General features: G+C 46.6%; 50 protein-coding genes (2 of these 50 cut by a window edge). 29 read left to right on the forward strand and 21 right to left on the reverse strand.

Going from position 1 to position 57,671, the window contains the following annotated elements; genetic code table 11:
- A protein-coding gene (gene alsR, locus OQ477_RS13665; protein ID WP_007407528.1) for an acetoin biosynthesis transcriptional regulator AlsR crosses the window boundary here: on the reverse strand, positions 1 to 495 show its 5' portion. The gene continues 414 nt to the left of window position 1, outside the view; 495 of the gene's 909 nt are visible here — the first part of the coding sequence; it begins with the start codon at positions 493 to 495; the stop codon falls past the left edge of the window.
- 156 nt (positions 496 to 651) lie between these two features.
- On the opposite strand from alsR, the gene alsS reads away from it, so the two are divergent.
- The 3 genes from alsS to OQ477_RS13680 all read left to right on the forward strand — a co-directional run bounded on the left by alsS (position 652) and on the right by OQ477_RS13680 (position 3,819).
- Positions 652 to 2,364 (forward strand): acetolactate synthase AlsS, encoded by a 1,713-nt coding sequence (gene alsS, locus OQ477_RS13670; protein ID WP_007407527.1) that lies wholly within the window; start codon positions 652 to 654, stop codon positions 2,362 to 2,364.
- A gap of 60 nt (positions 2,365 to 2,424) precedes the next feature.
- Positions 2,425 to 3,192 (forward strand): acetolactate decarboxylase, encoded by a 768-nt coding sequence (gene budA / locus OQ477_RS13675; protein WP_003151318.1) that lies wholly within the window; start codon positions 2,425 to 2,427, stop codon positions 3,190 to 3,192.
- 102 nt (positions 3,193 to 3,294) lie between these two features.
- Positions 3,295 to 3,819 carry an NAD(P)H-dependent oxidoreductase gene (locus OQ477_RS13680; protein WP_044801947.1) on the forward strand — a complete coding sequence of 175 codons (525 nt, stop codon included), beginning with the start codon at positions 3,295 to 3,297 and terminating at the stop codon, positions 3,817 to 3,819.
- A gap of 124 nt (positions 3,820 to 3,943) precedes the next feature.
- On the opposite strand, the gene OQ477_RS13685 is transcribed toward OQ477_RS13680, so the two are convergent.
- The 10 genes from OQ477_RS13685 to OQ477_RS13730 all read right to left on the reverse strand — a co-directional run bounded on the left by OQ477_RS13685 (position 3,944) and on the right by OQ477_RS13730 (position 13,962).
- Positions 3,944 to 4,477, reverse strand: coding sequence for an SH3 domain-containing protein (locus OQ477_RS13685; protein WP_024085887.1), 534 nt, complete (start codon positions 4,475 to 4,477; stop codon positions 3,944 to 3,946).
- A gap of 60 nt (positions 4,478 to 4,537) precedes the next feature.
- On the reverse strand, positions 4,538 to 5,455 hold the full coding sequence (gene rbsB / locus OQ477_RS13690) for a ribose ABC transporter substrate-binding protein RbsB (protein ID WP_007407524.1): 918 nt from the start codon (positions 5,453 to 5,455) through the stop codon (positions 4,538 to 4,540).
- A gap of 13 nt (positions 5,456 to 5,468) precedes the next feature.
- Entirely contained in the window at positions 5,469 to 6,440 is a 972-nt protein-coding gene (rbsC, locus tag OQ477_RS13695) for a ribose ABC transporter permease RbsC (protein WP_012118605.1), read from the reverse strand.
- Entirely contained in the window at positions 6,430 to 7,923 is a 1,494-nt protein-coding gene (locus OQ477_RS13700; RefSeq protein ID WP_265972774.1) for a sugar ABC transporter ATP-binding protein, read from the reverse strand. The genes rbsC and OQ477_RS13700 overlap by 11 nt, the downstream gene beginning before the upstream one ends.
- Positions 7,924 to 7,939: 16 nt before the next feature.
- On the reverse strand, positions 7,940 to 8,335 hold the full coding sequence (rbsD, locus tag OQ477_RS13705; protein ID WP_265972776.1) for a D-ribose pyranase: 396 nt from the start codon (positions 8,333 to 8,335) through the stop codon (positions 7,940 to 7,942).
- Positions 8,332 to 9,213 (reverse strand): ribokinase, encoded by an 882-nt coding sequence (gene rbsK / locus OQ477_RS13710; RefSeq protein ID WP_007407520.1) that lies wholly within the window; start codon positions 9,211 to 9,213, stop codon positions 8,332 to 8,334. Before rbsK ends, rbsD begins: the two co-directional genes overlap by 4 nt.
- Complete coding sequence (locus OQ477_RS13715) at positions 9,206 to 10,195, reverse strand: LacI family DNA-binding transcriptional regulator (RefSeq protein ID WP_265972778.1); 990 nt, start codon at positions 10,193 to 10,195, stop codon at positions 9,206 to 9,208. The genes rbsK and OQ477_RS13715 overlap by 8 nt, the downstream gene beginning before the upstream one ends.
- Positions 10,196 to 10,288: 93 nt before the next feature.
- The gene (locus OQ477_RS13720; RefSeq protein ID WP_265972779.1) at positions 10,289 to 11,422 is read right to left on the reverse strand and encodes a Ger(x)C family spore germination protein; all 1,134 of its coding nucleotides are present in this window, start codon (positions 11,420 to 11,422) and stop codon (positions 10,289 to 10,291) included.
- Positions 11,412 to 12,503, reverse strand: a complete 1,092-nt coding sequence (locus OQ477_RS13725; RefSeq protein WP_012118599.1) for a GerAB/ArcD/ProY family transporter — start codon at positions 12,501 to 12,503, stop codon at positions 11,412 to 11,414. Before OQ477_RS13725 ends, OQ477_RS13720 begins: the two co-directional genes overlap by 11 nt.
- Complete coding sequence (locus OQ477_RS13730; protein WP_007407516.1) at positions 12,493 to 13,962, reverse strand: spore germination protein; 1,470 nt, start codon at positions 13,960 to 13,962, stop codon at positions 12,493 to 12,495. The genes OQ477_RS13725 and OQ477_RS13730 overlap by 11 nt, the downstream gene beginning before the upstream one ends.
- Positions 13,963 to 14,693: 731 nt before the next feature.
- Between OQ477_RS13730 and pgsB the strand changes: the two genes are divergently transcribed.
- The 5 genes from pgsB to OQ477_RS13755 all read left to right on the forward strand — a co-directional run bounded on the left by pgsB (position 14,694) and on the right by OQ477_RS13755 (position 19,061).
- A complete protein-coding gene (pgsB, locus tag OQ477_RS13735; RefSeq protein WP_003151337.1) occupies positions 14,694 to 15,875 on the forward strand; it encodes a poly-gamma-glutamate synthase PgsB in 1,182 nt (393 codons plus the stop codon).
- Between the two features lie 14 nt (positions 15,876 to 15,889).
- Entirely contained in the window at positions 15,890 to 16,339 is a 450-nt protein-coding gene (pgsC, locus tag OQ477_RS13740) for a poly-gamma-glutamate biosynthesis protein PgsC (RefSeq protein WP_003151340.1), read from the forward strand.
- Positions 16,340 to 16,357: 18 nt separating this feature from the next.
- Entirely contained in the window at positions 16,358 to 17,506 is a 1,149-nt protein-coding gene (locus OQ477_RS13745; protein ID WP_007614174.1) for a CapA family protein, read from the forward strand.
- Positions 17,507 to 17,513: 7 nt separating this feature from the next.
- A complete protein-coding gene (locus OQ477_RS13750) occupies positions 17,514 to 17,675 on the forward strand; it encodes a hypothetical protein (RefSeq protein WP_088461759.1) in 162 nt (53 codons plus the stop codon).
- A gap of 150 nt (positions 17,676 to 17,825) precedes the next feature.
- Positions 17,826 to 19,061, forward strand: a complete 1,236-nt coding sequence (locus OQ477_RS13755) for a C40 family peptidase (RefSeq protein WP_265972780.1) — start codon at positions 17,826 to 17,828, stop codon at positions 19,059 to 19,061.
- Positions 19,062 to 19,100: 39 nt separating this feature from the next.
- Here OQ477_RS13755 and OQ477_RS13760 read toward each other — a convergent pair whose 3' ends face one another.
- The 3 genes from OQ477_RS13760 to OQ477_RS13770 form a co-directional block, all read right to left on the reverse strand.
- Positions 19,101 to 19,826 (reverse strand): hypothetical protein, encoded by a 726-nt coding sequence (locus tag OQ477_RS13760; RefSeq protein WP_265972781.1) that lies wholly within the window; start codon positions 19,824 to 19,826, stop codon positions 19,101 to 19,103.
- A gap of 105 nt (positions 19,827 to 19,931) precedes the next feature.
- The gene (locus OQ477_RS13765) at positions 19,932 to 20,789 is read right to left on the reverse strand and encodes a Cof-type HAD-IIB family hydrolase (protein WP_222885038.1); all 858 of its coding nucleotides are present in this window, start codon (positions 20,787 to 20,789) and stop codon (positions 19,932 to 19,934) included.
- Between the two features lie 154 nt (positions 20,790 to 20,943).
- Positions 20,944 to 21,930 (reverse strand): LCP family protein, encoded by a 987-nt coding sequence (locus OQ477_RS13770; protein ID WP_007407510.1) that lies wholly within the window; start codon positions 21,928 to 21,930, stop codon positions 20,944 to 20,946.
- Positions 21,931 to 22,234: 304 nt separating this feature from the next.
- On the opposite strand from OQ477_RS13770, the gene OQ477_RS13775 reads away from it, so the two are divergent.
- Together OQ477_RS13775 and OQ477_RS13780 are read left to right on the forward strand one after the other, a co-directional pair.
- On the forward strand, positions 22,235 to 23,611 hold the full coding sequence (locus OQ477_RS13775) for a sugar porter family MFS transporter (RefSeq protein WP_265972783.1): 1,377 nt from the start codon (positions 22,235 to 22,237) through the stop codon (positions 23,609 to 23,611).
- A 90-nt stretch (positions 23,612 to 23,701) separates the two neighbouring features.
- Positions 23,702 to 25,114, forward strand: a complete 1,413-nt coding sequence (locus OQ477_RS13780) for a bifunctional glycosyltransferase family 2 protein/class I SAM-dependent methyltransferase (protein ID WP_265972784.1) — start codon at positions 23,702 to 23,704, stop codon at positions 25,112 to 25,114.
- A 3-nt stretch (positions 25,115 to 25,117) separates the two neighbouring features.
- Here OQ477_RS13780 and OQ477_RS13785 read toward each other — a convergent pair whose 3' ends face one another.
- From OQ477_RS13785 to OQ477_RS13795, 3 genes are read right to left on the reverse strand one after another with little or no spacing between them, the layout of a single operon-like run.
- Positions 25,118 to 26,248 (reverse strand): Ger(x)C family spore germination protein, encoded by a 1,131-nt coding sequence (locus OQ477_RS13785; RefSeq protein WP_265972785.1) that lies wholly within the window; start codon positions 26,246 to 26,248, stop codon positions 25,118 to 25,120.
- Positions 26,245 to 27,351 (reverse strand): GerAB/ArcD/ProY family transporter, encoded by a 1,107-nt coding sequence (locus tag OQ477_RS13790; RefSeq protein WP_265972786.1) that lies wholly within the window; start codon positions 27,349 to 27,351, stop codon positions 26,245 to 26,247. Before OQ477_RS13790 ends, OQ477_RS13785 begins: the two co-directional genes overlap by 4 nt.
- Before the next feature lie 5 nt (positions 27,352 to 27,356).
- A complete protein-coding gene (locus OQ477_RS13795) occupies positions 27,357 to 28,808 on the reverse strand; it encodes a spore germination protein (protein ID WP_265972787.1) in 1,452 nt (483 codons plus the stop codon).
- A 217-nt stretch (positions 28,809 to 29,025) separates the two neighbouring features.
- On the opposite strand from OQ477_RS13795, the gene manA reads away from it, so the two are divergent.
- Complete coding sequence (gene manA / locus OQ477_RS13800) at positions 29,026 to 29,976, forward strand: mannose-6-phosphate isomerase, class I (RefSeq protein WP_265972788.1); 951 nt, start codon at positions 29,026 to 29,028, stop codon at positions 29,974 to 29,976.
- Between the two features lie 140 nt (positions 29,977 to 30,116).
- A complete protein-coding gene (locus tag OQ477_RS13805) occupies positions 30,117 to 32,762 on the forward strand; it encodes an N-acetylglucosaminidase (RefSeq protein WP_265972789.1) in 2,646 nt (881 codons plus the stop codon).
- Between the two features lie 61 nt (positions 32,763 to 32,823).
- On the opposite strand, the gene OQ477_RS13810 is transcribed toward OQ477_RS13805, so the two are convergent.
- Together OQ477_RS13810 and OQ477_RS13815 are read right to left on the reverse strand one after the other, a co-directional pair.
- A complete protein-coding gene (locus tag OQ477_RS13810; RefSeq protein ID WP_265972790.1) occupies positions 32,824 to 33,990 on the reverse strand; it encodes a CDP-glycerol glycerophosphotransferase family protein in 1,167 nt (388 codons plus the stop codon).
- A 32-nt stretch (positions 33,991 to 34,022) separates the two neighbouring features.
- Complete coding sequence (locus tag OQ477_RS13815; RefSeq protein WP_007407501.1) at positions 34,023 to 34,793, reverse strand: WecB/TagA/CpsF family glycosyltransferase; 771 nt, start codon at positions 34,791 to 34,793, stop codon at positions 34,023 to 34,025.
- Positions 34,794 to 35,148: 355 nt separating this feature from the next.
- On the opposite strand from OQ477_RS13815, the gene tagD reads away from it, so the two are divergent.
- The 5 genes from tagD to tagH all read left to right on the forward strand — a co-directional run bounded on the left by tagD (position 35,149) and on the right by tagH (position 42,016).
- Complete coding sequence (tagD, locus tag OQ477_RS13820) at positions 35,149 to 35,538, forward strand: glycerol-3-phosphate cytidylyltransferase (RefSeq protein ID WP_003151361.1); 390 nt, start codon at positions 35,149 to 35,151, stop codon at positions 35,536 to 35,538.
- Between the two features lie 137 nt (positions 35,539 to 35,675).
- Positions 35,676 to 37,214, forward strand: coding sequence for a glycosyltransferase family 2 protein (locus OQ477_RS13825; RefSeq protein ID WP_038460077.1), 1,539 nt, complete (start codon positions 35,676 to 35,678; stop codon positions 37,212 to 37,214).
- Between the two features lie 49 nt (positions 37,215 to 37,263).
- The gene (locus tag OQ477_RS13830) at positions 37,264 to 39,438 is read left to right on the forward strand and encodes a CDP-glycerol glycerophosphotransferase family protein (RefSeq protein WP_265972792.1); all 2,175 of its coding nucleotides are present in this window, start codon (positions 37,264 to 37,266) and stop codon (positions 39,436 to 39,438) included.
- A 185-nt stretch (positions 39,439 to 39,623) separates the two neighbouring features.
- Positions 39,624 to 40,451 (forward strand): ABC transporter permease, encoded by an 828-nt coding sequence (locus OQ477_RS13835; protein WP_007614137.1) that lies wholly within the window; start codon positions 39,624 to 39,626, stop codon positions 40,449 to 40,451.
- A 20-nt stretch (positions 40,452 to 40,471) separates the two neighbouring features.
- Positions 40,472 to 42,016 carry a teichoic acids export ABC transporter ATP-binding subunit TagH gene (gene tagH, locus OQ477_RS13840; protein ID WP_174737054.1) on the forward strand — a complete coding sequence of 515 codons (1,545 nt, stop codon included), beginning with the start codon at positions 40,472 to 40,474 and terminating at the stop codon, positions 42,014 to 42,016.
- Between the two features lie 39 nt (positions 42,017 to 42,055).
- Here the strand turns inward: tagH and galU are convergent, their stop codons facing one another.
- Positions 42,056 to 42,940, reverse strand: a complete 885-nt coding sequence (gene galU / locus OQ477_RS13845; protein ID WP_003151367.1) for a UTP--glucose-1-phosphate uridylyltransferase GalU — start codon at positions 42,938 to 42,940, stop codon at positions 42,056 to 42,058.
- A gap of 228 nt (positions 42,941 to 43,168) precedes the next feature.
- On the opposite strand from galU, the gene wecB reads away from it, so the two are divergent.
- The gene (wecB, locus tag OQ477_RS13850) at positions 43,169 to 44,308 is read left to right on the forward strand and encodes a non-hydrolyzing UDP-N-acetylglucosamine 2-epimerase (RefSeq protein ID WP_082998310.1); all 1,140 of its coding nucleotides are present in this window, start codon (positions 43,169 to 43,171) and stop codon (positions 44,306 to 44,308) included.
- A 31-nt stretch (positions 44,309 to 44,339) separates the two neighbouring features.
- Here the strand turns inward: wecB and OQ477_RS13855 are convergent, their stop codons facing one another.
- Positions 44,340 to 45,257, reverse strand: coding sequence for a LytR family transcriptional regulator (locus tag OQ477_RS13855; RefSeq protein ID WP_003151369.1), 918 nt, complete (start codon positions 45,255 to 45,257; stop codon positions 44,340 to 44,342).
- A 180-nt stretch (positions 45,258 to 45,437) separates the two neighbouring features.
- On the opposite strand from OQ477_RS13855, the gene OQ477_RS13860 reads away from it, so the two are divergent.
- The 11 genes from OQ477_RS13860 to tuaH form a co-directional block, all read left to right on the forward strand.
- A complete protein-coding gene (locus OQ477_RS13860; protein ID WP_007407496.1) occupies positions 45,438 to 45,755 on the forward strand; it encodes a hypothetical protein in 318 nt (105 codons plus the stop codon).
- Between the two features lie 32 nt (positions 45,756 to 45,787).
- Complete coding sequence (locus tag OQ477_RS13865) at positions 45,788 to 47,908, forward strand: SpoIID/LytB domain-containing protein (protein WP_265972794.1); 2,121 nt, start codon at positions 45,788 to 45,790, stop codon at positions 47,906 to 47,908.
- A gap of 21 nt (positions 47,909 to 47,929) precedes the next feature.
- A complete protein-coding gene (locus tag OQ477_RS13870; RefSeq protein ID WP_265972795.1) occupies positions 47,930 to 49,420 on the forward strand; it encodes an N-acetylmuramoyl-L-alanine amidase in 1,491 nt (496 codons plus the stop codon).
- Between the two features lie 217 nt (positions 49,421 to 49,637).
- Positions 49,638 to 50,297, forward strand: coding sequence for an exopolysaccharide biosynthesis polyprenyl glycosylphosphotransferase (locus OQ477_RS13875; RefSeq protein WP_014471097.1), 660 nt, complete (start codon positions 49,638 to 49,640; stop codon positions 50,295 to 50,297).
- Between the two features lie 36 nt (positions 50,298 to 50,333).
- Positions 50,334 to 51,782 (forward strand): teichuronic acid biosynthesis protein TuaB, encoded by a 1,449-nt coding sequence (gene tuaB / locus OQ477_RS13880; protein ID WP_265972798.1) that lies wholly within the window; start codon positions 50,334 to 50,336, stop codon positions 51,780 to 51,782.
- Positions 51,779 to 52,975 (forward strand): teichuronic acid biosynthesis protein TuaC, encoded by a 1,197-nt coding sequence (gene tuaC / locus OQ477_RS13885; protein ID WP_265972799.1) that lies wholly within the window; start codon positions 51,779 to 51,781, stop codon positions 52,973 to 52,975. Before tuaB ends, tuaC begins: the two co-directional genes overlap by 4 nt.
- 4 nt (positions 52,976 to 52,979) lie before the next feature.
- Entirely contained in the window at positions 52,980 to 54,320 is a 1,341-nt protein-coding gene (gene tuaD, locus OQ477_RS13890; RefSeq protein ID WP_265972800.1) for a UDP-glucose 6-dehydrogenase TuaD, read from the forward strand.
- Between the two features lie 67 nt (positions 54,321 to 54,387).
- On the forward strand, positions 54,388 to 55,875 hold the full coding sequence (gene tuaE / locus OQ477_RS13895; protein ID WP_265972802.1) for a teichuronic acid biosynthesis protein TuaE: 1,488 nt from the start codon (positions 54,388 to 54,390) through the stop codon (positions 55,873 to 55,875).
- On the forward strand, positions 55,872 to 56,552 hold the full coding sequence (gene tuaF, locus OQ477_RS13900) for a teichuronic acid biosynthesis protein TuaF (RefSeq protein ID WP_045209028.1): 681 nt from the start codon (positions 55,872 to 55,874) through the stop codon (positions 56,550 to 56,552). The genes tuaE and tuaF overlap by 4 nt, the downstream gene beginning before the upstream one ends.
- 23 nt (positions 56,553 to 56,575) lie before the next feature.
- On the forward strand, positions 56,576 to 57,334 hold the full coding sequence (gene tuaG / locus OQ477_RS13905; protein ID WP_044801923.1) for a teichuronic acid biosynthesis protein TuaG: 759 nt from the start codon (positions 56,576 to 56,578) through the stop codon (positions 57,332 to 57,334).
- Positions 57,335 to 57,353: 19 nt separating this feature from the next.
- Positions 57,354 to 57,671 carry the 5' end (the start) of a teichuronic acid biosynthesis protein TuaH gene (tuaH, locus tag OQ477_RS13910; protein WP_265972806.1) on the forward strand. It continues 879 nt past the right edge of the window, so only the first 318 of its 1,197 coding nucleotides appear in the window; it begins with the start codon at positions 57,354 to 57,356; the stop codon falls past the right edge of the window.

A 57,671-nucleotide genomic window follows, 5' to 3' on the forward strand; every position in this document is an offset into this window, starting at 1 on the left:
GCACGGACTGCTCTGCACCTTTTCCATATGTAACGCGGAATGCTGTAAAGGCGGATGAAGGATGCCGATATCAATGTTCCCCTTCAGAAGTTCTTCCTGCTGTCTGAAAGAAGAAATTTCACGCAGATCAAGCTTAACGGAGGGGAATTTTTCGCGGAATTCCCGAATGATCGGCGGCAGAAATTCATATGTGGCCGAGCCGACAAAACCGACGACAAGGCGGCCGAGCTCTCCCCGCGCCGTTCTCTGCGCCATTTCAATCGCTTTGTCTATTTCTTCGATCGCGTTTCTGCTGTGTTTTAAAAAACTTTCTCCGGCAGCTGAAAGCTCTACAACCCGTTTCGTGCGCTTTAATAAGGTCACGCCGACTTCCTTCTCAAGCTGTTTGATCTGCTGGCTGAGAGGCGGCTGTGTCATATTTAACCGAAGCGCAGCTTTGCCGAAATGAAGTTCTTCGGCAACGGCAATAAAGTATTGAAGATGGCGAAGCTCCATCCTTATCCATTCCTTTCTCTTTGTTAATTATTCGTGAAACATATTAATCATACGGCGAATTGATATTGGAGGTCAATTTCCAAAGAGTGTATAGTGAATAATATCACAAATTACTTAAAATTTTATATTTAATATGCATAATAAGGAGTGAGGGTGTTGGCAAAAGCAACAAATGAACTAAAAACCTCTGGAAAAAATCGGGGGGCGGAGCTTGTTGTTGATTGCTTAGTGGAGCAAGGTGTCACACATGTTTTTGGCATTCCGGGTGCAAAAATTGATGCAGTATTTGATGCGTTAAAAGATAAAGGACCTGAACTGGTTTTATGCCGTCACGAACAGAACGCTGCATTTATGGCTGCGGCTGTCGGAAGACTGACTGGAAAACCAGGCGTTTGTCTCGTTACTTCAGGCCCGGGGGCATCCAACTTGGCGACCGGCTTGTTAACGGCTAATACAGAAGGTGATCCGGTAGTGGCGCTGGCGGGTAATGTAATTCGCGCAGACCGGTTAAAACGGACACACCAATCATTGGACAATGCGGCGCTATTTCAGCCGATTACAAAATACAGTGTAGAAGTACAGGAAACAGGGAATATACCAGAAGCGGTAACAAACGCCTTCAGGGCAGCGTCAGCAGGTCAGGCAGGCGCGGCTTTTGTGAGCTTTCCGCAGGATGTTGTGAATGAAATCACAAATGTGAAAAACGTACGCAGCGTGCCGGCGCCGAAACAAGGCCCTGCACCGGAAGAAGCGGTCAGCGCGGCTATTGCGAAAATCCAGACGGCGAAACTTCCCGTTCTGTTAGTCGGCATGAAAGGCGGAAGACCGGAGGCGGTAAAACAAATCCGCAAACTGCTTGCCAAAACAAAACTGCCTTTCGTAGAAACGTATCAAGGGGCCGGCACATTGTCCAGAGAGCTGGAAGACCAATATTTCGGCCGGATCGGACTGTTCCGCAACCAGCCGGGCGATCTTCTGCTTGAACAGGCGGATGTCGTATTAACGATCGGTTATGATCCGATTGAATACGATCCGAAGTTCTGGAACGTAAACGGTGACCGTGCTATTATCCATCTTGACGAAATCCAGGCCGATATCGATCATGCCTATCAGCCGGAATTAGAATTATTAGGCGATATCGCCGCTACGGTTAAACAAATTGAACACGACGCTGTGACATTTGATATGGGCAGCCGTGAACAAGAAGTGCTGAGCGAATTAAAACAGATGCTCACAGACAGCGAGAAGGCGCCAAGCGACCATAAATCCGACAGAGTGCATCCTCTGCAAATCGTCCAAGAACTGCGCAATGCAATTGACGACGACGTAACCGTCACTTGCGATATCGGTTCTCACGCGATCTGGATGTCCCGCTACTTCCGCGCTTATGAGCCGCTGAAACTGTTGATCAGCAACGGCATGCAGACATTGGGCGTAGCGCTTCCTTGGGCGATTGCCGCCACATTGGTGAATCCGGGTGAAAAAGTCGTATCCGTTTCAGGAGACGGAGGATTCCTGTTCTCTGCAATGGAATTGGAAACGGCAGTCCGCTTAAAAGCGCCGATCGTTCACCTTGTATGGAATGACAGCACATATGATATGGTCGCATTCCAGCAAATGAAAAAATATAACCGTACATCATGCGTAGATTTCGGAAACATTGACATCGTAAAATATGCAGAAAGCTTCGGCGCCACCGGCTTGCGCGTTGAGTCACCGGAACAGCTGGCAGACGTGCTGCAAAAAGGCTTGAACACAGAAGGCCCTGTCATCATTGACATTCCTGTCGATTACAGTGACAATGTCCATTTATCAAGCGACATGCTTCCGAAGCAATTCAAAGAAAAAATGAAAGCAAAAGCTCTCTAGCACTCTGCGCACCATGACCTGTTTTCTAAAACAGCCCAATTTAAAAGGAGTGAAGGGAATATGAAAAACGCAAGCGACATCCATATGATGAGCCGCGGAGAAAAAGGCTCACCTGAGGATCAGATCTATCAAGTATCCACAATGACATCTCTGCTGGACGGAGTATATGACGGAGATTTTGATATGGCTGACATTCCGAAGTTCGGTGATTTCGGAATCGGCACGTTCAACAAACTGGACGGCGAATTAATCGGATTTGACGGAGAATTTTACCGTCTGCGCGGCGACGGAACGGCTACGCCTGTTAAAGGCGGAGACCTGTCACCATTCTGCTCATTCACATTTTTCACGCCGGATATGACGCATACGATCGACGGCGAAATGACCCGTGAAGAATTCGAGCAGGAAATCGCCAGCCTTCTGCCTAGTAAAAACTTATTTTATGCGATCCGTTTAGACGGCGTATTTAAAAAGGTGCAGACAAGAACGGTAGAACGCCAGGAGAAACCGTACGTTCCGATGATCGAAGCGGTGAAAACACAGCCTGTGTTCAACTTTGACGACATTCAGGGTACAATCGCCGGCTTCTGGACGCCGGGTTACGCAAACGGCATCGCTGTTTCCGGATATCACCTGCACTTCATTGATGAAGGACGCAATTCCGGCGGACACGTGTTTGACTATGTCATTAAAGATTGTAAAGTGACCATTTCTCAAAAAATGAATATGAACCTCAAGCTTCCGAATACGGCGGACTTTTTCAACGCAAATTTAGATAATCCGAATTTTGCGAAGGATATCGAAACAACCGAAGGAAGCCCGGAATAAATTAAAAAAGAAAGCCTCATTTTTCTCGGGGGCTTTCTTTTTATTTGGCTGAACCGGCAAAGATTAGGTAAAATACAGTCAAAAGGGAAAGGTGTGGTAGCTGTGAAAGTATTGGTATTAGCGGTTCATCCTGACATGGACAACTCAGCGGTCAATAAGGCGTGGACAGAAGAATTAAAAAATCATGATGAAATCACGGTCCGTGAGCTTTATAAAGAATATCCGGACGGGAAAATAGATGCGGAAAAGGAACGGCAGCTGTGTGAACAGTATGACCGGATCGTATTTCAATTCCCGCTGTACTGGTACAGTGCGCCTCCGCTTTTAAAAACATGGATGGATCATGTGCTGGCGTATGGCTGGGCTTACGGCTCCAAAGGAAAGGCGCTGCACGGCAAAGAATTGCTGCTGGCTGTTTCCGTAGGTGCCGGAGAGGATGCATATCAGGCAGGCGGGTCTAACCATTTTTCACTGAGCGAGCTCTTAAGGCCGTTTCAGGCAATGGCTAATTTTACGGGTATGACCTATTTGCCGGCTTTCGCGATGTACGGGGTAAGCACCGCCGATGCTGCGGCTATCCGTGACAATGCCAAACGCCTGGCGGATTACGTAAAGAAGCCATTTTAGAGTCGTATGCATTCATCTTCATCCGACAATATTTCCTGAGAAATATTTCGAACCTTAGACGTTTCTGACTGTTCAAGAAAGAAAAAACGGATTTCGCGCTGAATTTGCGAAATCCGTTTTGATATTATGTCAGTTTTTGCAGATCTTTTGTGCTGATATACCCCGTTGCGCCCCCGTAATCGACAAGCGCCCAGCCGAAGTCAATGCCGCCGCCGGCTGTCTTTTTCCATCCGAGGAAAGAAACGCTCGTGTTTTTGGCAAGGGAAGCCTTGACCGCTTGTTTGTCTGTATATACTTTTGTTTTTGCCGTCGTTTTTACGGTTGTTGCTTCTTTAACAATATAATGAGTAGATACAAATCCTGTTTTTCCGTTTTTATAATGTACTTTTGCCCAGTCAGCGTTCTGGAATGAAACGATCTTTAAGCTGTCGCCTAAATGAAGGGTATCAGCTCTCGGACTGGCTGCTGATGCTTTTGTTCTGACGTTCAATGCTTCCGCGGAAACGAGATAAGAGTCAAGCGGATAGCTGTACAGATCGTCAATTTTGACCGCTTCTTGCGCGTGTGTCTCCGGAAGAGGCGTTATTCCGGCAGCTGAAGCCGCTGATATTCCCGCTGCAAGGGTCAGAATGGATGCCGCTTTGGCTGTTTTCTTCATCTGTATCTCTCCTTTTACTTCATCCTTTCACGTTTTACCGGAAGTCTAAACATCGGCCGGTTATTTTTGTGTTTGAAGTTTCAATGGAGCGGAAATGGTTTTTTTGACTTTTTCTCCTTTGAGCACCTGCTCCGCCGCTTCGGCCGCCAGTTTTCCGATCAGCTCCGGCTGCTGGGCGACCGTGGCTGTCAGCTTTCCGTTTTTAATGGAAGAAATCGCATCTTTATTTCCGTCGAAACCGACGACCAGAATGTGTTTGCCCGAGCTGTTAATCGCTTCGAGCGCCCCGAGTGCCATTTCATCATTATGGGCGAACACGGCTTTGATATCCGGATGTCCCTGCAGCAGGTTTTCCATGACGGTCAATCCTTTTGTACGGTCAAAATCCGCCGCTTGCTTTGTTACGACATCCAGCTTTTTGTCGGCAATATGATGAAAGCCCGTTCCGCGTTCCCGTGTCGCGGATGCGCCCGGCACCCCTTGCAATTCAGCCACTTTGGCGCCTTTTCCGAGCTGATCGGCGAGGTAGTCAGCCGCCATTTCTCCTCCTTTGACATTGTCAGAGGCGACAAGCGTTTCGACTTTGCCGTGTTCGGCTGAACGATCAAGCGCAATGACGGGAATGCCGAGGGAATTTGCCGATTCGACGGCTGTTGAAATCGCTGATGAATCGGTCGGATTGATCAGCAGCGCATCGACTCCCTGCTGTATCAAATCTTCTACGTCATTTGACTGTTTAGATGAATCATTTTGGGCATCGACAATAATGACCTTCATGCCTCGTTTTTTGGCTTCCTTTACAACGCCTTCTTTTAATGAAACAAAGAACGGATTGTTCAATGTGGAGACGGAGAGCCCGATAGTGAATTCTTTTTTATGTTTTGTGTTTGACGGTTTTGCCCATTGCGGCGGTTCAAGTGAACAGGCGGACAGCAAAAACAGTGATAATGCCGCGATCGTGATGATGGCTTTCTTCATAATGGTCCTCCTACTATGCCGATTTTTTGCGGTCCAGCAGCACCGCGATTAAAATGACGATTCCTTTGACGACGAGCTGATAAAAAGATGATACGCCGAGAAGGTTCAAGCCGTTGTTCAGCGTACCGATAATCAAAACCCCGATCAGCGTACCGATGATGCGCCCTCGACCGCCGGACAGGCTCGTTCCGCCGAGAACGACCGCTGCGATGGCGTCCAGCTCGTATGATTCCCCGGCCGTCGGCTGTGCGGAATTTAAGCGTGATGTCAGAATCGCTCCCGCCAGCGCCGATAATAAACCTGTCAGAGAATAGATCATGATCTTGATGCGGGGCACTTTGATTCCCGATATCAGCGCTGCTTTCTCATTGCCGCCGATGGCGTATGTCCGGCGGCCGAACGGTGTTTTGTGCAGAAGAACCCACAGGGCCGCAAATGCAATCAGCATCGTAATGGCAGGTACGGGAATGCCGAGAAAATAACCGCGCCCGAATAATTGAAATGCGTAATTTGAACCGAGCCCCGTAATCGGATTTCCGTCCGTATAGACGAGGGTCAGTCCGCGAAAGACGGTCATTGTCGCCAAAGTGGCGATGAACGGCGCCATTTTTCCTTTTGTGATTAATAATCCGTTTATCATGCCGAGTACGGCGCCGATCACGCAGCCGATGATGACGGCTAAGATCGGGTCGATGCCTGATACCATCATACCTGCGACCAATGCGCTCGATAAGGCGAGGATGGCTCCGACAGAGAGATCAATGCCTCCCGTTAAAATGACAAACGTCATTCCGAAAGCAATCAGAGCATTAATCGCAACCTGCCGAAGAAGGTTGAGAATATTGAGGGGTTCAAGAAAACTCGGGTTTAAAACGGAAACGATCAGCACAAGAATCAATAAGCCGAGAAACGGACCGAGTTTTTGCGTAAAGGTATGAATTGAAAATCGCTTTTGTTCAGTTGATGTCATTGGTTCAGTTTTCATACTGCTGCCCTCCCGTGGCAAGTGTCATGATGTGTTCTTGTGTTGCGCCGGCCGCTTTGATTTCTCCGCTGATGCGCCCTTCGTGGACGACGATGATTCTGTCACTCATGCCGAGAATTTCCGGCAGCTCGGAAGACACCATGATGATGGCGACTCCGCGATCGGTCAGTTCATTCATTAATGAATAGATTTCCCTTTTAGCGCCTACGTCGACGCCTCTTGTCGGTTCATCAAGGATGAGAACTTTCGGGCCGATTCCGATCCATTTGGCGATGACGACTTTTTGCTGATTTCCTCCTGATAAATGCCGGGCGGCGGTTTCCGGAGATGCGGTCTTAATGGTCAGACGCTTGATGAGCAGCTCAACGAACTCCGCCTCGCGTTTTCGGTCAATGATGCCTTTCGGAGAGAAGCTGGTCAGGTTCGGCAATGAGATATTTTCACGAATGGACGTATCCAGCAGCAGCCCTTCATCTTTGCGGTTCTCCGTAATCAGGCCGAGTCCCTTGCGGATGGCATCGTACGGACCCCGAATGCCGGTTTTTCGGCCGGAAATCCAGATTTCTCCGGAATCGAGCCTGTCAATTCCGAACAGCGCCCTCATGATTTCTGTCCGTCCGGCACCCATTAAGCCGGAAACGCCGAGGATTTCTCCGGCGCTCACATGGAAACTGATCTGTGAAAAGCTTCCTTTTTTTGAGGCGTTTTTCACTTCGAGCACCTTATCGCCGAGTGACGGCGTGCGAGTCGGATACCGATCGGTCAGCTCCCGCCCGACCATTTGTTTGACCACTTCATCAAAATTAGTATCTTTAATATGCGCCGTATCGACAGTGAGGCCGTCCCGCATAATGGTGATCCGGTCGCAAATCGAAAATATCTCTTCCATTCGGTGTGAAATATAGACGATGGATACGCCGTCCCGCTTTAACGCCGTCATCACGTCAAACAGTTTGCTGATTTCCCGTTCGGTCAGCGCCGCGGTCGGTTCGTCCATAATAATGACTTCGGCGTTTGTCATCAGCGCTTTGGCAATCTCAATCATCTGCTGCTGTCCGACGGAACATTGTCCGGCTTCCCGGTCAAGAGGAAGAGAGACTCCCAGTTTTTCAAGCTGTGATTTTGCTAGCGCTTTCATTTTCTTTGTTTCTAAAACGCCGAACGCCGTCGTCAGCTCTTTGCCGATAAAAAGGTTTTCAAGCACCGTCATGTCCGGCCATATATTCAGTTCCTGATGGATAAAGGCGATTCCGTGCTTTTCGGCTTCCTTTGGATTGGAGAAGCTCATATTTGTTCCGTTTATCGTAATGTTTCCCTTGTCGAGCCGGTGGAGCCCGGTGAGCAGATTCATTAACGTCGATTTGCCCGCTCCGTTTTCTCCCATTAAAGCGTGGATTTCTCCCGGCAGAAGCTCAAATGAGACGCCGGAGAGCACTTGGTTTTTGCCGAATGCTTTATGAATGTCTGTCATGCCGATGTGCATGCTGGATCCCTTCTTTCTAGAAAATCACACCCGCCTGCAGGATGCAGTTGGCGTATGGTGTCATTTCACCCGTTCGGATGACGGCTTTTGCTTTCTGTGTGAGCCGTTTGAATTCCTCGTGGGACATGTACTCGATCGCCTGCACTGAGAAATGGCTTTTTATGAAACTTGCATTCTCAGGATTTGCGTCTTTGATCTCGGAAGCGGCGATCACCTTTTCGACTGCCATCTCCCCGGCTACCAGGCCGGTCACGTCCCGAAAGGCGGGAACGCCCGCCATTAAGGACAAATCAATTTTAGGGACGCCGTCAGGGACGGGGAGACCCGCATCGGCGATTGCGATGAGGTCTGTATGCCCGAGATCGGCTAATACTTTGGCAATGTGGCTGTTTAACATTCCGTGTTTTTTCATGAGAGCAGCTCCTCAACTTCTTTTCTGGCCGGCATCCCGCCTTGGGCGCCGAAGTGCTGCACGGACAGGGAGGCGGCGCGGTTGGCAAACAGGAGCGCTTGCTCAATGTCCCGTCCTTCCGCGAGTGCGACGGCAAGTGCCGCATTAAAGGTATCGCCGGCTCCCGTCGTGTCGACCGCTTCTGCAGGGAAGGCGGGAACAAGCCGTTCCGCGGTGCCGTCTGAGTAGCGCACGCCTTGTTTTCCTTCGGTAATGAACAGTTTGCCGGGATAGCCGGCGAGCGCTTCTTCTTTCGTCCGGTCAGGAAATAAAATGGATGCTTCATGTTCGTTCGGCGTAAGATATGCGGCATCCTCAATCGTCGATTGTTTCAGCGGCCGGGCCGGCGCGGGATTCAGGATAACCGGAATTTGCTGCGCGCGGCAGTAGCTGCACACTTCTTCAACGGTTTCTTCAGGAATCTCCTGCTGGATCAGCACGATATCAATGCCGGGAAGTTTTGCCAGCGCACTTTTGGCATAATCGGGGGAGATGTCATCGTTTGCGCCTTTTACGACGACGATGCTGTTGTCTCCTTCTGCGAGCACAATATGAGCCGTTCCGCTTTTTTTATGTGTAACCGTTTCCATATAGTCCGTATTGACACCGTTTGCCTTCAGGTTTTCAATAATCGCTTTTCCGTAGCTGTCATTGCCTGCTTTTCCTACCATATATACGTTTGCGCCCAGGCGGGAAGCGGCTACGGCCTGATTTGCGCCTTTTCCTCCGGGCACAGTTTGAAAGTCTGTACCCAGTACGGTTTCTCCGGCTTTCGGACGCCGTTCAGATGTGACGACCAGATCCATAGAACAGCTTCCGATAACACAAATTTCACTCATGGTGATCATCCTTTCTCGTCGTTTGTCTTCTTATGTAAGTCACGGGCATTTGAATGGCCGTCTCTTTCGGCGGCTCTTTCTTTATCAATTGCAGCAGCAGGTTTGCCGCTTGTTTTCCCATCTCATATGCAGGCTGGCGGATGGTTGAAAGCGGCGGAAACAAAAGCCTGCTCTGCGGAATATCGTCGTATCCGATGATCTGAATCTCCTCCGGAACTTTTTTGCCGAGCCGCAGCGCCTCATGGAGGACGGCAGCCGCCGCAATGTCGTTGCTGGCAATGACTCCGTCGGTTTCAGGGTATGCTGCAAACAATTCTTCTGCTAAAATGGCGGCATCCTTGATGGAAAATGAAGCGGCGGAGATGACATTGAACGGCGCGCCCGCTTTTTGCAGCACGTTAAGTGCGCCGTTAAAACGTTCCTGAGCGGTCGGAAGGTGGGCTGGGCCTTTGACAAGCGTGATGCTTGTGCTTTTGCCGCGAAGCATTTCCTCAGCCGCCCGTTTTCCGCCTGCCCGCCCGTCACTGAATACGGATGGGGCGCCTTCTTTTGTCCGGTCCAGAAATACGACCGGGTAAAGGCTGCCGCTGTATTCGGGAAGGTCGGGGTAATGGGTGGCCGCCAAAATACCGGCAACTTGATTTTGTTTAAATGTTTGCAGGTAGTCGAGTTCTTTTTCCAATTCTTCATCGCTGTTGCCGATGATCAGCCGGTATCCTTCCCGCTGCAACTCGTCTTCAGCGCCGCGGGCAAGCTGAGGGAAAAAGGGATTCGTAATATCCGGAAGCAAAAGCCCGACCAGTCTGGATTCTCTTTTATAAAGAGAGCGGGCAACTTCATTCGGATAATAATTCAGCTTCTCCATGGCAAGCATGACCTTCGTTCGTGTATCTTCATGCACGTAGCCGTTGTCATTGAGGACACGCGAAACCGTGGCAACAGAGACGCCGGCAGCGCCTGCGACATCTTTAATCGTTGCCAACAAACACTCCTCCTTCAACTATGTAACCGTTTACATAAAAAGAGTAACACGAATCATTTCGGTTGGCAACAAAAAAAGAGACCGCGGTCTCTTTTAGTTCACGATGCCGATTTGTGAGATACTCACTTTGATATCAGGGATTATCTCGATGGAAGGATAGACCCCACGCCAATTGAGCCGCTTGCCCCGCTCATAATAATGGGTTTGATATTTCCGGCCGATGCCGAGGATATCCGAGTTGTGCTCCTGAATATGGCTGATCACCGATCTGGCCTGGCTGTTCAAATTTGCTGAGGCTTGTTTGTTCATTTGGTCGATTGCCGTATAAGAATTCAGCTTGTCCTTTGGATATTCCAAGACGCGTGCATTCAGTTTTAAACGGATTTTCACTTTTATATGCTGCGGATCTGTATCTATAAATACAATCTTTCGCGTGGCATCCGTGATGCCGAGAGAAAGATAATTCTCAATATCCATTTTGTATTTGTCCCACAGCTTCAGATTAATATTAGCCGATTTATTAAATTGCCCGCTTAAAAGGGTCAGGAGGGTCGAATCCTGACCGAGCACCTCAGTCACTTTCCGCTGGCCGCTGAACAGGGCAGAACCCTCTACCTTTATCGTCTGTCCGTTAATCGATAAATAAGGAAGGGCGAAATCTTTATCAGCCGTCAGCATGCTTGAACGGATGGATTGCAAATTCTCCATGCTGATATTTGATTCCGCATTAGCGCTTGTTAATAAATTCGTTAAATACTTGCTGACAATCAATTTCTGCCGGACGATCAGCTTCAGCACTTCAATCGCCTCGCCGTCTTTTACAACCGCCGGATGAGCGAGAAGCGGGCTTTTCGGATCTCTGTAAAAGACATCGAGATAAGGAAAAAGCGGTTTTTCCGCCATTTTCTCACCGATTAATAAGACTCTTTGCTTGGACGTGTCAATGCGCTGGTCGACAAGCTTATCCAATTGAAACCGCGCTTCACGGATGGTGTGCCCGGAAGCGCTGAGCACCGTCGTAATGAATGAGCCGCCTGTTTCCTGTTCCGCCTGGGAGGACTGAACCTTCCGATAGGTGATGCCGATTTTATTTTTACCGTCATGATCAACATCAAGGCTTGCGGTCAGCACGAGAGAAATATCTTTCAGCAAATTTTGATCCCAGCAGCCCGCAAGTGTCAGGCTTGCGCACATGAGACTGATAAGAACCGCTTTTTTAATGCGCATGGCGGACACCCTTTTTGCGTACAAGGACAATCAATACCATAAACAACGGAAACAAATACACAAACACAATATCGGAAATGCGGAAAAACTGATCCAGCTGCTGTATCGTTTTATCTGTGCTTGTGGCCCAAATAGACAGGAGGAAGACGAGCAGGGCCAGCGGATAAACAAACCGGCTGTGGTCTTTTTGATTGAACAGCTTGGCGATGCCGGTGCTTGCCAAGTAAAACACGTTGGCCAGCGTTGAAAAGACGGTCACGAACCAAAACGTCAAAAAGAGCAGATCCGTCCGTTCGATAATTCTGAATGAAACGGTTTTTAACAGGTACAGCACAGGCTCCGGGATCATTTTTATTTCTTCGGGGCTGATTGTGACAAAGCAAGTAAGGGTGATATACAGGTAATAAAGGATAATCAAGATGTTTGAAATCGTCAGTATTTTGTAACGCTGGCTGACGGTGCAGTTGATAAGGGGCCCGATCACGAGCGCCGCCTGAAAGCCGGTAATGCTGACAAGTGTTTGCTGCACCCCGGTAAGCATGTCTTTTGCGGTTCCGTGAAAAATCGGCATAATGTATGTGATATCGGCTTTTCCCAGCGTGTATAAAATCGGCAGAGAGATCAGCAGCAAAAACGGCGTTAAGATAAAGCTGAACCTGGCGATCGCATTCAGCGGGGCTTGGGCGATATAGACAGAACCGAGGATCAGCATTAAGCTGACCACCCAATTCGGAGTCTGCGGGAGCACCCAGATATCCAATATCCGTGTAAATACAGAAAGAATGAGCGTGCAGAGAAACGCGAAATATAAAATATACAGCACCTGCACCCCTTTGCCGGCAAGTGTTCCGAATACCTCCTCCAGCATTTCGTACAAGTTCAGCTTCGGAAACCGGTGAAATAATATCATATACAGGCTGAATGTAAGCTGGACGAGCAATCCGGTAAGCAGAATGGAAATCCATCCGCTGCTTCCCGATTTCATCATCAGTAAATGGGGCAGCGCCAAAATGCCGATGCTGATCTGCGTCTGATTGATGAAAAACACGCCTTGAAGCGGGCTTATTTTTTTAGGCTTCATCTTTTCTCCACCCCCGAACATGTTTCATCTGCTTTGAGTCTTGCGGTCTCAAATAAAACGGCCTTCTTTTAATAAACCAAGCCGGCAGCCGGATAAATGCATCCTTCAAGTCGCTGAAATGAAACGGCGTCAGAGATGATAAATAAGGAACGCCGAGTGATTCAAGCTTGCACAGGTTCATCAGAATAAGCCCGAAGCCGAGTGCGATGCCGATAAAACCGAACGAGGATGCCAGAAACATAAGCGGAAATCTGAGCGTTCGGATGGACGTGCTCATTTCATATGAAGGAAGCACAAAAGAAGAAACGGCCGTAACGGCTACGACGATAATCATCATATTAGAAATGAGTCCCGCCTGAACGACTGCGTCACCGATCACGAGACCGCCGACAATGCCGATCGTCTGACTGATCGGTTTCGGCAGCCTGATACCGGCTTCGCGGATCAGCTCAATCGTAATCTCCATAATCATGGCTTCTATCAGCGGAGGGAAGGGAATATCAACAATCGAATTTTTCATGGTGATAATCAGATCGTTGGGAATGACTTCAAAATGAAACGCAATCAGCGCGATATAAAAAGCGGGCAGCGTAATCGCGATCATAAAGGCGAAAAATCTCAGCACTCTTAAAAAACTGGCGGAAATCCATCTCGTGCTGTAGTCATCCGGAGATTGAAAAAAAGAAAAGAATGTGATCGGCGCAATCAAAGCCGACGGGCTCCCGTCCATCATGATCAGCACACACCCTTCCATCACGCATGCTTTTGCTTTATCCGGCCGTTCCGTATGAATGATCTGCGGAAAAATGGAAAACGAATTATCTTCTATTGATTCCTCGATAATCCCGGGCGCAAGCACGCTGTCTATACGCAGGTATGACAGGCGCCGCTTCACTTCCTCCACAATCTCCGGATTGGCGATATTCTCAACAAAGATAACCGCAACTTTTGATTTGGCTCTTTCCCCGATATCCATATAATGAACGGAGAGATGGCGGTCCTGTATGTGAAACCGCAGCTGATGAATGTTCGTTTCCAAACTTTCCACAAACCCGTCATGGGCGCCGCGGACGATACTTTCAGATTCGGGTTCCATAATGGAACGCAGCGGATTCTGCCCGACGGAAAACAGCTTCGCTTTCCTCGATGCATCGCTGAGAAAAACAACCTGGCCTGCCAAAATCCCGTCAATGAGTTTTCTGGTTTCATCCGTTTCCGCACTGCTGACGGCATTCATCGTTTCCTCAAGCGGGCCGTTTTGCAGGGTGTCGCTTAACAGAAACTCATTCAGCTTCTGTTCTTCTATCATTTGTTCAATATAAAAGAAAGCGGTATGACGGTCCTGCAGTTTGATCCTTCGTATTTTAAAATCACCGCAAACACACATCAGCTCCTGCATTTCCCGTACAGCCGATTCAAAATCGCCGGGAATCCGTTTGTTTTGTTTATCCGCAGACATCAGACCGCCTCCTTTCCCGGTTATCTGTAGTTTTCAGCGGGTATTCCTTTTTTATGCATTTTATAAAATAGAGGAGTTCCTCGATGTTTTACCAAGAACTTCACATTTATGGATGAATATTTCTTGAACGAATATAAAGATTTATTAAAATTATTTCAAAAGAGGGATAAATGTCCTGTAAATGGTTTAAAAGGAGAAAGGCTTTCCGCATATAAAATGTGTATTTCTTGTAAACACTCCGGACCCGTCTTATTCTGTCATGTACAAGTCATTCCGCTAGTTATTTTGGAATGGGACTGAAAGCAGGATACGGGGGAAAAATGAATGACTTTAAGACCTTATCCTTAACAAAACAGGCAGTCTGCACACAGCGGACAGAGAGTCCCGAAACGTATGCGCAGTGCGAAAAACGCTGATACAAACGGGCTGGAAAAGATGGATTATCATTACATCTTTTTCTTCCGGAACGCGAGTAGTTCCATTGGTCCAAATGAATTTCTGTGCGTAAATGTAAACGCATTCATTTATCTTTTGAAAAATTGAAGTAAGGTTGAAGTCCTGCCTATTCCCAAAAAAAGCAATTCGATAATAGGAAGAATAGCGTCACTAATAGAGAAGTTTGGCTCAGTGAAAGCGGGAAGATTATGTTACATAATGCCGATTGAGAATTCATAGTGAAGCTATATACTGATGAATGAATTTATCAATACAGAAGGAGATGTCAAAAATCAATGTGGTTACTCATTATAGCCTGTGCTGCCGTACTAATCATCGGAATCATTGAAAAAAGGCGGCATCAGAAGAATATCGATGCTCTGCCAGTACGCGTCAATATTAATGGTATCCGCGGAAAGTCAACCGTAACGAGGCTGACGACCGGAATACTGATGGAGGCGGGCTACAAAACAGTCGGAAAAACGACGGGAACAGATGCAAGGATGATTTATTGGGATACACCTGAGGAGAAACCGATCAAACGGAAACCGCAGGGCCCGAATATCGGCGAGCAAAAAGAAGTAATGAAGGAAACCGTAGAACGGGGCGCCAATGCCATTGTCAGTGAATGTATGGCGGTAAACCCGGATTATCAGATTATCTTTCAGGAAGAACTCCTTCAAGCCAACATCGGCGTCATCGTGAATGTGCTTGAAGACCATATGGACGTCATGGGGCCTACGCTTGATGAAATCGCTGAAGCATTTACCGCGACGATACCGTATAACGGTCACCTTGTCATTACAGACAGTGAATACACAGACTTCTTTAAAGAAAAAGCCGCAGAGCGGAATACCGAGGTCATTATTGCGGATAACTCTAAAATTACAGATGAATACCTTCGTAAATTTGAATATATGGTCTTTCCTGATAACGCTTCCCTTGCGCTCGGCGTTGCCCAGGCTCTTGGGATAGATGAAGAAACGGCGTTTAAAGGAATGCTGAATGCGCCGCCTGATCCTGGCGCTATGAGAATCCTGCCGCTGCTCAGCACGAAGGAGCCCGGTCATTTCGTAAACGGCTTTGCCGCAAATGATGCATCTTCTACTTTAAATATATGGAAACGTGTAAAGGAAATCGGCTACCCGACAGATGAACCGATCGTTATCATGAACTGCCGCGCCGACCGTGTGGACAGAACGATTCAGTTCGCAAACGACGTGCTTCCGTACATTAAAACGAAGGAACTCATACTCATCGGCGAGACGACAGAACCGATCGTCAGAGCTTATGAAGAAGGCAAGATTCCTGCCGATACACTGCACGATCTGGAATATAAATCAACAGACGAAATCATGGACGTGCTGAAAACAAGAATGCAAAACCGTGTCATATATGGCGTCGGCAATATCCACGGTTCAGCGGAACCATTAATTGAAAAAATTCAAGAGTATAAGGTGAAACAGCTCGTTAGCTAGGAGGAAAAGGATAAATGTTCGGATCAGATTTATACATCTCACTTATTTTAGGCGTGTTAATCAGTTTAATTTTCGCGGAAAAAACAGGTATCGTACCTGCCGGTTTAGTCGTGCCGGGTTATTTAGGACTCGTTTTTAACCAGCCGGTCTTTATTTTACTCGTATTGTTAGTAAGCCTTCTTACATACGTGATCGTCAAATACGGTTTATCCAGATTTATGATTTTGTACGGACGCAGAAAATTCGCAGCTATGCTGATAACGGGAATCTGCTTAAAAATCGCCCTTGATTTCCTTTACCCGATCGTACCGTTTGAGATATCAGAATTCCGCGGAATCGGTATCATCGTACCGGGTCTGATCGCCAATACCATTCAGAAACAGGGATTAACGATTACATTTGCCAGCACGCTGTTCTTAAGCGGCGCAACTTTTGCCATTATGTTTGCTTACTACTTAATCTAATGTAAGGTGTGTCAAACGATGAAAAAACAATTAAGCTTTCAAGAAAAACTGCTGAAGCTGACCAAACAGCAGAAAAAGAAGACCAATCTTCACGTTTTTATCGCGCTGCCGATCGTCTTTTGCCTGATGTTCGTCTGCATTCTGACAGGGAAGGCGGAAACGCCGAGTGTGAAAAGAAATGCCGATGACCTTGTATCAGCCTCATTCGTCGGAGATATTATGATGGGCCGGAATGTCGAGAAAGTGACAAAGCATAAAGGCACGGAGAGTGTCTTCCGTTACGCAAAGCCATTCTTCGAAGCATCCGACTATGTGTCGGGGAACTTTGAAAACCCGGTTACATATAAAAAGAACTACAAAGAAGCAGAAAAAAATATCCACCTTCAGTCAAACAAAGATGCCGTAAAAGTATTGAAGGACATGAATTTCACCGTTCTCACGGCAGCCAACAACCATGCGATGGATTACGGCCCTCAAGGAATGCGGGATACAGTTGAAGAGTTTTCAAAGCAAAATCTTGAACTTGTCGGCGCGGGCCTCACGCTGAAGGAAGCCGAGCAGAACATTTCTTATCAAGATGTAAACGGAATCAAAATCGCAACACTGGGTTTCACTGATGTTTCCGGAAAAGGCTTTGCAGCTAAACGAAATGCGCCGGGTGTGCTTCCGGCCGATCCAGAGCTGTTTATTCCGATGATTTCTAAAGCCAAAAAGAAAGCCGATCTTGTCATTGTTCAAACACACTGGGGACAAGAATACGATAATGATCCGAATGACAGACAGCGCCAATTGGCAAGAGCAATGTCAGATGCCGGAGCGGATATTATCGTCGGACACCATCCGCACGTGCTGGAACCGATCGAAATGTACCACGGCACTGTTATTTTCTACAGCCTGGGCAACTTCGTATTCGACCAGGGGTGGACAAGAACGAGAGACACGGCGCTTGTTCAATATCATCTGCAGAAAAACGGCACGGGACGCTTTGAAGTCACGCCGATGAATATTCATGAAGCGACGCCTGCACCGGTTAAAAAAGGCAGCATCAATCATAAAACGATCGTACGTGAACTGACGAAAGAATCGAATTTCGATTGGAGCGTCAAGGATGGAAAATTAACGTTTGATGTGGATCACAGCGATATCTTAAAAAAGAAAGCGGAGTGAAAAACAAATGAAAATCATTAAAGCGGGATGGCCGTTTGCCGCGATCATTATGGTATTTATGTTTATGTCAGCGTTTAAATACAATGATCAGCTCACAGATCAGGAAAAACAAAAAATTGACACGGAAATGCAAAAAATTCAGCAAGAGGATACAGCGAGCGCAAAATAAGCGCATGATTCCGCTTGCCGGCATATTGTTTGTTCCGAATCCAGTAAAGAATGCCCATAACGGGCATTCTTTTTTTGTGTGCTCTCCTAAACATTTGTTAAAAGTTACCGATGTAAAAACTACTAAAAATGAGGAGAGTGAATAGAAAACATGCTCACAAGCTGGAGGAAGTACATCCTTGCCGGCCTTATGATTTGTCTTGTGGCACCCGCAGTAACGAGAACGGAAATTGCTGAAGCGGATTCTCAAGTTTCTGTCCTGATGGTTTCAGACGCGCAAAAACTTGTCGGAAATAAATATGTTTACGGAGGCGAAGAGCCTGAGGACGGTTTTGATCCGTCCGGATTGATGCATTATCTTTTCAGCAGACAGAACATCCATCTGCCGAGAACGGTCAGTGATCAATGGAAAGTCGGAGCCGCCGTCAAAGAAAATGACCTTTTACCGGGAGATCTTGTGTTTTTCAAAAAGTCGGATTCCACACAAAACGCGCCCGTCCATGACGGTCTTTATATCGGAAACGGAGAGATGATACACAGTTCTCCGTCAGAAGGCGTAACCGTCACACGCTTTCAAAAAAGCAGTTATTGGATGAATTTATATCTTGGCGCAAAGCGGATTACAAAAGATCCGGAACTGGCTGATGATCCGATCGTTCAGGAGGCAGCCCGTTATCTCGACATTCCGTATGTCTTCGGCGGAAGCACGCCCGAGGAGGGATTCGACTGTTCGGGGCTGGTCCAATATGTTTTTGAAAACAAACTTCACATTTACCTGCCGAGATCTGCGGAACAGCAGTGGCTGGTCGGTGAGAAAATCAAACTGAGCGACATAAAGCCCGGGGACGTGATTTATTTCAGCGACACGTATAAAAAAGGAATTTCCCATGCGGGCATTTATGCGGGAGAGGGAAGGTTCATCCAAGCAAGCCGCTCCGCAAAAGTCACCATTTCTTACTTGTCGGAAGATTACTGGAAAAAACATTTTACGGGGGTGCGCCGATTCAGCAATTTAGCCATTTCTAAAGAAAATCCCGTTGTGTCCACAGCGGCCGATCATATCGGAATTTCTTATCTGAAAGGCGGCGTTTCACCGGAAACCGGCTTTGATACGGCGGGATTTGTTCAATACATCTATCAAAAAGCGAAAGGAATCAGCCTGCCGCGTTATGCGGACAAGCAGATGCAGGCGGGCGTTCCGGTCGATAAACAAGATCTGAAGCCCGGCGATCTGGTCTTCTTTAAAGCGGAAAGCCTGAATCCGGCCATTTATATCGGGAACGGACAAGTGATTCATGCCACCGTGTCCGCAGGCGTTACCATAACAAATATGAACACAAGCGCTTATTGGAAGGACAAATATGCGGGCAGCATCCGGCTTCCGTAAAAAAAAGACGTCAGAGAGTGTCTCTGACGTCTTTTTCTTTTACCGTTTCGGCGCTCTGTATCCGGCCGCTACCGCATCCTCTACGGAACAGAACATTTCCGCGGGATCTGTCGTCCGGTCGTAGTATGTACTTCCCGGCGTGTGATAAATGCCGTTCCGGCTGCCTTTAATGTCGCACCCCTGTGAGGTGCCGGCTGCTTTCGTTTCGGCATGTCCGCCGGAGGAAGGGGCGTTGTTTTGCGCCGTTTCCGCGTTTTCGGATGTTTTTGTTTCTGCTTTCTGCCGCTTTAAAGTTTTATTTTCTGACTGAAGCGTTTCGGCGGTCTTTTCGAGCTTCTTTTGTGAATTTTTTAATTTCTCATTGTCTTGTTTGAGTGATTTGTTTGTTTTTTTCAGCTCGCTTATCTCTTGGCTGAGTTTGCTGAGTTTTTCTTCATTGCCGGCTTCGGCTTCGGATTTCTCCTTTTCGCCCGCGGCACTGATGCTTTCATATTTTTTCTCAAGCGCCTGGTGTTCCTTCGTCAATTTTTGATAAGCGGTATCAAGGGTGCTGTATTTCTCCTCTGCCTTCACGGCCGAGGCGTCCGGCTCTGCGAGGGAGGCACCGGTCAGAAGCAGGATAAATCCGCCGATAAGAAGGGGCCAAAACAGCTTTTTTGAAAAATGTTTTTCTTTTTTTGCCGCTTTGCATATGAGGTGGAATATTCCGTATCCGACTGCGCAGAGAAAAGCTAAACATCCTATAATAGCGATTGCATTCGACATCATGAAACTCCTTTTTTCTTTATCTTACAATTTATTTTCATTTTTGGGAATTCCTTTTTTGGGAAACATGAAAAACCAGGCCGTGAAAGACCTGGCTTTTGCCTTTTATTGATCGTTGTCGAGAAGCCGGTTGATGAAATATGCGACGCCGTTTTCATCGTTGCTTTTTGTAATATACGTGCTTTTTTCCTTCAGTTCATCAATCGCATTGCCCATGGCGATGCGGTTTCCCGCCGCTTCAAACATGGAGAAATCATTCGGGCTGTCGCCGATGGCGTAAATATCCTGTTTTTCAATTCCGTACAGTGAGGCAAGCTCCGTCAGAGCACGTCCCTTTCCGGAACCGGCAGGGAGGATTTCGATAATGTGTTTCCCGGAAGATGTCTGGGATAATTTCGGATGATGTGTAATTTCTTCTTTGGCGTTTCTCAGTTTTTCCATATCAAAAGAGAAACAAAGAAGCTTGTAAACATGTTCGTCTCCGTTAAAAATCGCCTGTATATCCTGCACGGGTTTAATGCCGAATTGTTTGAACTGCGTCTTTGCGCCCTCCCATAATGTCCGAATATCTTCCTTGGGATTGGCGCTTTTCAGAATGTCCAGTTCTGCCTGCAGTTTGGACTCGCCGTCAAACGGGGACAGCAGATGATCATCTGTATAGACCTCAAAGTAAATGTCGTTGTCCGTTAAATAAGCGGCGATATCCTTCCCGGCCTGCTGATCCATTAAGAGCCGGCTGACGAGGCGGTATCCTTTGTCATGGACTGTCCCGCCGTTTGCCGCAATGATCGGAATATCCAAATCCTTTAAGAGCGCTTTTACATCAAACGTGGCTCTGCCCGTGCAGATGGCCACGAGAATGCCCGCTTCATCCGCTCTTTGTAAAGCCGCTCTGTTTTCCGGAGAAATCACACTGTCCGAGTTCAGTAATGTGCCGTCTAAGTCAATGGCTATCAATTTCATATGTATGGATGCCCTCCTTAAAAATAAAGCTGCTTCATGTAGTATGTTCAGCTTTGTGCGAAATCAGCAGAAAGCCGTCAGTTAAAAGGCTATACCTTCATGTCCTTTTTTTCAACAGAAAAACGGCGGGATTTGCTAACCCCGCCGTGACATCTTACGCGTTTAAATCATTTTTTAATTTCGTTTTCACTTCTTGAAGGTTTTCCTCATTCAGCTTGAAGTAATAAATATTTTTGCCGTACTGAGGAGTGTAAATATAGCTGTCTGAACCTGTCAGCTGCAAAGAATCCACCGATTTCAGCGATGTGATAAACGGGAACAGACCGATGGCGTCATTAAGAGATAAGTTCATTTTTAAGTTTTTCCCTAAGCTGTCGACGATATCGTCATAAGATGGGATCGAGCTTAACGATTTAGATTTTTTAATAATGGCGCTCAGCACTTCCATCTGTCTTTGTCCGCGCATCAGATCGGTGTCCGCTTTGCGTGTTCTTACATAAGCCAGTGCCTGCTCACCGTCAAGCGTCTGAACGCCCGGCTTCAGCACGACTTTTCCTTTTGTATCGACCTTAATACGATCGGCAATTTTCTGGCTTTTCACATTTACCGTAACGCCGTTCAACTCATTGACGACATCGCGGAACGCGTCGAAGTTGCTCTCAACCACATAATCTACCGGAATATCAAGCATGTTTTCTACTGTTTTATAAGTTAAATTATAACCGCCGTAAGCATGTGCGTGCGCGAATTTGTCATAGCCGTGTCCCGGGATGTTGACATAGGAATCCCGCGGAATGCTGAGCATCGTCGCTGTTTTCTTTTTCCGGTTGAAGGTGACGAGCACGTTGGCGTCACTTCTTGCGTCATCTACTGATTCGCCCTTATTGTCACGGGCGTCTATTCCTAAAAGCAATACGGTGAAAGAATCCTTCTTCGGGTCAAATTCTTTGATCCGTTTTACGGACTGGTCGCCGCGGTCAAGGCTGACGTGAGCTTCTTTGGTCGCATTATTCAATTTCACAAATGCGTAGGTGCCGACGGAACCGGCGATCACCAATAAGAAAGCGGCGAATACCAGTACAAATTTCACCCATTTTCTGAGGCGTCTTTTCTTTTTTCTGCGTTGAGATCGTTCTTCCATATCATTACCTCTCGTTTCTATTCTTTGTGAAGCGTACCATAATTGTTGACTTGGAGCAACTCTTCAAATGAGAAAATTCCAAATCTTTCTCTCTATTTCGACAACATCTACTGTTATTTTTGCATCAGGTTCACATTATATTGGACGGCAGGAAGCGGGAAATGTTTCGTCGCTTTGTAAAAAATAATTAGTAAAATAATGGATATTAACGGTGCGGAAGGTTTGAAACGGACGGAAACAGGCAAAAGAAGCAGTAGAACAATTCCGCGCGGATACAGCGTTGGATGAAGGGAGTCTAAATAACATGAAAAGCATACACTCGAATAAATGGCTCTATTTTTTCGGCGCACTCGGCGGCGCGTTATACGGATATGATACCGGGGTCATTTCCGGAGCTATTTTATTTATGAAAAAAGAACTGGGACTGAACGCCTTTACAGAAGGCCTCGTCGTCAGTTCGTTATTGGCGGGGGCGATTCTCGGGTCGGGATTCGCCGGCAAACTGACCGACCGGTTCGGCAGGCGGAAGGCCATCATGGGAGCGGCGCTGCTGTTTTGTATAGGCGGTTTAGGGGTCGCTTTTGCCCCGAATACAGAGGTGATGATTCTTTTCCGGATCATTCTCGGACTGGCTGTCGGAACATCTACAACGATCGTTCCGCTCTATTTATCGGAGCTGGCTCCGAAGCATAAACGGGGGGCGCTTTCTTCGCTGAATCAGCTGATGATTACGGTCGGAATCCTCGTTTCTTATATCGTGAACTATATATTTGCCGATGCAGGCGCTTGGCGCTGGATGCTTGGACTTGCGGTTGTGCCGTCAGTCATTCTGCTGATCGGAATCTTATTTATGCCGGAAAGCCCGCGCTGGCTGTTTACGATCGGCAAAGAAGAGAAAGCAAGAGAAATCCTTTCATCATTGCGGGGAACGAAGAATATTGATGATGAGATTGATCAGATGAAAGAAGCGGAAAAGGAAAACGAAGGCGGCTTGAAAGAATTGTTTGAGCCGTGGGTGAGACCCGCGCTGATTGCCGGCCTCGGACTTGCCTTTTTGCAGCAATTCATCGGGACAAATACAATTATTTATTACGCCCCGAAAACATTTACCAGTGTCGGATTCGGCAATTCCGCGTCTATATTGGGAACGGTCGGAATCGGCGCCGTCAATGTCATCATGACGCTTGCGGCTATTAAAGTTATTGATAAAATCGGCCGGAAGCCGCTGCTGCTGGCCGGTAATGCGGGCATGGTCATCAGTCTGCTCGTATTGGCCGCGGTCAATCTCTTCTTTGAACATTCAGCAGCCGCATCATGGACAACGGTGATTTGTTTAGGCCTGTTTATCATTGTGTTTGCGGTCAGCTGGGGGCCTGCCGTGTGGGTCATGCTTCCTGAATTATTCCCGCTGCATGTCCGGGGTATCGGGACGGGTGTTTCCACTTTGATGCTGCATGCCGGAACATTGATTGTCTCATTAACCTATCCGATGTTAATGGAAGCAGTCGGCATCAGCTATTTATTTCTCATTTATGCCGCGATCGGGATACTGGCATTCCTGTTCGTCCGGTTTAAAGTGACCGAGACGAAGGGGAAAAGCCTTGAAGAAATTGAGCAGGATCTGAAAAGCCGTAACGGAGGCTCGGGATCAGAATCAAATCGGCGGACAGTTCATCCGTAATATTCAGTTTTAGGGGGCGGTTATCACCGGCCCCTCAAAACGGATGCCGGCGGGCGCCCGGTCACATAAATGACGGGGATATGTCATACGTTGTATAAAGTCACGATAAAGGCGGGGATGCCGGTGAAAACGAGTATTATTATCCTTACATATAATGAACTTGAGCTGACGAAAAAATGTCTGGCCAGCATTGAACGATACACCGACAAAGATAAGATTGAACTGATTATAGTTGACAACGGTTCCTCAGACGGAACGAGAGAATACATATCAAATCTGCCTGACGTCAAAGTCATCCTAAATGAAAAAAACCTCGGGTTCGCCAAAGGGTGCAATCAGGGAATCGAAGCGGCAGGGGGGGAAAATCTGCTGTTTCTGAACAACGATACGATGGTCACGAAAAATTGGCTCACCTCCATGCTGAGGGTGCTGTATCATTCTGAAAAAGCCGGTATGGTCGGGCCCGTCAGCAACTATGTCAGCGGCGCGCAAATGATCCATGACGCATATCAATCGCTTGCTGAGCTGGAGCCATTCACGGAGGCGTATTGCGCACGGGAAAAGCATCATACAAAGCGGGTGCTGCGCCTTGTCGGCTTCTGTCTTCTGGTGAAAAGAAGCGTCATTGAAGACATCGGCCCGTTCGATGAACAATTCGGATACGGTTCTTTTGAAGATGATGACCTATGTCTGCGCGCCCTGCAAAAAGGCTACAGCCTGCACATCGCCCTCGATGCCTTTGTGCATCACCACGGGCACGCGACGTTTACGGCTAATCAGGACATCAATATCAATCAGTTATATTCGGAGAACCGCCAGCGGTTTACGGAAAAATGGGGCACTGATTTTACGTACTTTACTCATCCGAGACCGGAAATTGCGGAGCTCGTTCCCCGGGAGGCGAAACGGATACTTGATGTCGGCTGCGGCGCGGGGGCTACGGGGCTGGAACTTCAAAACAGACAGCCTTGCGAACTGTACGGAATAGAACTGCATCCGCTGGCGGCGCAAGCGGCAAAAGGACACTATGAAGCGGTGCTGCAGGAAGATGTCGAAGAAGTGAAGCTGCCTTATCCGGAAGGCTTTTTTGATTGCATCATTTTCGCGGACATCCTTGAACACTTAAAAGACCCGTGGCGCGTCATTGAAACGTACTCATCCTATTTGTCGCCTGCCGGATCAATCGTTTGCAGCGTTCCGAATATTTCCCACGCCGAAGCGCTGTTCCCGCTTCTGCTCGGTGACTGGACATACAGAGACGCCGGCATTCTCGACCGCACCCACTTACGGTTTTTTACGCCGCAGACGGTGCGCACGCTCTTTCCGGAAGAGACATTTGACGTGAAAAAGCAGTCCTATACGTATGTTCACGTGGATGAACGGGTGCAGCTGTTTTTACAGGAAATCACACGAATGGCGCAATCGATGCAATTTCCGGTGACACAGCTGCCCGAACAAAGCCGGATTTATCAGATTCTCCTCCGTGTCGAAAAAACAGGCTGAAGGCTACCGTCCCATCGTTCCGAAGTTGGTAATCTGAATGGAAACATCATAGTCAAAAGCCGCTTCCGAGAAGGTCTCATCCCAATGATGCTTTACTTTCTTCCAATAGTCGGGATATTGAATGCGGACTCTGTCAGAAAAGAATACAGGGTCCGTTTCATATTGATTCTGCAGCTTATCGATGACTTCTTTCACATCGCTTTTCAGTTTTTTTTCGAAAATCTTTTCCAGCCCGTTTAAATAGTGCTGATCGAATGAATCTTCTCCGGCATATTGATCCTCTGACAAAAGTCCTTTTGTTTTTACCGCTACATGAAATGACAGCTTCCCGTTTTTCAGCCTGGGAGTGATGGTAGATGTTGATTTTTTGATCTCGAAGGTAATCGGGTGCCCCCCTTTATCCAAAGCGGGCAGCACGCCGCCCCGTATCGTCCCCATCAGCCAATTCAGGCTCTGTATTTCGTATGATGACAGAAAGCCCGCCAATCTGTTTTGTTTTGCGTTTTTGATAATGGCCGCTCCGTCATACACCGTTTTTCCTTTTTGATTGCTGACGGCCTGAATGAGAAAACTGAGTTTATTATGGCAGTAAATTGAAGCTCTCCCGATTCGGAGCGGTTGTAAAATCTTCCCGTTGTAGTTTCCGTTGTTCGTAAGGTCGATCAGCTTTTCCGCGGCCATGGGCTGCTGCTGATTCGGCGTCGGCTCCGTCAGAATATCGGACGCTTTTCCTCTTACCGCGAAGAGATAGCTGCTCCGCCTTAATTCATCATCGCGGATAAAATGATTCATCATCTGCAGGATATTTTGGTCGGCCAGCAATTTGTCGCTGAATATCAGCACTTTTAAGTGATCGCTGTAAACAGGCGGATCTTTTAAAGCGACTTCACTGACGGCTTCAAGAATGGTATCCCCCCGCGTCGTCACATTGACAAACACGGGCCGGCCGGAAGCCTGGCTGTTTTCACTTTGGGGCAGCAGGTTTTGATAGGTTAATTTATATCGGCGGTCACTCGTCTCGTCTATCGCCAGCCCCCGGGCGAAAGATAGCTTTTCGACTTCCTTCGCGTCCCAGCATCCTGAAAGCGTCATCAGTATGAAAAGCGCCGCCGCCCATTTGATGAAAAGTGTCATGACATCTGTTTCCTCCCGGCTATTTTTTTCATCCAGCTGACAAACCAAATGAGAAAAGGAATCATGATGACGGCAAAAAATGTATACCCGAGAATATTCGCGAATGCAAACACGCTGTTGATATCATCGGGGTACATCGAAAGGCCGAATGTCACTGCCAATAAGCTCCCCATCAGCCAGGCATTGTTTTTATTTTTCAGTCTGAAAATGGTGTTTAATCCGATATGCGCCCCTTTAAAAGAGCCGAGCATACAGGTAAACTGCTGGCATGTCCACGTGATTAAAAGAAAGATATCAAACCGCTCAATGAAAATACCCCGGATTTCTAAGGCGTGAATCAGGGAAATGGTCGGATACGTCACCGTTTTGGCTTCAGCGACCGACATACAGCCGATGACGACAAGCAGCGTAATGCTGTAAAATAAGCCTGCGCTGGCGATGCCGAAGACAGCCGCCTTTTTCGCCTGCTTCGGATTTTTCATAAACGGCACCAGATACAGAATCACCTCAAGTCCTGAAAAATACAAAAGGGTCCGCGGAAACATCTCAAAAAAGCTTTTGTAGCCTCCTTCCATGACCGGGCGGACGAAATCCAGATTAAACAGTCTCAGGCTGAATATAAGCAGCATAATCAGAATGACGATCGTAACCGGGAACAGATAGGCATAAAGCTTTGAAATGGGATAGACCCCGCCGGTCACATGGTAAATGCCGACCGCCAGAAAGATGAATATGACGACACCCATCGGCGTATTTTTCAGTAAAAAGTAATTGATGACTTCACCGAGAAAACGGGCTTGAAAACAGACGGTGACGACAAAATAACAGCTGATGAATAAATTCAGAAGAGAACCGATGGCGCGGCCCATGATGCTTTGATTCAGCTCATAAATGGTTTCCCCGCTGTTTTTCTGCAAAAACGGCATAAAGAGCAGGACGATGCCGATAAACACGACACTCTGCACAAGAATAATGATCCATCCGCTCGGACTGTCCGCTGTTGCGGCGGAGCGCGGCAGTGTTAACACGCCCGCTCCGATCATTGTTCCGCTTACCATGAGAAGTGTCTGCATAAACGACAGCTTGTCTTCCGGTTTTTTCATGGGGATCACCTTTGCTTGGTTTTATCTTTCGTCTCTTTTCTGGTCGGCCGTTTTTTCAAAAGAGGCGTCGGCAGTCTGACGATCGTATCTTTTAAGTCTTGGCCAGGCTGCGCCATGATCGGAATAAGATAGTCCTGACCGAAGCTTTTCAGACGCATCAGATGGCCGACGACAAGCAGATAGCACATGATCAGTCCGTATAAACCTAATATCGCCGACAAAATCATCGAAAAAATACGGATGAGCCTCAGCGGAAAATTGAACGCATAGGAGGGCGCCGTAAAAGAAGCCAATGCCGTAACGGATACGACAATGACCATCATCGCGCTGACGATGTTCGCCTGAACGGCGGCCTGCCCGATCACCACGCCCCCGATCAGGCCGATCGTCTGTCCGATCGGCTTCGGCAGCCTGAGTCCGGCTTCTCTGATCATCTCGATCGTAAAAATCATGATGAACGCTTCAACAAAAGGAGGGAACGGGACATTCAATCTGCTCCCGGCAATCGTAACCGCCATTCTCGTCGGCAAAAGCCCCGTGTGGAACGTAACGAGCGATATGTAAAGGCCGGGTAAATAAATCGTGATTAAAATGCATGTATACCGAAGCAGCCTGAGAAAGGTAACCGGAACCCACCGCTGATTATAATCGTCAGGTGAGTGGATAAATTCATCAATGGTAGCCGGCACCAAAAGGGTAAAAGGCGTTCCGTCTACAAGAATGGAGACCCTTCCTTCCAAAAGAGCGCCCATAACCCGGTCGGGCCGTTCGGTCGTCAAGACGGTCGGGAAAATAGAATACGTGTTATCTTCAATAAGCTGCTCGATCGCTCCTGATTCCGGAATGTCATCAATGGTGATCGAATCCAGTCTTTTCATCACTTCTTTTACAACATCATCAGGCGCGATATCCCGAATGTAAGCAACGGCGATCCGCTTTTTTGTCCGTTCGCCGAGTGTGATCTCTTTGATCTGGAGGTTGGGATCACCGGACTGCTCGCGCAACAGCGCCGTGTTCGTTCGGAGCTTTTCGACAAAACCTATCCTAGGCCCCCGTTCAAGCACTTCTGAAGCCGGTTCTTCAATATCACGCATTTTAAATGTTTCCGTCTCAAACGAAAGGGCTTCCTCCCATCCCTCCGCCAGCAAAACCGATTTGCCGGAGAAAATGTCTGCCTCCGCGTCCTTAAGTGAAGAAAGCCGGGTGTGACGATAGCCGAAAGAGATGGATGACGGCGGTATTTCAGCCGGTTCCTCTTGATGCAGGGCGGCCGCCTGCACGGGCGAAATAATATATTCCGCAAGCAATTGATTGTCGGTCAGTCCGTCTATATAGATAAGACAGGCGTCACATTTGCCGTTTCCGTACGTAAACGAATAAAACATCAGGTCATCGCTTTGGCCGAACCGTTTTTTCAGCGCTTCAAGGTTTTTGCCGAGCTCCGCATGTATCGTCACAATGTTCCCCCCTTTTTCCATCAGTTATTTTAATTTGCGACAAACAAGGAATTTTATTCTGGAATAGGAAATGACTGAGCATTCCGCCCCATCCGAATGGTATAATGAGCAGGTCAGCCATTATACATATTGTTTTTAACCGCGGCTCCCTCCGTGTTTTAAAAAAGACACAGGGGGAATGGGATATGAGCCGCTTTTTAAGGGGAGGGGAACGAACATGACGCAAGAGCCGATTTTTTTACAGCCTGTATGTAAAGAAAAAATATGGGGCGGCACGTTATTACGCGAACGATTCGGATACGACATACCTTCAGAAACAACCGGCGAATGCTGGGCGATATCAGCCCATCCGCACGGAATGAGCACGGTCAAAAGCGGTCCGTATCAAGGGAAAACCTTGATGGAACTGTGGGATCAGCATAGGGAATTATTCGGCGGAACGGAAGGGGACCGGTTTCCGCTGCTGACGAAAATACTGGACGTCAAACACCATCAGTCTGTTAAAGTCCATCCTGACGATTATGACGCCGAGGAGCATGGATTGGGCGAAACGGGGAAATCTGAGTGCTGGTACATTATTGACTGTAAAGAAAATGCGGAGATTATATACGGTCACACGGCCCGTTCGAAAGCGGAACTTGTCACCATGATTAACAGCGGTGACTGGGAAGGCCTGCTGCGCCGCGTGAAGATCAAACCCGGTGATTTTTATTATGTGCCGAGCGGAACCATCCATGCCATTTGCGCGGGGGCGCTCGTGCTTGAAACACAGCAGAATTCAGAGGCCGCCTACCGGATATATGATTACGGGCGTACAGATCAGAACGGCGAGCCGCGTGATCTGCATATCCGCGATGCCGTCAACGCCGCCACCGTTCCTCATGTGGACGGATTTTTAGATGAATCAACTGAAACGAGAAAAGGCGTCACCATTAAAACCTTTGTGCAGGGAGAATATTTTTCTGTATACAAATGGGATATCAGCGGGACGGCGGAAATGACCCAGGACGCTCCGTTTATGCTGTGCAGCGTCACAGAAGGAAGCGGCTCCATCATCTGTGAAGGCAAGTCTGCCAAGCTTGAAAAAGGCGCGCATTTCATACTGCCGGATCAGATGCCTGACTTTACGATAAACGGAGATTGCACGCTCATCGTTTCTCATATATAAAACCAAACTTAATCCCAGCTCTGGGATTAAGTTTTTTTTATTTGGAAAATTGGGTGGTTTCTCTCTGTAAAAATGAAGAAGGCCGGCCGATAAATAAACTAGTTTGATAGAAACCAATTGAATCAGAAAGAGGAGAAGGAATGAAAAAGAGATTCGTTGCACCTATGTTATTGTCCGCCGTTTTCCTTGTCTTTTGCACCCTTACACAGCCCGCTGAGGCCGCATACAGCGACTACTCCGTTTACGAGTTGGAAACGAAGCAGCAATTTGCTTCTGAGAACGAGGCGCTTCAAGCGGCAGCGAAATTGAAAAAGGGTACGGGGTGGCAGGCTGACGTAAAGAAAGCCGGAAATACGCCGCTCACTTATCAAATCTCAGCTTCAGGCTTACACGATGAAACGGATGCGAAAACCGTGCTGAAAGATTTTACGAAGCAGACGGGCGTGACCGGCACTTACAGCGCAAGCGGAAGCAAACAGCCGTACGTGACCGTCACATCAGGCGTTCTATCAGACGAGCGGCAGACGAAAAATCTTCTTGCCGAACTGACGAAAAAAACGAGCGTGACCGGCGCCGTCAAGCCGGCGGGGACAAAACAGCCGTACATGCAGGTCGTGACTGCTGAGATGGCAGCCGAAGCGGACGCAAAATCGCTCTCGCAAGCGTTGACGAAGCAGACGGGCGTGAAAGCGTCATACCGTCAGATCAAACGGGAAACAGCCCGGTTTCAGATCCAATCAGGAACAATCTCCGGCGATCAAAAAGCCGCTCAAATCCAAACTGGTTTTCAAAAGCAAACAGGATTGCAGTCGTCGCTGAAAGTCACGGCAAAGGCCAGTCCGAATATCACCGTGACAGCCTCTGACATTTCAAATACAAATGCTGCGGCAGGTTTAGCGAAACAGCTTCAGCAGAAAACGGGCGTTAAAGGGAATGTTCAAAAGTATGCCCAAAGCAAAACAGCAACCGTGTACAACGTGCAGTCAGGATATTTTAACGGAGTAAGCGCCGTACAAAATGCTATCACCCAAATCAAGAAGAATACGGGTGTCAGCGGAAGCTATCAAAAAGCCGGCAAGAAAAATAATTATACGGTCGCGATGAGCGGACTGACGGCTAAGCAGCTGCAAAGTGTTCAAGCTTTCTTTAAAAAGAAAAAATGGCATTGCGACGCATCGCCTGTCAAAAAGACAGCATCAGTGTCCGTTTATCGGATCACGGCGGGGCAGCTTACCGCTGCACAGGCAGATCAAGCGGAGGCGTTTTTCCGCCAGCAGCATGTAAAGACGGCAAGAACAGCGGCGGGAAAAACAGCAGAAAACGAATATCAGCTGCTTTCTCAGCAGACGGCAGACCAGTCGAAGATAAAAAAAGGATTGAATCTGCTGGCGGGATATAAACTGACTGCTATTTCAAAAACGATATCCAAGCAGACGGACACAACGTACCAAGTCACAACCGAATCACTGCTTGATACGGCAAAGATCAATCGTTCGCTGGACTTTTTCAAAGGGAAAAAAGTATCTGCCTCCGCACAGAAAACAGGTGAAGCGGCGTATACACAATTCAGAATTGAAACGGCACCGCTGCTTAAAAAGGAAGACATTGACCGCGTGACTGCTTTTTTCAAGCAAAACAAAGCGGCCGGCACTGTGAAGGAGACGGGGAAAACCGGCTCTGCACAGTACGTCATCAAAACCGAAACATTCAGCAGTAAAACCGTTTTAAATAAAAGCATGAGCTTTTTCAGCGCCAAACAATTACAGGCCGGCTATACGAGTGAAAGCCATCCGGTTTATGAACTCCGCATTCGCGATCAATTCACGGGAGCGCAGTCAGCGGACGCCGCCTCCCAAAAGCTGAAAAAGCTGTACGGATGGACGATGGCTATTTTGAAAATAAAAAACGGACCGCAAATCATGAATACCAATTACAACATCTCGCTGGCAGATATGGTCAAAAAACAAATGACAGTCAGCCCGCAGACTGATGCCGCGGCTTATGCGTCGCTTACGTACATCAATACGGCCTCCGGAACGGTCACAGCCGACGTCCTGAACATACGGTCAACCCCGGAAGTCAGCTCCGGCAATATTATCGGGCAGTTGAAAAAAGGCGATAAAGTCAGCATCACAGGCCAGACAAACGGCTGGGCCAAACTCAGCATGGGCTGGAGAAACGCCAGCAGTGACGAAGTCGGGCAGTATGTCAATCCGGCTCACTTCGCACAAGACAGCAAGTATTACTTTCAATTTCTGAAGCTTTCTCAGGCAGCCGGACTGAACGCATCGGAACTGAATCAAAAAGTGCTGGTCAATAAAGGAATACTGACAGGGAAAGGCCAGGCCTTTATTACAGCCGCCGGCAAATACAGCATCAATGAAGTGTATTTGATTTCGCATGCTTTGCTTGAAACGGGCAATGGCACGTCAGAGCTTGCGAACGGCATTATGTATAATGGTAAAAAGGTTTACAACATGTACGGCATCGGGGCTTATGACAGCAATCCGAATTACTACGGCGCACAATACGCGTATAATCAAGGCTGGTTTACTCCGGAAGCCGCGATTATCGGCGGAGCCCAATTTATCGGTGCGTCTTATATTCACAATCCTTCATACGAGCAGGATACGCTGTATAAAATGAGATGGTCTCCAGCCGCGGCCCATCAGTATGCGACAGACATCGGCTGGGCGTATAAGCAGGTAAACCGCATGTACAGCTTATACTCACTGCTGGATGACTATACGCTTTACTATGATGTTCCCGTGTATATGAAAGTATAAAAAAAGGGTTGAAGTGTATGCTTCAGCCCTTTCTTCATGCAAAAAACACCCGCCATCGGATTCAGGCAGGCGCTTCAGCACAATTTTTCATTTTTGTTTCCGCAAATTTCAATAACGCTTCACTCGAATTCCCATCTGAATACATATTCCATTTGTCCGAGAACTGCTTCATTTCTTCTGCACGAAATGGCTTTTTCGTCATTTCCTCCAGAAGGGCTTCGCTGTCATGACAAGCCTTTCCGGGAATGACGGACGTATAATTGTCGATTAAACCGCGCTTTTGATCATATTCCTCCAGATCATACGTGAAAAAGAAAATCGGTTTATTTAAGAGCGCGAATTCAAAAGGCACGGAAGAGTAATCCGTAATTAAAATATCAGCGGCTTTCAAGAGATCATGAAGACGCATGTCAGACACGTTCTTGATCAATTCGCTTTCAAACGAAGCCGAAATATGATGCAAAACGGCAGGATGAAGCTTTACAAGCAGCATATACTCTCCGTTTAACGCGTTTGTGAGCTGTTCTTCGGTGAATGGCAGCCGAAAGGATTGCATATCATAATCCCTGAATGTCGGTGCGTACAAGATGATTTTTTTCGGCCATTTGTGCTTCAGTTCGGGCTTGAGTGCTTCATAATAGACGTCAGTCAGGGGGACACCCGTTTTTAACAGCTGGCCGTCCCGTATGCCGAACGACTTTTTAAAAACGTCAGCCATCGCGTCTGAGCCGACGGTGACAAAGTCAAACGAACGGTACACTTTTTTAAAACGGCTGATGTCTGATGCCGGGCGGTTTTGATTCGTCACATCCTCAAGGCCGAACTTTTTCAAAGAGCCGTTCGCATGCCACACCTGAATGCATGTCGTTTGCGGTCGGCGGTTTAAGACGCTTGTCATGAGGAAATAGTTATCCGTTATCACCACTTTGCTCTTAAAAAGGATCAAAACAGCCTTCAAAAGATGCAGCGGATGTTTTTCGTTTACATAAAAAGAGCCGACACCTTCCAGCTCTTTTTTCAGACTGACGGCGTGTCTCGTATACAAAACCGTCACTTCATAAGAAAGCGATTCAGCGTGCGCTTTGTAAGAACGGATGAGAGCCTGCGCATTCTCTTCAAAAGATACCAGCAGGGTCAAATGGTTCTTGGGCTTTACAGGCTTGAACAAAACGCCGAGAACAGACAGATATATAGAATAAAAAGCGGCGAATAAAGATCGCAAGTTCATAGATTACCAATCTCTTTTGCTGTTTTATTTGTTTAAAGCTGTTTCGTTTGATCTTCTGCCTGCTTGGAATACAGGCTTTTATTTGATTTATTATTTCTCAAAACGGTAAAAGCATACTTCGGAATGTTCAGCATCCTTTTCCATCTCCACGGATTCGTCACCAGTCTGTACAGCCATTCCAGATTCGTTTTGATCATCCATTCAGGGGCGCGTTTCACCGTTCCGCTGAACACATCAAAGCTTCCGCCCAAACCGATCGATACAGCCTGAGGGAAAAGATGTTTGTATTCATAAATAAATTGTTCCTGATGGGGATATCCTAAGGCGACAAACACGAGATCGGGTTTCGCCCGGGAAATCTGTTTGGCGACGAAGCGTTTATCCGCTTCATACCCGTTGCTGGCTCCGACAACCTCAATATTCGGATACTCTTTGCTGATCCGGTTCAAAACGGCATCAAGCACGTCTTGTTTAGCTCCGTATAAAAATATTTTTTTAGACTGCCGGTTTGCGAGACCGAGCAGCGCAAGAAACACATCGAATCCCGCAATTCTTGATTTCAGCGGGTGCTGCGTCAAACGTGACATTAACACGACGCCGATACCATCCGGCAGGACGAAATCCGCGGATGAAATGACTTGATGATAACCTTTGTCTTTCGCCGCAGCGTATCCGATCTCAGGATTGACCGTCGCAATGACGGCTCCTTGCTTTTGTGCGATATAATAAGTGTCTAAATATGAAATAAACTCCTGTAAATTTCCATTAACATAAGAAAGGTTGTGCACCATTTCAGTCTGCATCTGCCGTCCTCCTTTTTGTACGGGATTTTCTTTCACTTTTTCGTGACTTAGGCTAAGCTTTATTTTAACATAATACCTTCAGATAAACTTAACAATAGTTTTACAAAAATATAAATAAGATAACAATTTCTTTAATCATACGCGCAAAAACCCTGCTAAACTCCTATTGTAATAACATTTGTTAATAAGTGGATTTTAACTTCGTTTTACATTGGCTTAACCTTTTCAGGGCTATGTGATATAATGAGGTTCCATGAGTACGAAATTGGCACTTTAGTGATTAAGGATACAGCTGCGCAGCATTTCAGGGCAGTTGCTTGTTATACGTATGATGATAGAAAGGAGCTTTTGTTTCATGAAGAAGGTCATTACTTACGGTACGTTTGATTTACTGCATTGGGGTCATATTAAACTGCTTGAGCGCGCAAAGCAGCTTGGGGATTACCTTGTTGTCGCCATCTCAACAGACGAGTTCAACCTGCAAAAACAAAAAAAGGCCTACCACAGCTATGAACACAGAAAGCTGATTCTGGAAACGATCCGTTATGTCGACGAAGTCATTCCGGAAAACAGCTGGGATCAAAAAGTACGTGACGTAGCGGATCACAACATCGACGTGTTCGTAATGGGAGACGATTGGGAAGGCAAATTCGATTTCCTTAAAGATCAATGCGAAGTCATCTACCTCCCTAGAACCGAAGGCATTTCCACCACACAGATTAAAAAAGAAATTGCCGGGGTGTAATTGAAACATTCGGATATACAGATGATAAAGAAGTACTCCCTCCGGATAGGGAGTACTTCTTGTAATATAAGGTTATTTTCGCTATATTTGTTATGCGCTTTTGAAAAAAAGCTAGACAATAAGAGGAGAATTTAAAGATGAATCTTAGTAACTTTTTTAAGTTGAATAAAAAAGAGTCCAAGCCGTCCGTAGAAGAACGCGAATATACCATTTTAAACAAAGAAGCATTGGCGGAAGAGAAGAAGGTAGCGGTAGTCGTTCCTGTTTATAATGCAGAAGAATATGTAAGGAAAACAGTTGATTCAGTGATCCTTCAAAACATCGGCTTTCAGCATATTTCTTTAATTCTGGTCGATGATTGCTCTACTGATGATTCCAGAAACATCCTGACTGAGTACGCCGAGTTGTATGAAAATATTACAGTCGTCTTTTTGAAAGACAACACGGGAACCCCGGCTTATCCGAGAAACTTGGGAATTGAGCTGGCAAATGCGAAGTACATTACATTTTTGGATGCAGATGATTGGTTTGCGCCGAACGGAGTTAAAATCTTATTCGACATGCTTGAAAGAGATCAGGTAAATTATGCGGTCGGAAAAACGATCGAAATGCAGGTGAACGGTCAAAAAACGATCGGGAAACATGAGTCTTCGCTGAACAGAGCGAAGGTATCGCCTTTTTCAATCCGGCATATTTTCTATCATCTCGGCCCGCGGGCAAGAATGATGAACTTACAATTTCTAAAAGATAATGATATCAGATATCCGGAAATGAAATTTGCTGAAGATAAGCAATTTTTTATGGATGTTCTTTTGGCGTGCGGAGATATTTCAACGTCAACCGAACCGGTCTATTATCTGAACAGAATGGACAATAATGAGTCGCTGACAAAGCAGACTAATATAATGGAAAAAACCGACACGAACATAGCCGTAATGAAGTATATTCTGAACAAAAAATTAGATACTGAAAAAGAGAAGATGGCGATGAACCGCCTGATCGAATTCGATTCCATTACGCGTCTTTTCGATCGGATGCACTTCCTGAAAAGCGAAAACAAAGAAGCCTACTACAATAAATTCAATGAAATTCTGAATGTGTTAAAGAAGACGAAATACGATATTTCCGAGACATTTTTTCATCCGATTCATAAAACAGCCTTCCGTCTGCTGACTCAAAAAAGGTATGATGAGGTCGAAAAGCTGTTCCGCTGGTCTAAAAAAGAGCCCGATAAAAACATCGTGACGCAAGACGGGCTGGCTTATTTAGAAAGCCCGCTGACGGATGAAGAAAATAAACTGGTCGAACTTCGCATGCACGGAGAAACGGAAAGCGCGGTGTTCGCCGATCATAAATTCACCGTTACGTTCCGCTTGTTCGGACAGGACAGAAATAATGCCCAATATATTCTGTTTCAGCACAGAGATAACATGAAAGTACACCACCAGTTTCCGGTTCAGTCACTGGGAGACGGGCGGTACGTCCTTGAAATCCCGTTAAGTGACATTGAAAAAGTCGGACTTGGCGGTTATATTATGTATGTCATTTATAACGATTATGAACGTGTCATGTTAAACAGAGAAGACGGTGAAAAGGTGACGGCAGAAGTGAACGGACTGCAATATCAATTCTACCGGACGGTGAAGGAGAACCTTTCGCTGAAAGTAACAAAATGATGATTGTAATTGGATATGTTTAATTGAAACAGAGGAGTAGACTTATTTTATGGGTATAGAAAATCCTGTCAGATACAAGTTAAAACATCTTAACATAAAGGAAGAGACATTCAGCATTACGATATCCTGTGAAAATGTCACTGCAGGGGAAGAGCCTTCTCTTCAGATTATAAATCGTAAGACAAAAGCGGAACTTTCCGTCCCTCTGAAACGGTTGGCAGGAGAAGGCGGGGAGTACCATGCTGTCATGAGCACGGATCTGCTTTCTGACCATACGGACGGCAAAGGATGTCTGGATTTCTATGTCTCCTTTATCAATGATGACAGTGATATCAGTAAAAAACGGTTAAAATCCAGCCTTGAACCTATTGAACTGTCTTCTTATAAAGATGAGGCTCATCATATGTTCTTTTTCCCTTACACGACGAAGAAAGGGAATTTCTCCTTAAAGCTGCTGCAGAAAAAGTTCGTTACGCGGATTGATGAAATGGAGCTCGAATCTGACGGCAGCTTACATCTGAAAGGTTTTGCATTCCGGCTGAATGCGGCAGAAACCTTAAAGATAAAAGAAAAAAACCTGATTCTGAAAATGAAAAAAGGAAAAGAAGAGGAGCCTCTCATTCTGAAGTATCCGCTTCACGACGTGCCGAGACACGACCTTGATGAATATGTTCAGGACACAACGATGCTTGACACGATAGGCTTTGATACAAAAATTGATTTGAATGCTGTTTATAAAGAATTGAATCAGCAGCTAACCTTTCAATTCCATATTCAATTCATTTTTGAAGATGCCGGGACGGGTGAAGAGATTATCACCAACAGCAAACCGTTAAAGGTTCTGAAATCTGAACATGTAAACCCTAACCAATTCACGATTTTGAAAACGGAGAAAGGGCCTGCCAGATTTCACGTTTTCACGAAAAAGAAAACGAAAAATCTCCACCTGAGAATGAACGATTACAGCTTCAGCACCCGCGTGGAGTATTTTGTGAAAGGAAAGCTGAAACGGGGCGCTTCCTTTGTACGCAAGAGAAAGAATAAGCTGAAAAAGTTCATTGAGAAAAGAATACAAAACACTTATAAAGCGGGATTCAGGGTTGCGGGGAAACTGCCTGTCAAACAGAAATTTGTCATGTTTGAAAGCTTTGCTGGAAAACAGTACAGCTGCAACCCGCGGGCGATTTATGAATACATGAGCAAAGAGATGCCGGAATACCGTCTCTGCTGGAGTGTAAACCCCGCTTACTCACAGACATTTAAAGATAAAGGAATTCCTTATATCGAACGCTTTACGTTCAAATGGCTGTTTGCCATGGCAAGAGCCGAGTACTGGGTTGTCAACAGCCGTATGCCGCTGTGGATTCCGAAACCTGAGCATACGACATATGTCCAGACATGGCATGGCACGCCTTTAAAGCGCCTTGCAGTAGATATGGATGAAGTGCATATGCCGGGAACAAACACTGAAAAATACAAGCGGAACTTTACGACAGAGGCTTCAAAGTGGGATTACCTGATTTCACCGAATGCATATTCAACCGAAATATTCGCCCGGGCGTTTCAGTTTAATAAAACCATGATTGAATCGGGATATCCGCGGAATGACTTCCTTCAGACGGATAACAGCCCTTCTGTCATTAAAGCGCTGAAAGAAAAAATGAATCTTCCGCAAGATAAAAAAGTGATTATCTACGCACCGACATGGCGGGATGACCAATTTTATAAGAAGGGAAAATACAAGTTTGACCTTGATTTAGACCTTCACCGATTGAGAGAAGCGATCGGCGACCGTTATGTCATTATTTTACGGATGCATTATCTCGTGGCGGAAAACTTTGATCTCGGACCGTATGAAGGATTTGCTTATGATTTCTCCAGCTACGAAGATATCCGTGAGCTGTATATGGTCTCTGATTTACTCATAACAGACTATTCCTCTGTCTTTTTTGACTATGCAAATCTGAAAAGACCGATGCTGTTTTATGTGCCTGATATCGAAACGTACCGGGATAAACTCAGAGGGTTTTACTTTGACTTTGAAAAAGAAGCGCCCGGCCCGCTTGTCAAAGAAACAGGTGACGTTATCAAATGGGTCAATGAAACGGAATCAGATGATTATAAGCTTCCGGATTCGTTCGGACCTTTTTACGAGAAGTTCTGTTATTTAGAAACCGGAGAATCGTCTGAAAAAGCCGTAAAAGTGATTTTCGGGGACAAGTAAATAAGTGCAAAAAAGCATAATTTAACCACGTTAATTATGCTTTTTTGCTTAAGTGACGGCATATTGCGCTCATGGGACTCAGGCCTGTTATGAAGTGAAAAATACATCGTAATCTGTTACAATTATGAGCGGTGCTTTTGTAAGTCAAAGCTATTACCTAAAACTTACGACTAAGGAAGATTAGAATGAATGCATTGGTAAAAATTCTGAAAGAGCAATTCAACTCATTTCCGCTGATTATGCGGCTTGCAGTGTACGAAACGAAATCAAAGTATCAAGTGAACTATTTGGGTATATTGTGGCAGTTTCTCAACCCTATGATTCAAATGCTGGCATACTGGTTCGTATTTGGTCTCGGGATTCGCGGCGGACATGATATGGTGCTTGGAAATGGAGACAGCGTACCGTTCATCGTCTGGATGCTGGCCGGCTTAATTCCTTGGTTCTTTATCAGTCCGACGATACTGGATGCATCTAACAGCGTTTTTAAACGGATAAATTTAGTGTCGAAAATGAACTTTCCGATCAGTTCACTGCCTTCTGTAGTGATAGCATCGAATTTATTCAGTTATTTTGTGATGATGGGGATTTATATTATTGTGCTGCTGAGCAACGGTCTTTTTCCGACGCTGCACTGGCTGCAATATATTTATTACCTGTTTTGTATGATCAGTTTTATGTTTGCTTTCGGCCTGTTTAATTCGACTATCAGCGTATTAATCAGGGATTACCAGTTTTTGCTTCAGGCCGTCACAAGGCTGCTCTTTTTTCTTCTGCCGATTTTTTGGGACATTGCAGAGAAATTCGGAAACAGGCCGGAGGTTTTGACCATCTTGAAGTTAAACCCTCTTTTCTATATTATCGAGGGCTTTAGAGACAGTTTTATGGAAGGGCAGTGGTTTTTCCACGATGTGAAATACACGCTGTATTTCTGGTTTGTCACACTGCTGTTGTTAACAGTCGGTTCACTTCTTCATATGAAATTCAGAGATAAGTTTGTTGACTTTCTTTAATATAGTAAGGAGATTATACGATGAAACTAAAAGTTTCGTTCAGAAATGTTTCAAAACAGTATTTTCTATATAAAAAACAGTCTGACAAAATTAAAGGACTGTTTTTCCCAAACAGAAATCAAAAAGGTTTTTTCGCTGTCCGAAATGTTTCTTTTGACGTCTATGAAGGGGAAACGATCGGATTCGTAGGGATCAACGGGTCGGGAAAATCAACGATGTCCAATCTGCTTGCAAAGATCATTCCGCCGACAAGCGGTGAGATTGATATGAACGGGCAGCCGTCTTTAATTGCGATTTCTGCCGGATTAAACAATCAATTAAGCGGTAAAGACAATATTCGTTTAAAATGCTTGATGATGGGTCTCAACAATCGGCAGATAGACGAGCTTTATGAAAAAATCGTTGAATTCGCGGATATCGGCGACTTTATAGATCAGCCTGTTAAAAGCTATTCAAGCGGTATGAAATCCCGTCTCGGTTTTGCCATATCGGCGCATATGGACCCTGACATCCTTATTATTGATGAGGCGCTCTCAGTAGGGGACCAGACTTTCTATCAGAAATGTGTGGACCGCATTACGGAATTTAAAGAACGCGGCAAAACGATCTTTTTCGTCAGTCATTCCATCGGACAGATTGAGAAAATGTGTGATCGGGTGGCTTGGATGCATTACGGCGAAATGCGCATGTTCGACGAAACGAAAGCCGTTGTGAAAGAATATAAAGCTTTTGTGGATTGGTTCAACAAGCTTTCAAAGAAAGAAAAGAAGAAATATCAAAACGAGCAGATTGAAGGCAGAACGCGGGCAGCCGAGGAACAGAAAATCACTCAGGCGCAGCAAAAGAAAGCGAAGCCTAAATTCATTGCCAATACGATACAGATTACGCTGCTTGCATTGCTGGCTGTCGGCGCAGGCGCTTCGATGTTTTCAGACAAGCCTCTGCGTGCGATCACATCTTTCGGTCACGTCAAACAGAGCGATGCCGGCCTTTATGAGTCTGTGAATAAACCTGCTTTAGTAAAAGCTGAAAAGGCGGACCTTTATACTGAAAAAGATATAAAAGGAAAAGCCTCCGCAAGTGTAAGTTTCGGCACGAAGGTGCAGGTAGAAGCCGAAAATAACCAGGCGGCCAAAGTGAAATTAAACGATAAAGAGTACTTTATGAAAAAGACTGATCTGTATAAAGTGAACGCTTTAAAAAAGACGGATGTTCAGCTTAATGATTTCAGCGGCAGTTTATCAAGCCAAACAGCAGAAGAGTTTCTATCATATCTCAATAAAAGCCGGGACGATGTACAGAGTAAATTGAAAAATCCAGCTGCCGGACAAACGGCTGACGGACGGAACGTATTAAAAACATCCGATGCAAAAACGGATGTAGTGATTGACAATGATACAGTCTCCGAAGTGGTTTTTCATTTATCGCGTCCCGCAGACATCTCAGCTTTAAGTGAAAAAGGCGGCAGCAAAATCAATCAGAATTTGCTCATGCTTAAAAACCAGGAATATACTTTTTCTGTGAACAATGCTGATAAAACACTGACGGTAACGTCTAAAAAGTAAAGATCACATAAAAAAAGCTGCCGGATTCGGCAGCTTTTTCTATTCGTCAGCTTCTTCTTTTTCAAGAAGATCCTTCATGAACGGAATTAATTTATGGCGGATATCCTGATCCTGTAAGGCGAATTCAAGCGTTGTCTCGATAAATCCGAGTTTTTCACCGACATCGTAACGTTTTCCTTCGAAATCATAAGCGAAGACACGCTGAATGTCATTGAGCTTTTGGATGGCGTCCGTTAATTGAATTTCTCCTCCTGCACCGACTTCCTGCTGTTCCAGGTACATGAAAATTTCAGGAGTGAAAACGTATCTTCCTAAAATAGCCAAGTTGGAAGGAGCTGTGCCCGGTTCAGGCTTCTCTACAAAATTTTTGACCTGGTAACGGCGGCCTTCATTTGTTAACGGATCGATAATTCCGTAGCGGTGTGTGTCGCTTTCAGGAACTTGCTGAACACCGATGATTGAAGACAATGTTTTTTCGTATTCATCCATCAGCTGACGAAGTCCCGGTTTTTCAGCCTGGACAATATCATCGCCGAGAAGAACGGCGAAAGGTTCATCGCCGATGAAGTTGCGTGCGCACCAAACGGCATGACCGAGTCCTTTTGGCTCTTTTTGGCGAATATAGTGGATATCCGCAATATTTGACGATTTTTTCACTTTTTGAAGCAGTTCGATTTTCCCTTTTTCTTCTAAATTACGTTCCAGTTCAGGGGCATTGTCAAAATGGTCTTCTATTGCTCTTTTTCCTTTTCCGGTTACGATAATAATATCTTCGATGCCGGATTCGACAGCTTCTTCGATAATATACTGAATTGTCGGCTTATCAACGATTGGAAGCATTTCTTTAGGCATTGCTTTTGTGGCCGGCAAAAAACGAGTGCCTAAACCTGCTGCCGGAATAATGGCTTTGCGTACTTTCTTCACTGAATAACACCATCCTTGTTTCTGCAAAATCTTTTTTTCAGAACTATAACCTAGTCTTTTTCCACTTTACCACAATTGATTAAAATTCACACCTTTTAATCCGCTTTCAAAGAGTCTTGTAACGGTTTTTGCTTTGTTTGCCATTAAGCTTTACAATATCTAAGAAACGGCATAAATATGTTAACATGAAGGGATATCCGACATATAAAACGAGGTGCAGACAAACCGTTGAAAAAACTAAAAGTAATGACCGTATTCGGTACAAGACCTGAAGCAATTAAAATGGCTCCGCTCGTATTAGAGCTTGAAAAATATCAGGAAATTGATTCGCTGGTGACAGTAACCGCACAGCACAGACAGATGCTGGATCAAGTGCTTGAAGCATTCAGCATTACGCCTGATTTTGATTTGAATATTATGAAAGAGCGTCAAACGCTTTCAGAAATTACATCTCATGCTTTGCTGAAACTGGACAAGCTGTTCCAAGAAGTAAAACCAGATATCGTTTTGGTCCACGGAGATACGACGACAACGTTCGCCGGAAGCCTTGCCGCCTTTTATCATCAAATCGCTGTCGGCCATGTGGAAGCCGGTCTGCGTACGCAAAATAAATACTCTCCTTTCCCCGAGGAAATCAACCGGCAGATGACGGGCGTGATCGCTGATGTGAATTTTGCGCCGACAAGCCAGGCTGAACAGAATCTGCTTGCTGAAAATAAAAAGCCGGATTCTATATTTGTCACGGGAAATACGGCGATAGACGCGCTTCAAACGACTGTGCGGGAAGACTATTCTCATCCGATTTTTGACAAGCTGGACGGAAGCAGGATGATTCTTTTGACAGCGCACAGACGTGAAAATTTAGGCAGGCCGATGGAACAGATGTTTAAGGCCGTCAGAAGAGTCGTTGAAGAGTTTGAGGACGTACAAGTCGTTTATCCCGTTCATTTGAATCCCGCAGTTCGTGAGGCCGCAGAAGCCCATTTCGCTGATTCGGACAGGGTGCATTTAATAGAACCTCTGGAGGTCGTGGATTTCCATAACTTCGCTGCGAAAGCAAATTTCATTTTGACCGACTCGGGCGGAGTGCAGGAGGAAGCGCCTTCTCTCGGAAAGCCGGTCTTGGTGCTTCGGGACACAACCGAGCGCCCCGAAGGAGTGAAAGCCGGGACATTAAAGCTGGCGGGTACAGATGAAGAAACGGTGTATCAGCTGACAAAACAGCTCTTAACCGATCAGGCTGAATATGAACGGATGTCAAAGGCGTCAAACCCTTATGGTGACGGATCGGCTTCAAAACGGATTGTGGAAGAACTGCTTTATCGGTACGGCTATAGAAAAACCCGTCCGCAGCCTTTTACAGAATAAAAAAACTCTGCATCATATGCAGAGTTTTTTATTATTTCAGGCTTTCTTTTAATTCTTTTTTGACTGAAGCGAGGCTTGCTTCATCTAATTTGTAATAATAGATATTGTTGATTCTCGTTCCCGTTCCCTTCAGTTCATGCTGAGTGACTTTGCTGCGGGCGTTTTTATAGTCAGTCATAACCGTCCACATATCATCGAATGACATGTTTGTTTTCATATTGTTTTCAATGACCTTAAACATATCTCCGAATTTCGTGACAGACGAGATGTTTGCCCCTTTAGAAATAATCCCCTCAATCACTTGGCGCTGGCGCTGCTGCCTGCCGAAATCCCCCCGGGGATCTTCTTTTCTCATACGCGTGTAGGCAAGTGCTTCTTCGCCGTTCAGGCTGATGTTCCCCGTTCCGAAAGAGTGCCCGTCGTAGTTGAAGGCAAACGTGCTGTTCACCGTAATCCCGCCGAGTGTATCCACGGTATCTTTGAAGCTCTCCATGTTTACTTTCACAAAATAATCTACCGGCACGTCAAGCAGGTCCTCGACGGTATCCGCGGCCATCTGCGTTCCGCCGAAAGCATAGGAGTGGTTGATTTTATCCATCGTACCTTTGCCGGAGATTTTCGTATACGTATCACGCGGAATGCTGACCATTTCTGTTGTATTCGTTTTAGGATTGACGGTCATATAAATCATCGTATCCGCGCGACCCTTGTCATTTTTCCGCTCATCGACGCCCATGATTAAAACAGAAATCGGATCCTTCTTTCCGAGATCTATATCCGTGTCACGTTTGTCCGATTTTTTCAAGTCTTCCTGAATGCTTGCCACCGTTGAAGCCGCTTTGTGCCACAAGTAGTAGACGTAGCCTCCTGATGATAAAACTAACAGCCCGATGATTGTTACGATTGTCAGAAGAACTTTTTTCTTCTTTCTTTTTCGTTCAGCTCTCATTTGTCATCACCTTTTCTATTAACTTTCCTGATACAATTTACTAATCTTTATAAACCCAGTCATATTTTTACTTATAACCATGTAATAGACGAAATTCTTAAAAAAAGGTTACAAAAAGACCTTAAAATTACCTTAAAAAAAAGTTAGTATAAGACGATACATAAAGATGAGGTGAAAAAAATGAAAAAAACTATTGCAGCTTCGTTCTTAATACTGCTTTTTTCTGTTGTATTGGCAGCGTGCGGAACGGCGGATCAATCAAAGAAGGGAAGCGGTTCTTCGGAGAACCAGGCTCAAAAAGAAACGGCATATTATGTCGGTATGGCGGATACGCACACAATTGAAGTAAAAGTGGATGATCAGCCCGTCAGCTTTGAATTTTCTGATGACTTCTCTGATGTTCTGAATAAATTCAGCGAAAATGACAAAGTCAGCATTACTTATTTCACAAATGATAAAGGCCAAAAAGAGATCAAGGAAATCGAGAAAGCAAAATAATACACCATGATCAGCAAAAGGCGGGATAAAAATTGAAGAAAACAATATGGGCTGTCTGTTTTTCTGTGATATTCAGCCTGGCTTTATTACCGGAAAGCACTTTTGCGTCCAGTTCTGATATTTCAGTAAAACTGACGAATTATATTGGTAATAAATCGACTCTGAATATCGAACCTTCAGGAACTTATAAACTGACGGGAAGCGATGTCTCCTCCGTTGTCAGATTGGGAGGCGCGTCCAAATATGATACGGCTAACGCCGCGACATCTAAGTATTGGAAAAACCCGTCCAACGTAGTCATCGTTAATACGGATGCTTATTTTGCGGACACGCTTTCCGTCATTCCTTTAGCGAATAAACTGAAAGCGCCTGTTCTGCTGACTGAAGCGAAAAAACTGAGCAGCAGCACAGAGGCGCAAATCAAGAAATTCAGTCCGGATAATATTTTAATCATCGGCGGGACGAACAGTATTTCGTCAGCCGCGGAAAAGACATTGAAGAAATACGGCCGCACGAAACGGATCAGCGGAAAAAACAGATATGATCTGTCCAAAAATATTGCGGCCGAAATGGGCAGCTATGACCAGGCGGTCGTAGTAACGGGGGATGTATATACGGATGCGCTGGCAATCGCGCCTTATGCCGCGCAAAACGGCTATCCGATTCTCCTGACGAAAAAAGACTCCCTCCCGAGCTACAATCTGCCTAAAAAAGTGATCATCATGGGAGGCACTTCAAGCGTCAGCAAAGATGTGGAGTATCAAATTAAAAAGAAGGCCTCGGTCACCAAAAGAATTACCGGCTCAAACAGATATCAAATATCAGCAAACGCAGTCACTTCGCTTGGCATGGATGCAAGCAAAACGGTGGCTGCCAACGGGACTAAATTAGCGGACATCGTTGTCGGATCAAATATTGCCGCCGCAAATCACATGCCGCTTGTATACATCAAAAAAAGCGAAACACCGGCCGACGAAGCCAGCCTGTTTAAAAAGAAAGGCACCTATTCTTATACATTAATAGGCAGCGCGAATTCAATTGCCGATTCAGTTAAGGCTGCTTACGCAAAAGAGTTTTATCTCGTAAACGGAAAGACGTACCGTATTGAAACGTCCGGCGGCAAATTAGGCGTTGCAGGCATTAACAGCGGAAAAACGTCTTTCAAGGCGGTTCCAGAAAAATATTCAACAGCAAACACAATCAGCATTGACGGGAAGCCATATCTGGGGAATATGAGTTTCACTGCGGAATCCGGCAAATATGTAAGACCTGTTAATGAAAACATTCCTTTTGAGGATTATCTGAAAGGTGTCCTGCCGAATGAAATGCCGGGAAGCTGGCCGACAGAAGCGCTGAAAGCCCAGGCTGTTGCCGCCCGCACCTACTCTATCGGCAAGATGGGACAAACAGTCGCGGATACAACGGCCTTTCAGGTTTACGGGGGATACAGCTGGTATCCAAACGCCACCGCAGCCGTTAACGGAACAAAAGGGAAAGTGCTCACTTATTCCGGCAGATTGATAGATGCCACTTACTCATCAAGCAATGGCGGTTACATGGAAGCCGGCGATGAAGTGTGGGGATCGAAAGTGCCGTATTTAGTAGCTAAAAAGGATACAAAAGATCCGGAAATCAGCTGGTCTTTAACATTGCAGAAGCAGCAGCTGCCAGCGGGTCTGGATATGAAAAATCCCGCATCCTGGTGGTCTAAAACAAACGAAGCAAATGCCGCGCAGCTCAACGGAATAAAAAATTGGCTGATGAAAAATAAAGAAACCAATGCAAGTTCCATAAAAATTGCCAGCATCTCTGATCTCTCGCTCACCGGAAAAACAAAAGGCCAGCGCGCGGAAGACGCCGCGGTGAAGGTCACGTACCATGTGAATGACAAGTCGAAAGGCTATGTCATGAACAAGACTGCATCTGTTGAGGTGAAAGCGTCTGAACTCAGGACGATGATCGGAGCTTCATCTTTTAAAAGCACATACGCCAGTGCGTCCGGTAATTCTTCGCAAATCAAGATATCAGGAAAGGGATACGGTCACGGCGTAGGAATGAGTCAATACGGAGCAAAAGAAAGAGCGGAGGCCGGGGAGCCGTATACTTCTATTCTTGCGTTCTATTATCCTAATACAGCACTTACAAACTACTAAACTTCTGTGGAGGAGATCGGATTGAAATTCATCATAAAATGTCTCCCCGTCTTTATTCTCGGGGTCATTCTATTTGTCCCTTCCGCTTTGGCTGACAACACGGTTAAAAGGATCGGCGGAAGCACCCGGTATGATACGGCTGTACTGGCGGCAAAACAATCATGGGGTGAAGCGAAAACGGTCATTATCACCGGCGGAACTTCATATGCCGATGCAATTGCCGCTGCGCCGCTTGCATATCAAAAAAATGCGCCGCTGCTGTTTACAAATAAAGATCAGCTGTCTGCGGGCACAAAAAAGGGATTAATTGATTTAAAAACGAAAAATGTGATTATCGTTGGCGGCACACCTGCCGTTTCGAAAAATACCGCAAATCAAATTGCTAAATTAGGCATCAGTGTCAAACGGTTATCAGGGAGCACGAGATATGCCACAGCCGCAAAAGTTGCGGGTGAAATGACAAGATCTTCTACAGCCCTTGTGGTCAACGGGTTTGTTGATGCAGATGGAATGGCTGCGATTTCTTATGCGTCCGCTAAAAAATATCCGATTTTATTCACTAATGATTCGACATTAAATGGTTCTACGTCCAATGCGATCAAAAGCTTGAGGATTAAAAACACGATTGTCATCGGCGGGACAAGCAGCATCAGCAGCTCACTTTACAATAAACTGCCGAACCCTTCAAGAATCAGCGGTAAAAACCGCTATAACCTGTCTGTGAATCTTGCAAAAAAGACAGGCTTAAGCACAGGCTATACGTTTGTTACCAATGGCTTTAAAGAGGCGGATACCATCGTCGGAGGCGTGCTGAGCGCCAAACAGGGGAAAGTTCACCTGCTGACGAATGGAGACAGTCTGTCAAAAGACGTCCGGACGTATATCGGAAGTAAAAACATCACCAGCTTCACCGTCATAGGAAGTGCTTCATCTTTAAGCAACAATGCCGCGTCGCAGCTTAAAAATCCGGTTGTCGGCAAAACGGTCTTTATTGATCCGGGGCATGGCTATCAGGATTCAGGTGCAACCGGAAACGGCTTGCTTGAGAAAAATGTAAACCTTGATATCGCTACGCGTCTTAACAATCAATTATACGGGGCGGGCGCGCTTACTGTAATGTCGAGGAAGGGCGACACCTTTGACTCGCTTGAGGAGAGAGTGAACAAAGGGGCGAAGGCGAACGCCGATATTTTCATCAGCGTCCATGCGAACGCAAATGATAACAGCAGTGCAAACGGTACGGAGACGTATTATGATAAAACGTACCAATCCGCAAACAGTCTGAGGCTTGCCCAAAATATTCAGCCGAGAATGGTTTCTGCTCTCGGCACGCGTGACCGCAGTGTGAAAACTGCCGGATTTTACGTCATTAAGTATTCTAAAATGCCGAGTGTCTTGTTAGAAACCGGTTTTGTCACAAGCCCGATTGATGCCAATATTTTAAAACAATCAACGAAAAAGGACAGACTCGCGGCGGGGATCACCCAAGGCGTTTCCTCCTATTTCAGATAATATTTTTCATGGAAACAGACCGGTTCATACCGGTCTGTTTTTTTATTTTTCATTATGCTTTGTCTCAAATATGGATATGAATAGATTTACAATAAAAAAACAATAATCGAAACATTCTAATAAACATTAACGCTTCCTTTACTTCCAATTAACATCCATCTGCTAAACTCACGGCATAGGTCATCAAACATCCCAACAAATCGTGAGGTGTGTGTCAGTGGGAGCAGAGAAAAGCATGAATGTAAATAATAACTATGCAGTGCGGCAGGGGACTTCCGCTGCCGTTACGGAAAGAACGGCCCGTTATTTGGCTTTTAAGCGATTCATGGACATTGTGTTTGCGCTTGCGGGGCTCTTGGCGGCACTCCCGGTGATGGGCCTGTTCTCCATACTGATTCGTTTGGAGTCGCCCGGCCCGGCTTTTTATAAGCAGGAGCGGGTAGGCAAAGACGGGAAGCCGTTTTATTTGTATAAGCTCCGCTCTATGAAAATAGATGCTGAAAAATCGGGGGCGGTCTGGGCGCTGAAAAAGGATCCCCGCGTGACAAAGGTCGGCGCTTTTATCAGAAGGACCCGTATTGATGAGCTGCCGCAGCTGTTAAATGTGCTTCGGGGAGAAATGAGCCTGATCGGCCCGCGTCCCGAGCGTCCCGTGTTTACGGAACAGTTTCAGGCCGAGATTCCGGGGTTTACGGAGCGGCTGGCCGTTAAGCCGGGATTAAGCGGCTGGGCGCAGGTCAACGGGGGATATGACATGACACCGAGGGAAAAACTGATGTTTGACTTATATTATATCCGCAACCTGACCTTTTCATTGGAACTGAAGATTATGCTCAAAACGTGCAAAGTGATCTGGACCGGTGACGGGGCGCGATAAAAATTCTGGTCAGCAGACAAAAAAGTAGGGAAAACGATGCCTAGTATTACAAATCAAATCTTGAGCGGCGCCAAATGGACAAGTATTTCGACAGCGTGTATTACGGTCATTCAAATCGTCCAATTCGCCCTGCTCGGGCGGGTCATGTCACTGGCTGAATTCGGCCTTGTCGGCATGATCACAACGGTAGTGGTGTTTGCCCAAATTGCGCTTGATATGGGTTTTGGCGCCGCGCTCATTCAAAAAGATCATGTGACTGATAAACAGATGTCTTCCTTGTACTGGCTGAATATCATAACGGGGCTTGCGCTGTTTGCGCTGCTGTTTTTCAGCAGTCCGCTCATCGCCGATTTTTATCGGCGGGAGGAGCTTGTCTATTTAATCCGCGTGCTGGCCGTCATGTTTTTAATCGCTCCGATCGGTCAGCAATACCAGTATATGCTGCAAAAAGCGCTGGCATTTAACACGCTAAGCAAGATTGAAATCTTTTCAAATGTGCTGTCCTTCGTGTATTTGGCGGCCGCGGTTTTTTATACGGACCCGATTCTCGCCTATGTGATTTCCCAGGTGCTGCTGCAATCGTCAAAAGGCATTCTGTACTGGATGTCCTGCAGAAAAACATGGAGACCGGCGTTCGTTTTTGATCTGAAAGGAATGAAAGGCTTCTTTTCTTTCGGGGCCTTTCAGCTGTCTTCCCGGCTTGTGAACCGGCTCGGGGCGAATATTGATATGATTATGATCGGCAGTTTTATCGGCGCCGAGGCGCTCGGCATTTACAATCTGGCCTACCAGATTGTCACGCTTCCGGTATTAAAAATTAATCCGATCATTACGAGAGTCGCGTTTCCCGTCTTTGCGAAAAACAAGCATGAAAACAGCGTTATCAGAGAAGGATTTCTCAATATGACCAAAATACTCGCGCTGATATCCTTTCCGCTTTTGCTCGGTTTGGTTTCAGTGTCGGATGCATTCGTGGCTTCGGTATTCGGAGAAAAATGGCTGGCGGCTGTCCCGGTTTTAAACGTTCTCGCTATCGTCGGGATTTTAAGGGTCCTGATGAATCCGAACGGATCTGTGCTGCTCGCAAAAGGGCGGGCCGATCTGGCGTTTTATTGGGACGCCGGGGTGATGCTGCTGTATGGTGCATCTTTGTACGCCGCCGTGTTGTCCGGAAATCTCTTGACGGTAGCCTGGACGTACGCTTTCATCAGCATCCTGAATTTCCTGATCGGGCGCTGGCTGTTGGCATATGTCATTAAGCTGCGGCTGTCGGCTTACTTCAAAGCCGTGGCCAAACCGTTTCTGCTTACGGCGGCAATGGGTGTCATCGCTTTTACAGCCAGCTTCGGAACGGAGCGGATCAGCCTTGATGTCAAGCTGCGTCTGGCGATCTCCGTAGCCTGCGGCGCATTGTGTTATTTATTCCTGTTAGGAAAAGCTTATCCGCATATGAAAAGTAAATTAAGAAAAGGACGTTTGCTATGAAGGTATTGTGGCTGACAAGTGTCTATCCGAGCAGTGAAAAGCCGGGGGAAGGGGTTTTTCATGAGACGCAGGCCCAAGAACTGAGAAAGCTTGGCGCGGAGATGACCGTCATTTGTCCGCGGCCGAAACTCGCCGCGCCATTCCGGGTGCTGAAAAAGACGTATCGGCAAAAGGATATAAGGCCGGCGCATGAATGGCGGAAAGGCGTGTCCGTCCACCGGCCGTTTTATCAGGCGGTTCCCGGGCAGCTGAAATGGGCGCAGCCGCATAAAAGAATGGCGGCATCGGTTCTTTCCGCGATTAGAAATCATGGCCTGAAGCCCGATCTGATTCACGCGCATTTCGCCATGCCGTCAGGCGGAGCGGCCGCCATTGTGTCGAAGGCTCTAGGCATTCCGTATGTACTGACCTTGCATGGCAGTGATGTCAATGTCTATCCGCATTACAGCAAAAGCGCTCATCGCGCATTTACATTTGCGGTGCGGGAAGCAGCCGATATTTACGCTGTGAGCGGCAGTCTGCGGGAACAAATGAAAAAGCTCATCGAAGCGGAGTGCAGCGTGCTTCCGATCGGCATCACGCTTGACGCCTTCCGAGAAAGGAACGAGACGAAAGAAGCCGTCAGAAAACGGCTCGGCCTTCCTCCGGATAAAAAACTGATCGTGTTCATCGGCAGGCTTGTCAAAGAGAAAGGTGTTTTCGACTTATCAAAAGCCGTTCAGTCATTGGATGAAAATTATGAAGCTGTCTTTGTCGGTGACGGTCCCGCCGCATCTTCATTGCGGGAAGCCGCTCATATCGTCACGGGGCAAGTGCCGAACGACAAGGTACAGGACTATCTGCTGGCCTCGGATGTAATGGCGCTGCCGTCCTACAGCGAAGGCATGCCGACTGTGGTCATTGAGGCGCTCGCTCTGAAGGTGCCGGTGATCTGCACCGATGTCGGAGGATTGGCTTCTTTATTCGGGAAACACCGGGGGTTGCTGATCAAGCCGGGTTCACCTGAGACGCTGGCAGAATCGATTCTGCAATATGACGGAGGAGAGGCTTGGACGCCGCAAACAGCCGAGGAGCTTTATCAAACCGTCCGCACGTATTTTGACGCAACCCAAAACGCGAAAGCGCTGAAAGAGAAATACCGATCCGTAATGAACCGGGCCGGGCAAGAGGAGAACCTTTCGAAAGAGGGATGAAGCTGTGGAAAAAATCGCTGTATTAGGAACAGGGTATGTAGGTCTTGTATCTGGAACTTGTTTTGCGGAAATCGGCCATCATGTGACTTGCTGTGACATCAATGAAGCGAAAATCAGAAGCTTGCAAAACGGAGTCATCCCGATATATGAACCGGGGCTTGAGGAATTAGCCGAAAAAAATGTCAGTGCCGGGCGCTTATCCTTTACGGCCGGCATTGAGCCGGCTGTGAAAGCCGCTGATATCATCTATATCGCCGTCGGTACGCCGATGTCAAAGACGGGTGAAGCCGATCTGACCTACATTAAGGCAGCGGCGCAAACAATCGGAGAACAGCTGAACGGATACAAAATCATTGTCACCAAAAGCACTGTTCCGGTCGGGACGGGAAAGCTCGTTTATCAAATCGTCAGCGAAGCGTCAAAGGGAAAACATCCGTTTGATGTCGCGTCAAATCCTGAATTCCTCCGCGAAGGTTCGGCGGTGCGGGATACGATGCAGATGGAGCGGGCGGTCATCGGCGCCACAAGCGAACATGCCGCTTCGGTCATTGAAGAGCTTCATAAGCCGTTCCGTACGAAGATCGTAAAGACCAATCTTGAAAGCGCGGAAATGATTAAGTATGCCGCAAATGCTTTTTTAGCCGCCAAAATATCTTTTATTAACGATATCGCCAATATTTGCGAACGTGTCGGGGCGGACATTTCCCACGTGTCAGAAGGCGTCGGTCTTGACAGCCGGATCGGGAATAAATTTCTGCAGGCGGGCATCGGATTCGGCGGATCCTGCTTTCCGAAGGATACAACGGCTTTATTGCATATCGCAAACGCCGCCGGCTATCCGTTTCAAATGATGGAAGCCGTCATTGAAACCAATCAGAAGCAGCGGGTCCGTATTACGGAAAAATTGAACCGCGCTATCGGTCCCTTAAAAGGGAAAACCGTGGCCGTACTGGGGCTAGCCTTTAAACCGCACACAAATGACGTCCGCTCCGCCCCGGCTCTTGATATCATCACAAGTCTTAAAGAGCAGGGCGCTCACGTGAAAGCGTATGATCCGATCGCGATTCCCGAAGCGTCAGCGATATTAGGAGACGGCGGCATTGAATATCACACAGAGCTGTACAGTGCCATCAAAAACGCGGACGCATGCCTGATTACAACAGATTGGCCGGAAGTCAAGGAGATGGATCTTCAGAGAGTGAAGCAGCTGCTCAAACAGCCGGTCATCATTGACGGCAGAAATATGTTTCCGTTGGAGTATATGAGGGTTTCAGGATTCACTTATCATTCCGTCGGACGTCCGGCGGTTCATGCCGATCGGCAAATAAAAGAACTGGCAAGATAGAAAAAGATTTGTCTTCAGGCTCTCGGCAGCCCGGCTCGGCTGCCGGTTTTGGAAAGGGGTTTGCCATGTGAGTATCAAACGTTCAGCGGCACATGTTCTTGTGCTGCTTGCCGCTGTCATTACAGGAGGATTCATCATGCTGGAGGCGGTCAGGGCGGATGCCGGCTTCGGAAAAATCACCGTGCTGCTGCTTGCCGCCATGATCGGCATTGCCGGACTTGCTTTGCTATCCGCCTTTACAACAAACGGTCAGATGTTTATGGGGCTCATTTATATACTGATCGCGTGTACATTTTTAAATCAGGCCTTCTTTGCGGTTCATCTCGGATTTTTCAGCTTATTTATATACCGGCTGTTATTAATCGGAGCAGGCGCCCTTCACATCGCCGGCATCCTGACAAACCGTCATCATATTGACAGATGGAATCGGGTGAATGTAAAAGGGGTTCTGATGTTTTTCGCCTTATGGTTTACATACGGTCTCCTATCGTTATTGTGGGCAAAATCCGTGACGTACGGGATTAAATATTTAGCTTTAATGGGAATGGGCATGTTTTTGATTTATCTTATTGTCATGTTCATTCAGCGCTTTGATCAGCTGATGGTTTTTTACGGCATATGGCTTGTGATGACCATTTTTGTGATGGCGATCGGCTTTTACAATCATTTTACACACCACCATCTGCCGAGCTCCACGCTTTATAACGGCCCGCAGTACAAACAGCATTATCCGACGTCCGTTTTCTTTAATCAAAATGATTTCGCGACGTTTTTGTGCATCAGTTTCTTTCTGTATGCGGCGGCGGTGAAAAATATGAAAAACGGCTATGTGAAGGCCGTCAGCCTGCTCTTTGCGATCTGCGCTTTGTATTTAATCATTTTGACCGGTTCGCGCGCGAGTCTGCTGGGCATATGCGCGGGGGCGGCTGTATACGTCTTCATCCTGCTGCCTTCCCTGTTGAAAAAACTCGCGCTGTACGCTGCGGGAGCGGGTGCGGCGCTGTTTGCGGTTTTATTTGCGGGCCGTATCACCAATGCCGTCTTGAATCTGTTTTCAGCTCCGCAGGCGATGCCGGGACAGCAACCGCTTCCTTCCAACATCGCGAGGGCGAATCTTTTAAAGAACGCCTTTCACTATGTGATTGATTCCTGGGGGTTCGGAGTGGGTGCCGGAAACGTCTCTTACTATTTAAAAGCGGAGCCCGTTTATGATACGGGCGGCGTAGTTGAGGTGCACAACTGGCTCGTCGAGATTATGGTGAACTTCGGCGTGCTTACGATGCTCGGTTACCTGACAGTCTATTTGTTCCTTTTTTGGACACTTTATAAATGTCATGAAAGAAAATCGGAAAATCAGTCAAGACTGATCACAGAAGGACTTATCACGGCGATGGCCGGTTTTTTGGTAAGCAGCATCAGCCCAAGCTCCGTATCAAATTTATTTTTCCACTGGGTATTTCTCTCGCTCGTGATCGCGGCGGTCAATATATTGAGGCGTTTACAAAAGGAGCCTGCCGTCACGGCGTACTATGAAAAACAGGGAGATGCGAGATGAAAGATATGTTGACAAGAATAACCCGGCGTATCAAAAAGAATATCATTTGGATCATTGCGCTGCCCGTTGTGTTAGGGGCGGCGGGATATGTATTGCCGTCAAAAATCAGCGGAAACAGCAGTTTTACATCAGAAGCCGCGATCGCCGCGGGAAATTATGATCATCCGCTTTATAACAATACAAAAGAAATCCCGCTCCTTTTGACGAGCGATGCCTTTTTAAAGCAGGCTTTACCTGATAAAACAGACGAAGAAAGAGCGGCCGTGAAAAGTAAACTGACTGTCGAAACACAATCAGATTCATTGATCACGGTCAGCTACAGCGGCCAAAACAAACAGGAGACCGAATCGGTGTTTCAAGCCGTCATAAAAACTTTTCTGAAGAATGACCAGGACCTGTTTGAAAAACGGGCAAAAGTAGTGCGGCAGAGTATTGCTGCGCTTGAAGGAGAAACCGTCAGTGCGGACGCCAAAGTGGATAAGGAACGATTTTTATACGAATTGAAAAATACGCAGCTGAACCTGAAAGCGGCCGGCATCATCAATTCAGAGCCGATGAATGAAACGGCGGGACAAGGCATGCCGCCGAAAAAGAAAGCGGTTCTGGGCGTTTTAATCGGCATTGCAGTTGCATTTATGTTCATTGTCATTCCTGAGTTTTTTAGAGAGTCCTTGTAAAAATCTGCGATGGAGATGTGACCATGACAAACTGGAAACCTTTCGTATCTGTCATTACACCGTCTTATAACGCAAGTGAATATATCGAAGACACGATCCAGTCCGTTTTACATCAAAGCCACCCGCATTGGGAAATGATTATCGCGGATGATTGTTCAACGGACGGAACGAGAGATATTTTACGGCAATATGAACAAAAGGATGAGCGGATCCGCGTCGTTTATTTAGATCAAAACGGGGGAGCCGCGGCTGCCAGAAATACAGCCCTTAAACATGCCAAGGGCCGTTATGTTGCATTTCTGGACAGCGATGACAGATGGAAAAAGGAAAAGCTTCAAAAACAGCTTGCGTTTATGGCAGAGCGGTCCTGCGCTTTTTCATTTACGGGCTACAGCGTCATGGAGCAGGACGGAACGCCGACGGACAAAACGATTCAAGCCCCTGAAAGCCTGTCATATGATGAAGCTTTAAAAAACACGATTATCGGATGTTTAACGGTCATGATTGACAGAGAGCAGACGGGGCAGATTCAAATGCCTGATATCAGAACGCGGCAGGATTTAGCGACATGGCTTTCCCTGCTGAAAAGGGGATTTACGGCTTACGGCCTGAATGAGTGCCTTTCAGAATACAGGCTTGTGCAGAATTCGATTTCAAGCAACAAGTGGAAAGCCGCAAAAAAAACGTGGTTTGTTTATAGAGAAATTGAGCGCCTGCACTTTATCAAGGCTTCGTGGTGTTTTATGCAATATGCGAAAAACGCGGTCATGAAAAGACTGTAGGCGTCAGAGGAGCTGGGTGATGAAGGTGGAATCGATTATTCATGTAATCGTCGGAGCGGCGGAATGGGGGCATGACCGGCTGAGATACAGACGGCACCGGCTGGCTGAATTTCTTGCCCGGCAAAAAGAAACGAAAAGCGTCATTTGGGTATGCCCGTCTCCGCGAGCCAATGATGGTCAGATGGCCGGGATCGCCGAGGGAATCCGGCAGTTCACTGTAAAGGATGTCATGCAGCAAAAAGCTTTCCGCTTCGGCAGGTATACAGACATGTGCTACAGGCATAAGCTTTCACCATTGGTGAACATGCTGAAGGAAGAAGGAGAAGGGGCCCGCTGC

Source organism: Bacillus sp. ChL18 (genome assembly GCF_026241425.1).
GTDB classification, from domain to species: Bacteria; Bacillota; Bacilli; order Bacillales; family Bacillaceae; genus Bacillus; species Bacillus velezensis.

Coding starts and splice junctions, on each gene's coding strand:
- OQ477_RS13830 (WP_265972792.1), top strand. CDS start 37,264: ATGGGTATAGAAAATCCTGTCAGATACAAGTTAAAACATCTTAACATA.
- OQ477_RS13860 (WP_007407496.1), top strand. CDS start 45,438: ATGAAAAAAACTATTGCAGCTTCGTTCTTAATACTGCTTTTTTCTGTT.
- OQ477_RS13805 (WP_265972789.1), top strand. CDS start 30,117: ATGAAAAAGAGATTCGTTGCACCTATGTTATTGTCCGCCGTTTTCCTT.
- OQ477_RS13685 (WP_024085887.1), bottom strand. CDS start 4,477: ATGAAGAAAACAGCCAAAGCGGCATCCATTCTGACCCTTGCAGCGGGA.
- OQ477_RS13755 (WP_265972780.1), top strand. CDS start 17,826: ATGCTCACAAGCTGGAGGAAGTACATCCTTGCCGGCCTTATGATTTGT.
- tuaF (WP_045209028.1), top strand. CDS start 55,872: ATGAAAGATATGTTGACAAGAATAACCCGGCGTATCAAAAAGAATATC.
- pgsC (WP_003151340.1), top strand. CDS start 15,890: ATGTTCGGATCAGATTTATACATCTCACTTATTTTAGGCGTGTTAATC.
- OQ477_RS13760 (WP_265972781.1), bottom strand. CDS start 19,826: ATGTCGAATGCAATCGCTATTATAGGATGTTTAGCTTTTCTCTGCGCA.
- OQ477_RS13825 (WP_038460077.1), top strand. CDS start 35,676: ATGAATCTTAGTAACTTTTTTAAGTTGAATAAAAAAGAGTCCAAGCCG.
- tuaG (WP_044801923.1), top strand. CDS start 56,576: ATGACAAACTGGAAACCTTTCGTATCTGTCATTACACCGTCTTATAAC.
- manA (WP_265972788.1), top strand. CDS start 29,026: ATGACGCAAGAGCCGATTTTTTTACAGCCTGTATGTAAAGAAAAAATA.
- rbsK (WP_007407520.1), bottom strand. CDS start 9,213: ATGAGTGAAATTTGTGTTATCGGAAGCTGTTCTATGGATCTGGTCGTC.
- OQ477_RS13750 (WP_088461759.1), top strand. CDS start 17,514: ATGAAAATCATTAAAGCGGGATGGCCGTTTGCCGCGATCATTATGGTA.
- tuaC (WP_265972799.1), top strand. CDS start 51,779: ATGAAGGTATTGTGGCTGACAAGTGTCTATCCGAGCAGTGAAAAGCCG.
- tuaB (WP_265972798.1), top strand. CDS start 50,334: ATGCCTAGTATTACAAATCAAATCTTGAGCGGCGCCAAATGGACAAGT.
- rbsC (WP_012118605.1), bottom strand. CDS start 6,440: ATGAAAACTGAACCAATGACATCAACTGAACAAAAGCGATTTTCAATT.
- rbsB (WP_007407524.1), bottom strand. CDS start 5,455: ATGAAGAAAGCCATCATCACGATCGCGGCATTATCACTGTTTTTGCTG.
- OQ477_RS13770 (WP_007407510.1), bottom strand. CDS start 21,930: ATGGAAGAACGATCTCAACGCAGAAAAAAGAAAAGACGCCTCAGAAAA.
- rbsD (WP_265972776.1), bottom strand. CDS start 8,335: ATGAAAAAACACGGAATGTTAAACAGCCACATTGCCAAAGTATTAGCC.
- OQ477_RS13720 (WP_265972779.1), bottom strand. CDS start 11,422: ATGCGCATTAAAAAAGCGGTTCTTATCAGTCTCATGTGCGCAAGCCTG.
- budA (WP_003151318.1), top strand. CDS start 2,425: ATGAAAAACGCAAGCGACATCCATATGATGAGCCGCGGAGAAAAAGGC.
- pgsB (WP_003151337.1), top strand. CDS start 14,694: ATGTGGTTACTCATTATAGCCTGTGCTGCCGTACTAATCATCGGAATC.
- OQ477_RS13765 (WP_222885038.1), bottom strand. CDS start 20,789: ATGAAATTGATAGCCATTGACTTAGACGGCACATTACTGAACTCGGAC.
- OQ477_RS13745 (WP_007614174.1), top strand. CDS start 16,358: ATGAAAAAACAATTAAGCTTTCAAGAAAAACTGCTGAAGCTGACCAAA.
- OQ477_RS13700 (WP_265972774.1), bottom strand. CDS start 7,923: ATGCACATCGGCATGACAGACATTCATAAAGCATTCGGCAAAAACCAA.
- OQ477_RS13835 (WP_007614137.1), top strand. CDS start 39,624: ATGAATGCATTGGTAAAAATTCTGAAAGAGCAATTCAACTCATTTCCG.
- OQ477_RS13775 (WP_265972783.1), top strand. CDS start 22,235: ATGAAAAGCATACACTCGAATAAATGGCTCTATTTTTTCGGCGCACTC.
- OQ477_RS13855 (WP_003151369.1), bottom strand. CDS start 45,257: ATGAGAGCTGAACGAAAAAGAAAGAAGAAAAAAGTTCTTCTGACAATC.
- OQ477_RS13785 (WP_265972785.1), bottom strand. CDS start 26,248: ATGACACTTTTCATCAAATGGGCGGCGGCGCTTTTCATACTGATGACG.
- OQ477_RS13815 (WP_007407501.1), bottom strand. CDS start 34,793: ATGCAGACTGAAATGGTGCACAACCTTTCTTATGTTAATGGAAATTTA.
- OQ477_RS13810 (WP_265972790.1), bottom strand. CDS start 33,990: ATGAACTTGCGATCTTTATTCGCCGCTTTTTATTCTATATATCTGTCT.
- OQ477_RS13730 (WP_007407516.1), bottom strand. CDS start 13,962: ATGTCTGCGGATAAACAAAACAAACGGATTCCCGGCGATTTTGAATCG.
- tagD (WP_003151361.1), top strand. CDS start 35,149: ATGAAGAAGGTCATTACTTACGGTACGTTTGATTTACTGCATTGGGGT.
- OQ477_RS13725 (WP_012118599.1), bottom strand. CDS start 12,503: ATGAAGCCTAAAAAAATAAGCCCGCTTCAAGGCGTGTTTTTCATCAAT.
- OQ477_RS13790 (WP_265972786.1), bottom strand. CDS start 27,351: ATGAAAAAACCGGAAGACAAGCTGTCGTTTATGCAGACACTTCTCATG.
- tagH (WP_174737054.1), top strand. CDS start 40,472: ATGAAACTAAAAGTTTCGTTCAGAAATGTTTCAAAACAGTATTTTCTA.